Source organism: Planctomycetaceae bacterium (assembly GCA_041398785.1).
Classification (GTDB): Bacteria; Planctomycetota; Planctomycetia; order Planctomycetales; family Planctomycetaceae; genus JAWKUA01.
The window spans coordinates 1-57671 of the sequence record JAWKUA010000025.1 but is presented as its reverse complement, the minus strand read 5'-3'; the positions used below and the strand labels follow the sequence as shown (position 1 = coordinate 57671).

Here is a 57671-nt window from a genome sequence, read left to right as displayed (position 1 = left end):
ATCGCAATGAGACCTATCCGTTTGCGACCGCTGATGAAGTCCCGGTCGTAGACGATCCGCGATTCCTGCAGCACATTTCTGAAGTCCGCGACGAAGGGGCACTGCGAAACAGTCTGGCTGACCCGTCGAAGTGGTCTGAAAACTACCTGGAGACCTCCGGAATTCAGCAGGAAAGGTACAGCCGGTTCATGGAGTTCCGGCTGGACGAAGGCGAGTACCTGATGTTTGGCGACAACTCCCCGAAGAGCAAGGACAGCCGTCTGTTTGATTTGAATTCCCGGCCAATGGCGGGAGTCTTCAGCCATCGATATGCGGTCCGGGAGCAGGACCTGATCGGACGTGCCCTGTTTATTTTCTGGCCGCACGGCATCCCGTTTCTGAATGACGGCAAGGGTTTTGCCGTGCTGCACCATAAGGAAAAGAACACCCAGCGGTTCTCGAATGAAAAGGTCAGAATTGTTCGCATGAAAGACTATCCTTCGGTGCGGTTTCCGTTCTATCCGAACTTTGGTCGCATGAAGAAGATCCGATAACGCCTCTGCCGGCCGGCGAACGAACGCGAGAAGGAATCTCAGATGGCTCTGCTGCAGTGCGAAGGACTCGTCAAGGACTACCCCGGAAAACGGGCGGTGGACGGTGTCGACTTCGTCGTCGAACCGGGCGAAATTGTGGGTCTGCTGGGACCGAACGGCGCGGGAAAGAGCACCACATTTCGCATGGCGTGCGGGTTGATCTCGCCGACGAAGGGCAAAGTCCTGCTGCACGACAAAGACGTGACCCGCTGGCCCATGTATATGCGGGCTCAGCACGGCCTGGGTTACCTGCCGCAGGACGCCAGCATTTTCTCCAGGCTTTCCGTCGAACAGAATATCCTGTCAATTCTGGAATTCCGCGGGCTAAGCCGCAAAGCGGCGGCAGCGAAGATTGACAGGCTGCTGTCGGAGTTTGGCCTGAGCGACAAGCGCACGCAGCGATCCGGGTCGCTGTCCGGCGGAGAGCGTCGTCGGCTGGAAATCGCCCGGGCGCTGGCCAGTGATCCTCAGATTATTCTTCTGGACGAACCCTTCACCGGCATCGATCCGGTGACGATTCACAGTATTCAGGACATCATTCACGGACTTCGCGATCAGGGGATCGCCATCCTGCTGACGGACCATCGTGAACGCGAAACGCTGACCATCACTGATCGCAGCTACATTATTTGCGCGGGGCAGGTGCTGGTTTCCGGAAGTGCCGAAACGGTGCTCAACGACCCCGGTGCGATTGAGAACTACTTCGGCAGACGATTTGACGCAGGGTCGATCATTGACGGACGCGACACGTTCCGCAAGTCCGCATAGACGCCGGGACCGCCGGTTGGTCCGTTCGCAGTCAGACACAAGTACCCAGCTAACAGGGAGTCAACAACAATGAGTGCCGGGTTCGGAGATGAGTCCACCGTCAGTCCCATGACGTCCCGCGGGCGCGACTGGCCGTGTCTGCGGCAGTTCGGCATCTTCATGGAAAACAAAGTCGGCTCGCTGCAGAACACGCTGCGCCGGATTGAACGGGAAGACCTGAAAATCGTCGGACTCAGCATTCTGGATTCCGCCGACTGCGCGATCGCACGCGTCATCACGACGCACTACGAACGGACTCGCGAGCTGCTGAATCTGTCCGGTCTGACGACGTTCGAAACCGACGTGATCGGTGTCATGCTGCCCGACGCCGCACAGCCGCATACCAGCGTCTGCAGCAGCCTGATGTCGGCCGAGCTGAACGTGCAATACGTCTATCCGCTGCTGTACCGTCGCGGAGGCCGCGGAGCCGTTGCGGTGTACGTCGACAACATCGACGAAGCCCTGCGAGTGCTGAAGGAACAGAATCAGGAACTGGTAACGGAAGATGATCTGATGGAATTCGACGACATGTTCGGATAGGAGCTGTTCGATCGAATGACACGGCAGGAAACACACCGCCCCCGGCGGACTCGGGCCACACTGCTGCTGCTTGCCGTTACCGCATGGCATCCCGCGGTTGCCGCCGACGGTACACCGCAGACAGATGACATGCGTCATGGACCGGTCGAGCAATTGCGGCAGAAGCTGGTGCAGTCCTCCGTTCCGGATCGCCTGCTGAGCACTGCGGTGCGGCAACTGGAGTCCGGCCAGCGTGACAGCGCGTTTCGAGCCATTCGGGTGATTTTGGCGGAGCCGACCGATTCCTTCACACGGCTGAGCGGCGACGCGACCACGACCAGTGTGCAGCGAGCCGCGCGGGATCTGCTTCTGAACGCCGACGCCGGCACGCGGCGGGAATGGGTGGCGGTTCTGGCTCTGCAGGCCGAAAGCGAACTGCAGCAGGCGATTCGCAATCGCGACCTGAACGCATTGCGCGCCGTGTCGCGATCGTATCCGCTGACGCAGGCCGCACTGCAAAGCCTGCGACTGCAGTTCCTGGCAGCCGTCGATCGCGGTGATTTGTCGCTGGCCGAACAGCTGCTGACGGAAACTGAAGAATCGTACGGTCGAAACCAGCCGCCATTCGACGCGACAGCCATCATCAAACAGATGCACGCGGTCGCTGAACGGTCGCGCACCGCGACTCTTTCCCGCGGAGAACGGCGTCCCGCGACTCCGTCGGCCGGAAGTCCGTACCAGGTCGAATCCTCACAGTTGTCGCCACCGTGGACGAAACCGCTGTGGTCGTTTTCGGAACGGTTTTGGGACAACCCGGCTGCCGTCGGTGTCCTGTCGGCGATCGCCAATGCGGAACAGCCTGAGTTGCTGAGTGCCAACACCTGGCAGCCACTGCTGCTGGCGGATCGAATTCTGTTCCGGTCGCCGCTGCGCATCGTTTGTTTCGACCGGCGAACCGGGCGGATCGACTGGAGTCTGCCGACCGACACGGGAGCGAAGATTGATCCGGCGTCAATCGGCCCGGGCAAGCCGGTTCAGCTCAGAACTCCCGTCGATGCGAACTCACTGCTGCAAATGGAACAATACGGAACGATGTCGGGAGACCGGCAATTCGTGTATTTCATCGACGGATACCGGGCGTTTGACAGTTCTTCAAGTTCGAGCACGGTGACTCGACATGTGCTTCCCGGCCCTCTGGGCGGGCAGTTGGGAAACCAATTCTCAGCGCCGGATGATGACAGCACGCAAACCATGGGGCATCGGCTGGTTGCCGTCGGTCTGTCACCAGTGCCGCGGATTGCCTGGACCGCGGGAGAGGGCGGGTTTCGCTACGAGTTCAATCACGGCGGTGGCTCATCGGCCGTCATCACATCCGCCGACGACGGTGACTCAACCGGCCCGTTCAGTCACCACCGGTTTCTGGGCGTCCCGCTGATCCACGGCGATCGCCTCCTTGTGATCACGTCCGACGGTGACACGCTGTTCCTGAATGCTGTGAGTCGATCATCGGGGCGTCTCTGCTGGCGGCAGCCACTGTCGTTCGACGACACGGCCGCCGGCGGTCGCGGCTACCTCAGCCGGATCGGATTTCGGACGCTCGAACCGTCGGCTCTGTGCGGAGTGTTCGGGAACTCCGTGATATGCAGCCTGCCCGACGGAATCGTGGTCGCCGCCAGCATTACCGACGGACAACTGCTGTGGGCTACAAATACCGCCGACCCGACAGCGCAGGACACAGGCGATTCGCCGTTGGATGACCGGCGAGTCATCAGCCGGAACGCCATGACATTTCGCCCGGTAATCTTTGGCGACAGGATTTTCCATGCCGCACCGGAATCACAAAACCTGACGTGTCTGGACGCGGCGACCGGCACGATTCAGTGGCAGGTGCCGCGCCGGGCAGTCGGAACGGGAGCCGTCGATGGCAGCGCTGACGAGTACGCCGTCGGTGGCAGTTCCGACGCTGTGATCCTGATCGGACAACGCCACATTCGCGCTGTGGAAGCCGATACCGGCGTGCAGATGTGGGTGACGGAACTGCCGCCTCAGACCGGTCGAGCCGTGTGCGGTGACCGGCAGTGTCTGGTCCCGCTGCGGGATGGAACCATCGCGGGCTTTGATCTTTCGAATGGCCGCCGGGACGCATTGTCGCGGGCGATTTCCCGTGACGTGTCGTCGCGTTTTGTCGGCAGCCTGGCAGCCGACTCGGACGTCATCTGCGCAGCCACGCCCGTGCAACTGACGGTGATTCCTGCAACAACAGAACTTCGACGGCGACAGTCCCGGCTGCCGGCGGGCGAGCAATCCGACGCGGAAACTCAGGTCTCGATTGCCAAAGCGGAACTGCTGTCAGGCGACGGCAGCGACGGTGTACAGCGCCTGCTGAAGCTTGTCGATCACGAAACGTCGCCGCAGTCCGCTCACACGCTGCTGGCCGAAACCCTGCTCTACAGGCTGGCGAAGCTGCGATATCAGAACCCGCCGAGCGACGACTGGACGCGGATGCCACAGAACATCTCAACGCCCGATCAGATCGTGGCCGTTCTGCGGCGACTGAAGCTGACTCGCGAGCAGTCGCTGAGAACTTTCGTGCTGGCTGCCGACGAATCGCCGGCGCCCGTCGAGTTCGACGCCCCGGCGGAATCCACGATGCTGCATCTGCTTCCCGACTGGCACGTTCGCGCGGATGTTGCCGCGTGGGCCGGATTGTCTTTCCAACAGGCAAACGGTCTGGCCGGACCGGAATCGACGACTCAAGCCACGCTGCAAACGGCCGCTCACGCAGTTTCGTTTCCCTCCCACATCGGATCGACGGCTCAGCAGTTGCAGTTTGCTGAGTCGCTCGTTCAGCAACACCGTCCGGCGGCTGCGGAGATGTTTCTGCTTGCTGCGGAACGCCATGCGACCGGCAACGACGCTGCTGCCTTGTTGCAGCGCGTTCAGAAGCTTCGCACCGACGCGGGTGTTGCTCCCATGGAAGCCGGCGACGAATCACCAGGCACGCCGGCGGACGGCGTCGTTCTGGTCTCAATGCGCGAATCGCTGCAGGACAGCATCGGGCGGTCGCTGCTGAAAGCACTTGCCGAAGGACTCCGAAGTCAGGTCGACACGCCCGCGTGGTACGATCGCCGACTGCTGACCAGCAGCGATGTCAGCGGCGCTCAACTGTCGGTGCTGGATATGCACGCCGGAGCTGTCATCCACAGGCTGCCCCTGCCGGTCGATATCCACGCACAGGCCGCGGCACCCGATCGAGTGGACAGTCCCGGACTGCTGCCTCTGATCGGAATGGGTCGGATGGGAATGTTGTCGCTGGTTGGTCAGGCCGGTCCGGAAGTCCTGTGGCACAAGCGGCTGGAATCCGATTCCGGCCAGTCGGCGGGAATCATCACAGGTCCCATCGGTCCCGACTTTTTCATTTGGAAGACTCAGGATCGGCTGAACTGCGCTCATCCGCTGACCGGCGGATTGCTGTGGTCGGTGGAACTGTCAACACCGCCGCCGACACCCTTTGGAAATGCGATGACCATGACCGGCGACGAAGTGGCCTTGGCGGTGTTCGGTTCCGACATGCGCAGTTATCGGCTGTATCAGACGCAGGACGGCCGCCACCTGCGCGATGGGCACGTGGAGTTTCCTCCCAGCCAGACACCCGTTCCGATCGGACGCCGGCTGCTGTTTGTCGACGAACATCGCCGGATTCGTCTGGTCGACCTGCTGACGGAACAGGACGTGTTGACGTCGCCGGCGCCGCTGCGAATCACAGAGCACACTCGGGCATCGCTGCTTCCAAACGGCCGAGTTGCCACGATCACCGAAGACCGGCACCTGGTCGTGATCGACGGACAGAATGCCGTTGTCGAACTTCAGATTCCGCTTCCCGATGCCGTTGCCGCGAACCCGTATTCCGGCCTGGTAACGTTCGAACGCGCTGGCAGGCTGTACGTGCTGCTGCGCAACTTTCGAAACATCGATCCCGGAATTTCGGCCACGCCTCTGCTGAGAGAACCCCGGCTTGATTTCGGCATCCTGCTTTGCATCGACAGCACGACCCGGCAACTGCTGTGGAGTCGCGAGAGTCAGCCGGCCGTCGTGCCTCCGATTTATGGCGATGCCACCGACCTGTTGCTGCTGTGGTCGATCGAGGATCCGGGGCCCGGAAACCGCGTCAGGCCGAACGGGAACTTCTTTGGTGACGATACAAGACCGGCGCGCTCCGGACGGGAACGATCACTGAAACTGCAGATCGTTGACAGCAGAACGGGACACCTGGTCGCCGAACAGTCCGGCTTCCATCCCTACACGCCGCTGCGCTGTGTCCATGATGCGGCGACGAAGCAGATTCGAGTCGAAACGGAACGATCGGTCATCACCGTCGCCTGCCATGTCGCCGGTGAGTGATCGGCGCCGAACCGGCAGGACGACTCACGCCACGTCGATCGGAAACGGGATGACATCCCGGATCGATGCCGCGCCGGTTGCCGCCATCACCAGACGATCGAAGCCCAGTGCGACTCCCGAGCAGTTCGGCAGCCCGTATCGCATGGCGTTCATCAGGCGAGCCGCTCCCGGCAGTGGAGAAACTCCGTGACAGGTTCGACTCGCGTTCTGCGTTTCGTCCCGCTTTCGCAGTTCGGCAACGTCGGTCAGTTCCTGATACCCGTTGCACAGTTCGATGCCGCCAACGTACAGCTCAAAGCGTTTCGCCACGCGATGATCGGTGTCGGACAATTCCGCCAGCGCTGCCTGAGACGCCGGGTAGTCGGTCAGGAACAGCGGACTGTCGCTTCCGAGTTTCGGTTCCACGTATTCCGCCAGTAACAGATTCAGCAGGTCGTCCCTGTCGTCCGGAAGGCAGGAAACGTTCGGAAGCAGCCCCGCAACCGCGATGCGCTGCCGCAGGTCTTCGACGGAAGCGTCCAGCACGGAACCAGGCACCACGTGGCGAAACGCGTCTTCATACGTCCGTACGGAAAACGGCTTCGTCAGGCGCGCCGCGGCATCTGAATCCAGCGCGGCCTCGTCGATGGCGGCCTGGATCAGGTCGGCGGTGAACTGCATCTGGTCGCTCGCGGACGTGCCGATTCCGTACCATTCGACGATGGTGAATTCCGGATTGTGACGCGGACCGAACTCATCGCGGCGAAACGACCTGGTAATCTGAAAGATCGACCCGCAGCCGGCCGCCAGCAAACGCTTCATTCCCGCTTCCGGTGACGTCTGCAGAAACAGCCGCGCCGGAGCGGCTTGAATCTCAAACGGTTCCAGGTGGGCGTCAACGACGATGTCCGCGGAAAGCAGGGGAGTCTCGACTTCCAGGTATCCTCCGTCGTGAAAAAACTGACGCATTCCGCGCAGCATGGCCGCTCGGATTCGCAGCGTTTCGACGGAACACAGGGGTCGCCAATCGTCGTTCATCAGTGGCATCAGCGTGAATTGTTTCACCGCACCGTAAACGCGGCGTTCCGGAATGTTTCCGAACCAGCGGCGCCGGACGCGGCCCTGGTTTCGGCATCGCGCGTGGCTGCCAGCGGCCGGCGATCAGACATCCACGGCGGCCACGGCGCTGGCAAGGCGTTTCATGCCTTCGCGGATTCCCTTCTCTGACTGCACACCGAAACTCAGACGCATCTGGTGATTCGGCCGGTCATCCGACAGCGGGTAGCTGAGTTCACCGGGCACGTACATGACTTTGTCGACCGTCGTCGCGCGCTGGAACAGATCGCTGTCAAATCCGGTGGCAATGTGTTTCGGCAGCGTCATCCAGACGTACAGACCTCCGTGAGGATGCACCCACGAAACGCCTTCGATTCCGGAAAAGAAATCGTCCGCGGCGTTCAGCATCGTATCGCGTTTTCTGCGATAACCGCCGGTGACCTGCTTCAGATGCTCATCGTAGGCAGGAGACTGCAGCACGCTGGACATCAATTGCTGGTTCAGTTGCGGAGACCCGAAATCCTCATTCCCCTTCAGATCGCAGACCGGCTTGACCAGGTCTTCCGGCAGGACGCCCAGCCCGACGCGTACTCCCGGCGAGAAACTTTTCGAAAACGTTTGAGCCAGAATCACCGTGTCGTGATCGTCGTCGAATGACCAGATGCTGGGCAGCACCGGCCCGTCGTAGCGAAGTTCACGATACGCGGCGTCTTCCAGCAGCAGAATGCGATGATCGCGAGACCACTTCTTTGTGATCCGCAGAAGCTCCGGGCGGCGGTCTTCGCTGACGCTGATTCCCGACGGGTTGTCGTAGTAGCTGACGACATACACCATCCGGACTCGATGAAGCTGGCCTTCGTCGTCGATCTGCTGAAGCTGGCGATCCAGATCTTCCGGGCACATTCCCTGTGCGTCCGCGCGGACCGCCACGGTCCGGGCTCCGACGCCGTCCAGCACTCCCAGATAAACGAAATACGTTGGAGCCGCCACAAGGCAGATGTCACCGGGATCGAACAATGCCCGAGACGTCAGAGCCAGCAACTGCTGCGACCCCGTGGTCAGAACGAATCGGTCCAGCGGCACGTCTTCGACGGCGGGGTTTTCGTCCAGCCGTGCGATGTAGCTGCGGAATGTCTTTCTCAGGAAGTCCGGACCGGGCGTCGTCCCGTACTGCAGCACCTTTCGTCCCGCCGCGTCGGACGTCAGCAGTCCGTTCAGCGTGTTTCGCGCCAGGTCGGCGGGCAGCGTGGCTTCGTCGACAAGGCCCGCAGCCAGCGAGATGCAGTCCACGTTCTCGACAGCCTGCTGCATCAGAAAACTAATCGCCTGCTCCGACGCGGATTGAGCGGAACGGCTAAGCACTAGCGGTTGCTGAACGGTGGCCATGAGATTTGCTTCCAACGTGAGATGCGGCATCGTCGTGAATTCGAGCAAAGATCACAATTGCAGCTCCCGAATGTCCGGGACGCTGCGTGTGCTGCCAAAACCTCCCGAAACGACGGCCGCTGCGACGTCGCGCCGGTTCTTGGGGAATTGTCGAAGTCCGGGCTGTTTTCGTTCCGGACGCGGCCCTGCTTGCCGTTTCCCGTTGCTGCGATTAACGACGGCCTTGATTTTGCCACGGGAAACCGTCATTCTTCCCCGCTTCAAATTTTCGGACCGAGTCCGGTCGCGATGTTTTTCAGGTGAAGAGTCAGGGACATGAAAATCCGCAAGGGTGATACGGTCGAGGTAATTTCGGGCGACGATTCGGGAACGCGGGGCACCGTGTTGTCCGTCGACCGGGCGAAGGGCAAGCTGATCGTCGAAGGCGTCAATCGCGTCTACAAGCATGTTCGTCGAGGCCACCCGAAGAGTCCCCAGGGCGGGCGCCTGCATCTGGAGCTGGCGATCGACGCGTCGAACGTGATGCTGATCTGCCCACAGACCAACAAGCCGACTCGCGTGGGCGTCCGGACGACGAACAACGGCGTTAAGGAACTTTACGCCAAGCGCAGCGGCGCCACGATCCGGCAGCTTTCCCGCGCTGCGAAGTAACGGGAATTGAGCGTTTTCCGGCAGACATTAACAAGGCTGCCGCTCAGTCGAGCGGCAGCCTTTCTTGTTTGCGCAGAGGAATCGTAGAATTGCCGTCATGCACCGGTTGCTCGCGTTTCATCATGGTCGGCAGTTGGATCGTCAGTTCTTGCTGGCCGACGGCAAAACCTATGGTCTGGGTCGATCCGACGACAACGAAATCGCCGCCACCTGGGACGAACGCATCTCCCGCCACCACGTTCAACTGGCATCGACGGAAGACGGTGTGCGGCTGACACAGCATCAGTCGGCGTCAAATCCGGTGTTCGTCGACGGTCGCGATGTGCAGAAAGTCACGCTGCGGCCGGGCCAGTCATTCGTGATCGGAGAATCGCGATTCGAACTGCAGCAGGTGACTCAAAGCGATTCACCCGGCAGCCCGGCCATTCAGCAGATGTCGATTGACCGGCAGCAACTGCAGCGAGTCCGCTACGACGACGCCGACAAACGCATCGAAGTTCTGACCAGCCTGCCGGCAGTGATCCGCGAATCGGGGATTGAACGCGACCTGTTTGTGCGGCTGGCGAATCTGCTGCTGGCCGGCGTGCGAAATGCCGAAGGCGTTGCGATCGTTGCCGTGAAGGAATCGTCCGGAAAGCCGGTGGTTCTGCATCAGGAGCGGCGATTCGAAGCGGCCGGTTCGATTCAGCCAAGCACGCGGCTGGTGACGAACGCGATCGATCAGCAGCGAACGATTCTGCACGTGTGGGACGAATCGGCCGCCACAGACAGCCGCTATACGCAGCACGCCGGGTTCAACTGGGCCTACTGCACGCCGTTCCCGGACGTGACTCTGGATCGAGCGTTCTATGTCACGGGACGCAGTCCGGTGGAAGGTGCTCAGACAAACGAACAGCGACTGCACGCCGACATCAAGTTCACGGAATTCATCGCGGACATCGTCGGTTCATTGCTGCGGCAGCGGCAACTGGAACGTCAGCAGTCGGGACTGCGGCAGTTCTTTTCTCCGCCGGTGCTGGAGGCTTTGGGCGGAGATCTGGACACGTCGATGCTGGAACCCCGCGAATGTGACGTCAGCGTTTTGTTTTGCGACCTGCGAGGATTTAGTCATCGGGCCGAAGAGCAGGCCGACAACCTGACCGGACTGCTGGAACGTGTCAGCCTGGCTCTGGGAGTCATGACGCACCAGATTTTGAGGTTTGGCGGAGTCACCGGCGACTTTCAGGGAGACGCGGCTCTGGGGTTCTGGGGCTGGCCGATATCGTCGGACGAAGCCCCTCTGAACGCCTGTCGAGCGGCGCTGGCGATTCGCGAAGAGTTTGCGCGGGCACATGCCGAGCACGGTCATCCGCTGGCAGACTTCGAAACCAGCATCGGAATCGCTCACGGACGCGCCGTTGCCGGCAAGATCGGGACCAGCGACATGGTCAAGGTCACGGTCTTCGGCCCCGTCGTGAATCTCGCCAGCCGGCTGGAAGGCATGACGCGGGAACTGCACGTCCCGATCCTGATCGACGAACACCTGGAGCAACTGGTACGTGAACGCATGGACCCGTCGGAAGGCCGTGTGCGACGCCTGCTGCAGGTTCTTCCTTACGGAATGGACCGGTCGTTGTTTGTCAGTGAACTGGTGCCGCCGGAATCCCAGCTTCCCCAACTGACTGAGCGGCACCTGGCCGCATTCGAAAAGGGCCTGGACTGCTTCATTCACGGCGACTGGGCGACGGCCTGGCGGCACCTGCACGGAATGCCGGCGGATGATCGTGCTCAGGATTATCTGGCCATGCTGATTACTCAGCACGACCGCACGGCTCCGGCGGACTGGGATGGGATTGTGCGGATGAAGAAGCGAGGCGGCTGACCACTGCTTTCGGGAAATTGCCGGATTACCGCTGACTCACGGGATAGGTTTTGCAGAATGGCGGACGTAACGGTGTGAAGACGCCATTCTGTTTCGTGAACGAATCTTGTTGGTCAGGGCTTCGGAAGTAACGGCATGTCATCAACAGACGCTTCCACGGGCGCCGGAAACAGTCAGAGCGGCGACAGCGAAAAGCGCGAACTGGTTCTGGATATCACCCAGTTCGTGCTCGACATCGTGGGAATCTTCGAACCCACTCCGTTCGCCGACGGTTCCAACGCGCTGATTTCCGTGGGACGCGGTGATTGGTGGGGTGCGGTGCTGAGCGCCGCCAGCATTCTGCCGTACGTGGGGGATTTCGCCAAGCTGGGGAAAATACCGAAATATTCTCGTACAATCCGTCGGGCGATCGAGTTGGCGAAGTCCGACGCGAAGTTCGCCGATGAAATCCGCCCGGCTCTGAAGAAGCTGAAGTCGCTGCTGGATGATGTCCCCGTCGGATCATTGCCCGATGGACTGAGGCAGATTCGCGATGACCTTGGGCGCTTCCTGAAGGGATCCTCCAGTGTCTCCGGGCCGGTCACGCGAGCCATGCAGTCGTTGCCCGGCAACCTGAAGGCCGGTTTTCTGCAGGCGATGCAACTGCCTCCTCTGAAGAATCCAAGGCAGCTTCGAAAACGTCCGGGGCCGGTCGCCGAAGATTCGCTGCTGGCCGAACTGGCGAAGAAGGGCTTTGTGCAGATCAAGTCCGGCACACACAGCGCTAAGAAGACGACGGAAAACAGCGACATCTACATCCGCCGCGTTGTCGATGGCGGCAAGCAGTACTTCGAAGCGATCCGGGTGGACCGAAAATTCGGCGGCGGAGTCACTCAGCGGTTTTCAAAAACAAAAAGCGGTCTGCCCGTCAGCCCCGGCGATATCCAGCGACAGGCGTCCGGATTCCGCCGCACGCACAACACGCTTGGCAGCACTTCGACGCGCGCCGGAGTCGCTCAGGGAGGCGGTCGCACGATGTCGCCGGCCGATCACAACCGCATGGTCAACGAACTGCAGCAGGGTGCCGGCAAGGGCGAATTTTCGCACTGGCACCACGAACGGATCCCGGCAACCCCCGAAAAGCTGGCTCAGTACCTTCAAAAGCCGGTAAAAGGCACAATGAAGTTCGATAACGTCGGACAGCTTGTGGAGACGTGGTAATTTTCGCGGCCGGAATCGCCCGCCATGCATGACGAGTTTTGGTTGATTCTGAAGAGCCAGCCCGGAGTCGGCATTCTGATCATTGATGTCGACGGACTGGTTCTGTTCTGCAACGAACAGTCTCGCCAGATTTACTATGGCGACAATTTCAATCCGGTCGGCATGACGATCGAAGAAATCGAGGGACCGGAGTTCGCCGCCGAACGAATGCCCGCGATTCGCACAGTGGTGGATTCCGGCAAACCCGTCGTCATCCGCCATATTCGCGGCGGACGCCACACGGAAGCCATGATCTGGCCGATGCAGCCCGTCGAAGACCGCAAGCCCCGCGTGCTGGCCGTCACGCGGCAGTCGCTGGAGGAAGTCGCGGACGACCGGCAGTACCAGTTGATCGATTCACAGCTTGTGGACCTTGGTCCGCTCGATTCGCTGACACGGCGGGAACTGGAAGTTCTGGCCCTGATCGGCCACGGTGTACCTCAGAAGACGGTGGCTCGCCAACTTGGCGTGGCTCAGCGAACTGTGGAGCGATATCGGTCGGATATCGCTCGCAAGCTGAACATCAACTCCATCGCGGACGCCGCTCGAATCGTGCAGGTCGCGGGGCTTGACGTGGAGGACGCCCGGCTTCCGCGATTGCATCGCTGGCGAACGAACGACGACTGACCTGACCGGTTTCCTCGTCCGAAGCCGCCTTCGCGCTGATCGCGGCGAATCGGAACGCCATGTCGGAAACCCGTCATGCATGTACACCTGCGCCGCCCTAGACTCGCCGAACGGCTAACCGGGTGAGCACGCAGACTCAGAAGTCTGCCCGTGTGGGTTTCCGGAATGACAGAGTACAAAGAAAGGACAGGGCCAGGTGAGCACGGTAAATGACTGGACGGAAACAGCGTCGGCAGAAGCAGGGGAAACCGGCAACACAACATTGCTGAGTCCTCCGCCGGAAATCAGTATTCCTCTGCTTCTGAAGGTTCAAACTCAGGCCATCAGCCGCCTGGAACAGCTTTCCGCCCGGGAGTTCGATGTATTGAGGCTGGTGGTCGCCGGACTGCCCAACAAGTCGATCGCGTATGAGCTGCGGATCAGCGCGAAGACAGTGGAAAAACACAGAAGCCGCCTCTCGAAGAAACTCGGAGCCGGCAGCCTGCCCGACCTTGTGCGGGTCTGGTTTCAGGCCTGTCCGCAGGATCTGTGTGAAGACGCCATCGCCACAGAATAGCCGGCGAGGATTCGTGGTGCAGCGGTCGCCTGCGTCCGTCATTCGCTGCGTCCACCCGCATTCGCAGGCGCGTGCCGCGCGACCATGTTCAGGCAGCGGTCACTTTTCGTGTTTTCTGCTTAATTCCACGCAACCGCCCGACGCGATCGCGGAAAATACCGGTACGTTCGACGGAAATGGCCGTTCGAGCGGACAGGAAGTGAATGCAACGCCTGCGTATCCGAATCAACGAAAACTGAGGGAGAGCTGAAATGCCCGCGTATCTGAAACTTGGCGATGTCAAAGGAGAAGCGACGGACTCCGGCCACAAGGACTGGATCATCATTCAGTCAATGAGTTCGCCGATTTACCGGTCGATCCCCGAAGGCGCGAAAGACCACCAGCGCACCAAAGGGGAAACGACTCTGGGTGACATTGCCATCGTTCGGGAACTGGACAAGTCCTCGACCAAGCTGCAGGAAGCCTGTGCCAACGGGACGTTCTATCCGGAAGTGGAAATTCATTTCTGCTCAACCGTCGGTAATAAGCAGGAACCGTACCTGAAGTACCTGCTGAAGAACGTGATTGTCAGCACCTACGGGTTCCACGGTAATTCGTCGGGCGATCCGCTGCCGAGCGAGGAAATCACGCTGGGCTACACGGAAGTCGAGTGGACGTACGTCACAATCGATCCAAAGACGGGCAAGCCGGTCGGCAGCGTGCCCGGTAAGTACAATCCGGGCGCCGGAAAAAGCTAGAACGCTGCCGGGAAGTTGTGCAACGCCGCGTTCCTCGGTTCGCCAGGGGCGCGGAGGATTGCCGCTGGCACGCCTCACGAGGGCGCGGGACGGCGATCTCATGGACGTGCCGGGGCAACCGGTTCCCGCAACCTCGTGCCGGGAGTCTGCATGTTCCCGTTTCGGCAGCAAAGCAACTGCGGAAGAACATTTCCACGTCGCCGGTTTTTTGACACGCTGTGGCTCTTCTGCGTTACGGGATCGACTCAGACCTCGTATCGTACGCGGGGCTGCGGCGTTTTTTGTGCCCGCACAAGTCGTACGACAGTGCTGATGTCGTTCGACCGGCCCGGATCATCGAATCGCCGGGTCACTGTACATTCGTCATCGTGCCGCATACGAATTCGTCGCATTGAACACCGCTAACGGTTTATCAGGACAGTAGCAGGAATCGACACATGGCCACCTACACACAGGACGATCGTCCGATCAGCGTTGAAACTCCGTTGGGAAAAGACGCGCTGTTGCTGAACGCGTTCTCCGGCGAAGAACGCATGTCCGGCCTGTTCAGTTTCTCGCTCGACATGCTGTCTCCCATCGGCGGACACAAGGCCGCTGATATCGTCGGGCACGCGATCGACTTCCAGGTTCGCGACGCGGAGGGCACGGAACGCTGGTTCAACGGCGTCGTGAATTCCTTCAGCTACAACGGCCAGGGAGACCGCCTGCATATCTACAAGGCTCACGTGGTGCCGTGGCTGTGGTTTCTGACTCGCAGTTCCGACTGCAAGGTGTTCTCCGAAATGGACGTTCAGACGATCGTGACGAACGTGCTGCAGGAGCTGGGTTTTTCTGACTTCATGTTCGACCTGAAACGCCCTCCGGAAGTACGCACCTACTGCGTACAGTATCGTGAAACTCATTTTGACTTCGTGACTCGCCTGCTGGCCGAAGAAGGGATCTTCTACTACTTCAAGCACGAAAAAGGGAAGCACAAACTGGTCATGACGGACCACGTCAACGGCGTCTATGACTGCCCGGAAAGCGAAGTGCAGTTGCTTTCGAACCTGTCCGCGCCCGAGATCACCGATCAGTTGAGTTCGTGGAGCCACGACTACGAGTACGTGTCCGGCAAGTGGGCACACACGCACTATGACTTCGAAAACCCGTCGTCTTCGCAGTTGAAGCAGACAAACGGGCTGGTGTCGGTGAAGGACAACTCGAAACGGGAATTCTTCGACTATCCCTACGCCGGGCACTATGGCAGCTTCGGCGGTGGTGAAGCTCTGGTCAAGCTGCGGATGGAGCAGGAAGAATCCGCCTACGAAACGATCACCTGCTCGAGCGATCGCCGATCATTTTCTCCCGGCGGACGATTCACCGTCACAAAGCATCACAATTCCGCGGAAGCGGGAAGCAAGTGGTATCTGACCGTTGTGCAGCACCACGCCAGCCTAGGCGGCAGCTACGTGTCCGGCGTCGCGCACGACGAAAACGTCTATCACAACAACTTCAAGGCAATGCCGGACAATGTCGTGTTTCGACCTGCGGGAGGAACTCAGAAACCACGCGTGTTCGGTCTGCATTCGGCAGTGGTTGTCGGACCCAGTGGTGAGGAAATCTACACGGATGAATACGGACGCATCAAAGTTCAATTCCACTGGGATCGCTACGGCGCGAAGGACGACAAGAGCAGTTGCTGGGTTCGCGTGGCCACACCGTGGGCCGGTGAACAGTGGGGGATGGTGCACATTCCACGAATCGGTCAGGAAGTCCTGGTGGACTTTCTGGAAGGCGACCCCGACCGGCCGGTCGTGATGGCATCCGTTTACAACGCCGAACAGATGCCGCCGTACGGTTTGCCGGACAACAAGACTCAGTCCGGTATCAAGTCCCGCAGCTCAAAGGGCGGCGCTGCGGCCAACTTCAACGAGATCCGCTTTGAGGACAAGAAGGGCGCGGAGCAGATCTACATGCACGCGGAACGGAACCTGGACACCGTCGTTGAAAACAACGAAACCCGAAAAGTCGGCTTCGATGACAAGGAAGACGGCAATCAGGACATTGAAATCTACAACGACCAGAATCTGAAGGTCGGTAAGGCCGGATGCAAGGCCGGCAGCCAGACCGTAGACATTTACAAGGACCGCACGGTCACGATCGAAACGGGCAACGACACGCTGAACATCAAATCCGGCAACAGCACGACAACGCTCGACAAGGGCGATATGACCATCACACTGAAGATGGGCAATCTGACTCAGAAGATTAACATGGGCAAGTCTACACAGACGGCCATGAAGTCCATCGAACTCAAGTGCGGAGCCAGCAGCATCAAGCTGGAACCTGCGAAAATCACAATGAGGTCGATCGAGATCGATATCAACGCATCCGTCCAGTTGAAGGCCAAAGGTAGTGCCATGGCGACGTTTGAGGCTGGCGGAATGAATGCTGTCAAAGGCGGCCTGGTCAAGATCAACTGATAACAATCTGCAGCAGTCAAGGAATCGCAGCATGCCCGTGTTTCTGAAAGTCAAAGACGGTGATCGCTTCCGGGATGTCGCGGTGCTCGTCCCCGGAGAACCTGTGACGATCGGCCGAACGGATGTCTGCGATCTGAACTTCCCCGAAGATCTGCAGATGTCCAGCCGGCATGCTTCCGTGGAACTGCGGGACGACACCTGCGTCATCAAAGACCTGGGAAGCACGAACGGCACGCGTCTGAATGAGAAGCCGATTGAAACCGCGGAGGTCTCAGCGTCGGATGTTATCCGATGCGGCGGCACCGAATTCGCCGTGGAATGGTCAACGGAAGGGCCCTCGATCGTCGGCGCGGAAGTTCCGTCTGCAGCGGGCGGTGAGTTGCCGGAATCCGGACCCGTACACGATCACCCTGCGGAGCCCATTCTGCGGCCAAAGAAGACGCAGCCCGGTGGTTCAGAAAAACACGCGACCTTCGTCGAAGGGGCTCACGCTCCCGCTCCTGCCGCTGTAGCCGTGGCGGAGGCGGAACCGGAACCTGGTGAGCACCTGAATCAGATCCGCGGCTTTACCGGCGAAACGGCCGCCGAGATCATCGAACGCTTTAAGGTGCCGCCGGATGCGCTGCCCTTCATGCCGGACGAAGGCGAACCGCCGGAAGAATTCACGCAGAGACTTCTGAACACTCAGGAACCGACCGCGTCACTGACATTTCTTGCCAGCGCGCTGCCGAAACGATGCGCGGTCTGGTGGCTGATCGAATGCGTACGGCAGTCCGAATGCATCAAGTCGGACGCCGATGGCCCCATGCTGGCAGCCGCTGAAAAATGGGTCAAAGAACCATCAGTGGAAACACGCCGCTTTGCCTATCAGCTTGCCGAAGAACTTGAGATGAGTACGCCGGCGTCCTGGGCGGGTGTGGCAGCGTTCTGGTCCGATGGAAGCATGGCTCCGCCTGAGGCGCCGCCCGTTCCGGCTCCCGAACATCTGACAGGAGTGGCGGTGAATGGAGGCGTTTCCATCGCTGCCCTGGATGATCCCGAAAATGCATGGAAACGCCAGCAGGCGTTCACGGAGTTGGGCCTGAAGATCGCTGCTGGCGAATCGACCTGGGAAGACGAGTCGGCATAGCGGATCTCTCAAACGCAATGCGGTTCCGTTTTTCCGCTCGCGTTCCATTTCTGCATCCGCCTGCGCAGCACGTCCACGCCGAAGCGGCGTTCAGCCGCTTGACGCGTTTACGGTGTCCGCGCAACTCGCCTGTTGCCAGCGATCTGTGCGCAGAACCCGCTTCCGCACATCGCTCCACTTGTGCGACTTCTCCCTGCCGCTGCGCTGAGAGGGGTGGTTCCACATTGCTCGCCTCCCGGCCGAAGGTCAGCGGTGTTGATGGGCACTGCAACGTTCAGTGTTCCAATTCGCTGTTCAGCAGGTCGACCATTTCTCTCAGGCGGCTGACAGCTTTGCGGTTGAAGACGAAGGAGATGCGCGGGAGTTCGCACAGGTGTTCATCGTCGGCTTCCAGACGGTGAACGTCCGCTTTCTCAATCCTGCCGGATGCCACGACGTCGGCGAATTCGTCGTTCAGGCGTTCGATCATTTCGTCCGGCGGTTCAACGTGCAGGCGAAGAACCAGCCGGTCACGCACAAATCGCATGCTGTTGTAGACGCTGTAAAACCCGATAACTTCGTCAACGGCTTCTTCCACGTCGTCGGTGACTTTGAACAGCGACATATCGCTGGGCGACAGCATGCCCTTGTCCAGCAATTCCGTCTTGATGTAGTCACGCCAGCGAGACCAGTAAGTGCCGCCGGGTTCGTCCAGCATGACGATCGGCATGAGGTCTCGTTTTCCGGTCTGCACCAGAGTCAGCGATTCAAAGGCTTCGTCCTGCGTGCCGAAACCGCCGGGGCAGCAGACGATGGCGTGGACTTCCTTGACGAACAGCAGCTTGCGAGTGAAAAAGTATTTCAGGTTCACCAGCTTCGAATCACCGGCGATGACGGGATTGGCTTCCTGTTCGAAGGGCAGCAGAATATTCAGCCCCATCGCCATCCTGCGGCCGCTGCCGACGTGAGCGGCTTCCATGATTCCGCTGCCGGCTCCCGTGACAACCATCCAGCCTTCACTGGCCATTCGCCGGCCATATTGTTCGGCCTGCTGCCATGACGCCGCATCACGCTCTGTTCGTGCGGACCCGAACACGGTGACCTTGCGGTCTCTGCGATAGGGTGAAAACACCTTGAACGCATATCGCAGCTCGCGCAGGGCGCGGCTGAGAATCTTCAGATCGCCTCGAGCCGCTCCGTCCGCGGCCAGCTTGTCCGCGGTCGCTTTGATTTCGTCGATCAGCTCCGAGTGCTGCCGAAGCTCCGTGACGTGTTCGATGACTTCCGTTTCGGACGCGTGAGGATGGCGGAGATGTTGTCGTTTCTCGTCCAATGGTCTTGTGGCCTCCATGCGGCGACTCAGGAATGAATCGATGGGATGTGTGCCACTGGCTTTGCCAGTGCCCACCAGCCCTGAAGACACTGGCACAGCCAGTGGCACACATCAGGATGCAATCGACATGGCTCTAACTGTCGATCGCCTGCAGGGCTTCGGGGCGAGTTTCGTAGATGGCCCAGATGGTGTCGAGCGCGGTGATCTTGAGCAGTTCGCGGGCCATTTCGTTCGCTCCGCACAGAACCAGCTCGCCGCCGCGTTTCTTGACGAACTTATGGCACCGCAGCAGCAAAGCCAGGAAGACCGAACCGAAATACCCGACTCGCGTCAGGTCCACAACGACCATCGGGACGTCCTGGGCAACCAGCGGCTCCATAATGACGTCGGCCGCCTGTTCGACGAGATCCCACTGCAGCGATTCGACGTTCGACGCCGGGATCACAACAACTGTGTTCCCGTGCCATTCCAGTTCGAAACTTTCCAGCACTTCTGACACGGTTCCTGCCCTTCATTCCGAAAAATGCATTTTCCAAAACGCGAACTCGCTGATGCTCGCCGAATCAGACTGTCAACATGACGCGGAAAACAGTAGCACATTTTTTCAGGCGACGGAATTCCGATGGATCGCACGAAGAATCGCGGCGGGCGGTGCAGGCGCAGATCGTGCTTGCCGTGGCGATGGACGCGTGCCGGCACAGCGGAATTCGTCCCCGGAGTCGCCGCCGATGAAAAGCCGCGGCAGGCAGGAACCGGACCTCCGGCACCGCGGCTTTCGCAGTTCGAGTGACGTCGGCAACGGTCGGGTGCGTATAATCCCATGTGGTCGTCCTGGAAAACTGGTGTCGGAGATCACTGCACGGTCCGGCGGCGGATCGCGGAATGCTTCGTAACCAACGGGACAGCACAGACCGCAACTTTTCTGATTCCAGGCTGGCGTTGATCGTCTGCCTTCCCAATTCACACACAGGCCTGATCGCTCATGACCGACCGCAGCAGCAACCCGCATCGTGGCGGAGTGATCCACACCTACCAGAAATACGATCCGGCGAAGTTTCCGTCTCCCAGCCAGCCGCCGCCGGATGTCGTGTCGCCCGTTTTTGAACACCTGCTGCACTGGGGTTCGATGCGGGAACTTTCCGAAGAAGAACTCGCCAACGCCATTCGGCTTGATCCCGCTCAGTTTGCCGGCCTGGGTCCGTCGCTGGAGCAGTTGATCGCAATGCTTGAAGAACGCAAGCGGCGGATTCTGGAGAAGTACGAAACGAAAGCCGCCCGAAAGTCCGCAGCCAGGCAGTTCGCCGAGGCCGCTCGCGCCGCGCGACCGTCGGGCAAGCTGAATAAGACCTTTCAGCGCGCCGTCAGCGACGAACAGATTTACCAGCTTGAGCACCTCTGGTACCAGGCGGAACGGTCCGACCCGCGTTTCGCCTCACAACTGCTAAGGCTGATGGAAACTCTTGGTCAGAAGTATCAGGTCGACCACCTTGCCTCCGCGTACGAATTCACCGGCCGGGAATCGATGTCCGTTCCTCGGGCCATTGAGGTCCTGGACGAACTGAAAACCATCGACGAACTTCTGAAACAGCTCGAAGATGCCGGCGAGACCGCTCAACTGGCCGTCATCGATCTTCAGGAACTTTCGGAGTTCACTGATCCGGAGGCGGTTGAAAACCTGCGGAAGTTTCAGGAACAGGTCCAGCAGTATCTGAAGGACCTGATGGAAGGCCAGGGTGTCACGGACAAATCCGGCAAAGTTCATCTTTCGCCAAAAGCGTACAAGCTGTTTCAGGGAAAGCTGCTGGATCGAATCTTCAGCAACATGGAAGCGTCACGTTCCGGTCGCCATCAGGGACCGATCGATGGTGAGGGAGCTGTCGAAACGCAGAAGACGAAGCCCTACGAATTCGGCGATTCCGTCGCGCAGATGGATATTCCTCAGACGATGATCAACGCCATGCTGCGTCAGCGCGATGAACGACCAATCCGGCTGCGTCAGGACGACATCGAAATCCACAAGACCCGCAACAACCCCAAATGTGCAACGGTCGTTGTGATGGACATGAGCGGCTCGATGCGCTACGACGGACAGTACGTCAACGTCAAACGGATGGCCCTGGCGCTGAACGGTCTGATCACAACCGAATATCCGGGTGACTTTCTGCGGTTTCTGGAAATGGCCACGTTTGCCAGACCCGTGCCGCCAGGCGACGTGATTTCTCTGATGCCGAAGATTCCCACGCTGAACAATCCTGTCGTGAAACTGCATGCCGACATGAGCAATGAAGCGGCCAGCGAATATCACATTCCTCCCCACTTCACGAACATCCAGCACGGACTGCAGATGTCGCGTCAGTTTCTGTCGCTGCAGGACACGCCCAATCGCCAGATCATCCTGATTACGGACGGACTGCCGACCGCTCACTTTGAAGGAAGCGAACTGTTCATGCTGTATCCGCCCGATCCCCGCACGGAAATCGCGACGATGCGGGAAGGCATGCTGTGTACTCGCGAAGGAATCACGATCAACGTGTTCCTGCTTCCCAGTTGGTCACAGTCGCACGAAGACGTGCAGTTCGCTCACCGCCTGGCGGAAGGCACGGGCGGGCGAGTGTTCTTTACGGCCGGCCGCGACCTGGACCGCTATGTGATCTGGGACTACGTCAACCACCGCCGCGAGATCGTGGGGTAGCGGCGCGATCAGAAAACCGCCAATCACAGTTCCGCGCCGCGATCTCACGCGAACAGCTCGAAATGTCCGCCGCGATCAGACCAGTTCCGGCAGCGGCCGGGCTCCGTCGGGAACCAGGTATTGCGGACGGCCCTGCAGATCGGTCACCGTTGCGGTTTCGACATCGATGCCCAGGTTGTGGTACATCGTGGCAAACAGTTCGCCGAACGTCACCGGCCGTTCGATCGGTTCCGCGGCCAGTCGATCCGTGGCTCCGATTACCTGACCGTTTCTCATGCCGCCACCGGCCAGCAGGGCAAACGACACCGTCGGCCAGTGGTCGCGGCCGACCTGGCTGTTGACTTTCGGTGTGCGGCCGAATTCGCCCCAGATGCCGACGGTGACGTGCTTATCCAGGCCGCGGTCGTGCAGATCATCCAGCAGCGCGGACAGAGCCTTGTCGAAAGCCGGCAGATCTTCGCGCTGACGGTTGAAGATGGTTCCGTAGGAGCCGCCGTGCCAGTCCCACTTGCTGTAATTGACGGTCACGATCCGTGCTCCCGCTTCGATCAGCCGTCGTGCCGTCAGGAAACTTTGCGGTACTCGCGGCGCTCCGTTTTCGTCGATGTGGATCGTCGGATCGCCGGTTCCGTAGCGTTCGCGAACCTGCGGGTCTTCGCGGGACAGGTCGAGTGCTTCGGCCAGTCGGGACGATGTCAGCACTCCCATCGCCTGTTCGGTAAACGTGTCCATGCCCGTCATCATGCCGCTGGCGTCAATGTCGCGACGGCACCTGTCCAGCGCGGACAGCAGCGAGCGGCGGTCGTCCAGACGATCGTGAGTAATGCCGTTCAGAACCATGTCGTGCCGCGTCGGTCCCATCGGTCGAAACGCGGAGTACGACGGTCCCAGAAACCCCGGTCCGGGTTCGTTGTACGGGCCGTGAGTCGTTGTGTAGCAAAGACTGACGTAGGGCGGCACGCTGGATTTGATCGGTCCGACGAGCTTTGCCGCGGATGCTCCGAACGTCGGCCAGCCGCCGCCGGGAACCTGTACTCGCTGGTCGCGACCCGTGAAGCTCTGATAGGCGTCGTGTTCGGGCTGAGCGTCGCAGATGGACCGGATAACCGTCATCCGATCCATCATTTTCGCCAGCCGCGGCATGTGTTCGCAGATTTCAATTCCCGGCACATTTGTCGGAATCGGACGGAACTCGCCAGCGTATTCCGCCGGAGCATTCGGCTTCAGGTCGAACATATCCTGATGGGGAGGACCGCCGACCAGATAGATCATGATGATGGCTTTGTCCGACCCGCGAATCCCCGCCTTCGCTTCGAGTTCCATCAGATTGGCGAGCGACAGTCCGGCGCCGAGTCCGCCGACCTTCAGAAAATTTCGACGTGTGACGCCGTCGCAAAAGGAACGGCAGCGATCAGGTCTTCCGGGAATCGTCAGCATCAGGCAGGTCCTCGTCGATGCATGGGAACTTCGAGGAAAGGCGGGTGAGAACCGGAGTATCTCAAAAGCCCGCAGATTCCACCACTACAAAGCAGGATTGTCGTACGACGCCGCTGGTTACGGTCACTCCGATTCCGCCCGGCGAAGTCGCCATCTGCCGGCGGCCTGAAAAGTGACGCTTTTGAGTCCGATGTTTCAGCATCGCTTTCGCTTTCGAGGCACTCCCGAATTTCGATCTGTCGTTCAATTCACGTGATGCCGCCGATTCGGTGAAAAGGAAAGCGGCGACAAGTCGCAGCACTCCAAAGACTTCGGTCGGTGCTCGGATCGGACGATGCCGAGACTCCGAGTCCGCTGCTGTCGACCGCCGGATTCGGCGGTGCTCCTGGCGGCTGAAACGAGTTGGTGAAGAACAATGCGAACGTTCCGAAGCCGGCGCCGCAGAGTCCCATCAGGCCGTACAGCAGATTCAGAATACCGAAGACGGTGACGGCGGTGGGCTGCGTTATGTCTCGCGTTTCGGCAACACCGGTGCTTGCTGGAGCCCGATACGGGTTTTGCTCCGCGGATCGAAAATCGTCGCCGTCCATTCGAACCTGCTCCACGCTGCTCTATTTCGTGCTGAGCCGGATGAACTGGGTGTGTTCGGTTGGGGGAGCCTCCTTTCGTCGCGCGATCTCCGTCAGCAGAAACTTCGCGGGACCGTCGGTCGCACCCTTGGGAAGCGACGCCGTCAGTTCGTTCAGAATGTCCGCTGCGACGTCGAGGCGGCCGCATTCGAACTGCTTCACGGCATCTTCGAACAGGCGAATGTTGCGTTCCGAATGAATCACGCTGTCCGGTGCAAAGCATTCGAAAAGTTCCACCGGACATTCAAGTCCGGCCACCTGGAAGCGTCCCAGCCTTCTGGCGGGCGGTCGCGGGATGTCGAAGCGGTCCATCGTCTGCCCCGACAGCAGCACGTCGGCGCCCAGTTGCTTCGTCAGCCCTTCGATTCTGCTGGTCAGGTTGACGGTTGAACCGCGGGGCCCGTACTTGACTCGCCGCGTGCCACCGACGTTGCCGACCAGTGCCTTGCCGGTGTGAATGCCGATGCCGATCCGCAGTGTCACGTCGACTTTCGATGCCCATTTCCGGTTCAGTTCGCACAGTCGCTGCTGAATTCGGCCGGCACACTCCAGAGCCAGGCGGTGGTGATTTGGCTGGTCCAGCGGAGCGTTCCACATCGCGGCGGCACCATCGCCGTAGAAGTCGATGATGACACCGCTGGAGCTCATGACGGATTCCACGACACCGTCCATTACGCCGGACATGATTTCGTAGGTCAGCTTCGGGTCCAGCCGTTCGGAAAGTCTGGTGAAGCCGCGAACGTCGCAGAACAGGACGGTGATTTCCCTTTCCGAAGCTTCCAGCACGCGGGGATTGTTCTGCAGCTCGCGAACGATTTCGGCGGAGCAGAAGTCTTCGAACTGAACCTGCAGGCGAGCGGCTTCGCTTTCCTTTTTCGCGCGAGCCAGGCCGGTCGCCGCGGACGCAGCCAGTAGCTGAACCAACTGAGCCTCAACTTCGGAGATACCGATCTTGTTCAGATCCGTCGATCCTCCAACGGCGCGCGTGGCATCGAACAGCCGTGCGCCGTACAGCACGCCCAGCACGGAATCGTCTGTCGCCAGAATCGGCGATGCCACGACCGCGGTCAGCGACATCAGGCTCTGCACGGCACCCAGGTCGTCCAGCGGTTCATAGAACGTCCGCACCTGTTCGCAGACCTGCTGCACGATCGTGCTGCTGTATTCCGCCTGATCTTCGCGGACTCCGCTGACGGCCTGCAGCTTCCAGTCGCCGTTTTCCCGAAGCAACACGACTCCGTAGTCAAGCCCCATCAGTTGCACCATGGCATCGGCAATTTCACGATAAAAGCCGGCGGACCCTGCTGCCGACCGCTGCACCGAAACCAGGGCTTCGAACCATTCGATCAGGTTGTCGACGTTGAACGTACCGGTCGCTTCCCGCCGGATTCTCAGATAGCGGGTTGCTGACCGGGGGTCGCGGCCAACGATACGCAGGCGATCCCCCTGCAGGTGTTCGTCGAGCATGATCGTGCCGCTCAGCCCGCCGCTGACTTCCACGTCAACGTGCAGCCGTGTGGCTCCCACCGTCATTTCCAGCGGAGTCTTGATCGATAACCGCCCCTGCGGAGTTACCGTTCGGCCGGAATCCAGCAAGAGCGGAACGCGGCTGCTGAGATTTTCGATCAGCAGCCTGCCGTCGTTTTCCTGGGACAGACGCATCTGCAGCCGGGAGCAGAATTCGTCAATCAGTCGGACGGCTTTCACGCCCTCGGAATCGTCCACTCGCCGTCCGAGCAGAACGGTGTATCCGGGGCCGACTTCAAACGATTCACTTTGCCGGTCGTTTTCAATTTGGATGCGAAGCATCGGCGATCTTTTGCGGCGGAAGTGACAGTTGAGCGAACGGCCGGCCGTAAGTCGTTGCTCGCTGAGTCGCCTTCGGGAACCACGCGACTGGCGGAGTGGATTCAATGCCCGACGACCGCCTGACAGAAAGAAACGGAGTCCCGGGAACCGCGTTCTGTCTGCGTTCGTATAGTGGAAAACCCTGCGGTCACACGGAAGTCTGTTCGGTGGAAAATGCCGCGCCGACCGGCCATTTAGCGATCCATTGAGATCAAACCGTCCAGTCTGACAGAAGTCAACGGTCTGTGGAACTGTCGGTTCTGTTCGCCGCAGCCGGATCGCTACGCGCAGAAGATGCGTGATAGTTGGGAAAGCTATTACGGCCGATTCTGTTCACCAATACGAGACCGCCGCGAATTTCGGTATTCCAGGCACTTTCGGCCCTGCCGCTATCCGATATCCAGATGGAACGCGCTTCTAACAGGGGCAGGCTGTCTCCTGTTCACACGAATCTTCGGGCCGGTCAGATCCAGGGATGGAAATTATGACAGCTTGGACAGCAATCTTCAGGAAATCATTCAAGTCGGCAATTCGTGCCGGACTTGCCGGCGCTGCCGTCGGAATGATGCTGGTGCCGACGTTGTCGCCGTCGACTGCCCGTGCTGGCGAGGGAGTCGCGACCGGACCGGCCGGCGTTCGTCCCGCGTCACTGAATTCGACCCCGCGCCTGGTCGACGAAGACGAGCCCGAAGCGGACGACGCTGACGCCGATGAAGGCAGCGGCAGCGACGTGGAATCGGACGAACAGGCGGTTCTGAGGCAGGCCATCGACCAGGCTCACGCCGCCGTGTTTGAAAACGACTGCTTTCCGTCCGCGGCCAAATGTGCCACCTGCCATCCGCAGCACTATCGCGAATGGTCCGTTTCGCCTCACGCCTACGCACAGTTGAGTCCTGTGTTCAACGCGATGTCCAACAAGCTGAACAAGCTCAACAACGGCACGCTGGCCGACTTCTGCATTCGCTGTCACACCCCGGTGGGAATGGCACTGAATGAACCGATCAACATCTCCAACGTCAACCGGCCTCCGTCGTCCCGCGAAGGTGTCACCTGCGTGGTCTGCCACCGCGTCAATCAGTCGTGGGGTAAGGGAGCCGGCCGACTGGCGCTGGTTTCCGGAAATCTGCACCAGGCCGTCTACGGTCCGATCGGAAGTTCGGTGCTGAACGACGTGCTGGCGAACCCGGACCGCTATGGCGTGCTGAAATCGTCTCCCGCTCCGGATGTGCGCGGACGCGACATTCACTCGAAGTCATTTCGCTTTTTCCAGATGACAACCTCCGGCTTCTGCGGAGCCTGTCATGACGTGTTCGCACCCAACGGCTTTCGACTGGAAGACGCGTTCAGCGAATTCAAGAACTCTCCGTCCGCTCAGGTGCTGGGCCACAACTGCCAGGACTGCCACATGGGGAAGGTTCCCGGCGAGGCATGCGGCTATGACTATGGTCCGGCAGCCGTCATCGGAAACGCGACGACACCGCCGCGAAAACACACGAACCACATGATTGCCGGGCCGGACTATTCCATCATTCATCGCGGCCTGTTTCCTCACAACCCGAAGGCGATACGCGAGGAACATGAACACGATCCGCTGACGAACGGCCTGGCCACCATGCGTGAGTGGCTGGTGTTCGACGACGCGGCCGGCTGGGGAACTCGCGAGTTTGAAGCGAGTGTCCTGGAAGGCACCTATTTTCCTCCGCCGTGGGACGACCCGGAAAAACGCAAGGAAGCTCGCCGAATTCTTGAGGACCAGTACGAACTGCTGGCGGAATACACGTCGCAGCGGCTGCAGGTTCTGCGAGCGGGCTACAAACTGGGACATGTGGAAGTCGAAGAAGCCGACCGCGACCGCATTGAATTTCACGTGAAAGTTTCCAACGGCACTCCCGGCCACGGTGTTCCGACCGGATTCGACGCGGAACGCATGTTGTTTCTGCGAGTCCATGTCTGGGATCCCCGCGGACGAATGGTGTTCCAGTCCGGAGACCTGGATCCGAACGGCGACGTTCGCGACAGCCACTCCTTCTATGTTCATAACGGTCACCTGCCGGTGGACCAGCACCTGTTTTCGCTGCAGTCGCGGTTCATCACCCGCAACATCCGCGGCGGAGAACGCGAACAGATTCTGAACGTGCCGTTCTCGCTGGACCCGCTTCCCTACATTCGTCCGGAAACACGGCCGTTCACGGTTCTGGGGCGTCCGATCGGAGCACGAAAACACAAGCAGAACATTGAAGCGGAAGGGTCACGCCTGGCTCACTACGAACTGTCCGGAAAGCAGGTTCCCGGTCCCGGATGCTACACCGTCCGCGTGCAGATGATTGCCGGCATGGTCCCGATCAACCTGGTCCAGGAAATCTCCGACATCGGGTTCGACTATGGCATGAGCGCCAAGGCGATCGCGAAAGGCGTCGTCGACGGGCATCTGATTCTGCACGAAACCGCGGAACGGATCTGGGTGAAGTAACAGTCAGTTTGCGCTCATCAGCCGATGCAGCGCTGCAGCCACGGAACAGGAAATCAGGATCGGCGCCCGGCTTCCCTGCCGTTCGCCTGTCAACAATGCATCGTCTGAGTGATTGAACGCGGCGGGATCATGGATGTTCGCCACGCCGCGCGGGCCTGGCACGAGTTGAGGACGGAAACTGTCATGGGCGTAAATCTCTTCTCTGCGGATCGAAAAACCTGCGGTGCCGCGATTCTGTCGCTGCTGATGTTTGGCAGCGCCACCGCTCCGTCGGTCGCTCAGGCACCGGATGAAGATCCGGGGCCGTATACGATTCTGGGGTTCGACCAGCCGACCGACGCGATCGCCAAACCGATCCGGCAGGTGGCGGCCAAAGCCAGTGCCGCACGCGCGTCGCTGAAGTCAAGTCTGGTCGGCCGCTTTCGAATGTCGGATGCCGCGATGACCGCTTATCAGGAAGAAGATGCCGCCGACAGCGAGAAGGAAGCCCCTCCGTCAGATCCCTTCGACGATCTGGGTCTGGATCCCATGGAATCCAATTATTCCGGGGCCTACGCGAATCGCGCTTACGGCAACTGCGAAAGCCCGTTCGCTCCCAACGTGCAGTACAACCCGTGCGTTCCTGAAGGCGAAGAAGGAGCATTCGGCAGTCTGACGGAGCAGTTTCTGGAAGCCATCGCCGCCCCCAGCGATCACTTCGCTCACGGTCTGGAAAACGTCCTTGGCTCAGAACACGTTGAGCCGCATACACATCTGAATCCCAACCCGATCGGATTGCAGCCCGTTCCCTGTCGGCCGCCGCTGCTGCTGGAAGCCAATGAAGACTTTCTGGGACCGGGATTTCTGAGCCAGGGAATCTGCACACCGACCGGAGCGATCTGGCGGCCTGCGTTGTGGGTCTTCGGCAACTTCCGCACGGGCGTCTCCTACTTTGACGGCGGCAACGGCAGCAACCGTCGCGTGCTGGAATGGGCGAATCGGCTGGACCTGTTCGGCCAGTTGAACCTGTCCGGAACGGAACGACTGGTTCTGGGAATCAGGCCGCTGGACGAAGACGCCGGTTCCGGCCGCAAGTTCACCACAGTTGACCTCCGCAACGGTGACTTCACCAACGCGCTGAACGGCAACATTCAGACGTTGTTCTTTGAAGGAGACTTCGGCGAAATCTTCCCGAACCTGGACCCCTACGATCACGGAACGCTCGACTATGGCTTTTCCGTCGGACGTCAGCCGATGCTGTTTCAGCAGGGGCTGCTGCTGAACGAAGACAAGATCGACGCTGTGACGATCACCAAGAACACGCTGAACGGCAACGGCAATCTGAACATGCGAGCGACGTTTGTTTATGCCTGGGACCAGATCAGCCGCACCGTCTTCAACCCCGCGTCTCCGGCCGACACGTTCGGCAACCAGGTCGATTCCGGGGCCAGAATCGTGGGTCTGTTCACGGAAAGTGACTTCGAACACTACACCGTGAACGCGGACATCGGTTTCGTTCAGGACGGCGGCAGTGTCAACGACATGATCGGCGTCGGACTCAGCGGCATTCGCCGAATTCACGGGCATCACAACACATACAACTCATCGCTGCACTTTCTGGCTTCACTGCCGACCAACGGAGAAACCACGATCGCCGGACAGGGTGAGCTGCTGTTCAGCCAGTTTTCGTGGACGCCGCACCACAGCGAAGACCTGATCTACCTGAACGGGTTCTGGGCCATCGATCAGTTCACGTCGCTGTCTCGCGGCCCGGTAAACGGCGGACCGCTGGGACAGACCGGACTGCTGTTCTCCGCAGCCGGACTGGGCGGCTATGGAGCGCCGCTGAGCAGCACCGCGAACAATGTGGTCGGCGCCAGTCTCGGCTACCAGATGTTCTTTGATCACACGCGTCAGCAGGTGATTCTGGAACTCGGTGGCCGCCAGGATACCGACAATGTCAACCAGGCGGCTCTGGCTGCCGGCGCCCGCTATCAAAAAGCGCTCGATGAACACTGGTTCCTGGTGTTCGACACATTTGTCGCAAAGCGTGAGGACCGCGATGCGTCTCAGGGAGCTCGCGTGGAACTGCAGATGAAGTTCTGATCGACGAAGCCAGCGCCGAAACTCAGCATTGCGCCGCAGGACGAACGTGCGGAGAATCGCCGCGACGAGGCAGCAAGTCCCGATACCGCGACGTTCCGACAACTGAGTTCGAAGAACGCGGCTCCGGCGGCTCGACCGCAGTTATACCCCGAGCGGGGTCGATTGAGGCATTCTGGCTCGCGGCGGAAGAGGTGTTCGATGCATCAGTGTTCGCCGCGGCCAGTATAAAGGGTCAGTCCGACGATTCCGTCAACTGCTGCACGACGGCACAGCCGCAGGAATCGCTCCACACGTTGACCGATGTGCGAAACATGTCCAGGATCCGGTCAACGGCAATGATGATGCCCTGAGCTTCCAGCGGCAGGCCCACCGCCTGCAGCACAATCGCCATCATCACCAGTCCGGCGTGAGGAATCCCGGCAGCTCCGATACTGGCAATCAGAGCCGTCAGCGCGATCGTGACCTGCGTCGTGATCGACATCTCGAAACCCGGCGTCGCCTGCGCGATAAACAGCACCGCCACGACTTCATACAGAGCCGTGCCGTCCATGTTGATCGTGGCTCCCAGAGGCAGCACGAACGAACTGGTGCGATTGGAGATCCCGGCCTGCTGTTCCACACAGGAAATCGTCAGCGGCAACGTGGCGTTGGAAGAAGCTGTCGAAAACGCTGTCAGCAGGGCGGAACTCATGTGCCGGGCAAATTCCAGCGGACTCCGCTTCGCGACGAATCGCACAATCAGCGGAAGAATGATTCCCGCATGAATCGCCAGCGCCAGAGCCACCGTCAGCATGTACCAGGCGAGCGTCCGGAAGACGTCAAATCCCTGAGACGCCGTGGCGAAGATCATGAACGCCGCGACTCCGAACGGCGCCAGACTGATGACCCACGACGTCATTCTCATCATGACGGCAAACGCGGCTTCGAACAGTTCCGTCAGCCGCTGGCCATGATCGCCTCCGATGAAGTTGATGAAGATGCCCAGCAGAATCGCGAATGAAATGATCGACAGGAACTCGCCCTGAGCAATCGCTTCGATCGGATTCGCCGGAAACAGCCGCAGCACCTGCTGGAAGACGATTTCGACGACGGATTCCTCAGATTGTTCCACCACGGCGCCGCCGCCCGGCAGAATCGCTCCGACTCCCGGATGGATGATGTTCACCAGCACCAGCCCCGTTGTGATCGCCAGCATGCTGGTCACGATGTAATACGTGATCGTGCGGCCGAACATCCGACCGAAGTTTCCGCGGCTGCCCAGTCCCGTCACGCCCGTGACCAGAGATGTTAATATCAGCGGCACCGTGACCATTTTCAGCAGTTGCAGAAACAAGTCTCCCAGCGCCTTTGCCGCGATCGTCATTCCGCCCGCGACGCCTGCCGGATGCTGGCTCACCAGCAGCCGCCAGAACTCCGGCAGTTTTTCACCGGATGACGCAGCGATCTGGGACACGGCAGGATTGCCGTCATGATTTCGCTGCCAGACGATCGTGACTCCGCTGCGGTCACGCACAATTCTGGCGCGAGGGTTATCGCAGGCGACCGTCAGTTCCGCCTTTTCTCCCAGCGCTTCAGCCAGACGAGGATAGCTCTTTGCCAGAGCCGCAGCGTCCGCGAACTTTTCCGAATACAGCACTTTGGACGTTTCCGGAATCACCTCGGAAAACAGGATGGCGTTTTCGTCATGAACGATCCGAAGTTCCACGGGACCGCTGATCGCGATTTCCCCCGGATTCAAAGCCACACCGACCACGGTGCCGATCACCATCGCCAGCAGAATCCTGTAGTGCAGCGGCCAGCCGCCGGAATCATTCTCGCCCGTCATGGAAACGCGATTTCGCTGCAGGAAAGTAATCCGTTCCGTCTTTCCGGAACACGTCCGGTCAGATTACATGCGAAACCGGATAAAACAGCAATCACGCCGGCAACATCCATCGCCAGGTCGACGGTCTGCTTTGCAATTGCCTGGCAGCGACGATTCCGGAGTGCGGCGACGTGTTGCCCCTTTCTGTTGCACGAACCAACCGAACGACTCTCACGATTCGAGCCCGGCGGCACGGGTACCACGTCTCCGCAGAAGGCGTGTCGCCCTGCGATCGGAAGCCGCTGACAAACGATCTCCCGGACACTCAACGCAAAATCGTGGCAGGACGTCTCAAAAACGCGTTCCGAGGGCCGCGCCGCACAACACCTGCGAAGTTGTGCTACCCGATGGCGATCGATGGCCTGGGAGGGCGAGGCTCCTGCCGAGCCGCGTGTGCCAAAGGACGTCCGTCGCCGCAGCGGCTCGGCGGTGCCTCGCCCTGGGATGGTGAATCGGTCGGAAGTTGGGGGATTTTGAGGGGTTGGAATTTCGAAACTGTTACGCTCCGATGTATTCGTTGAGTGTTGAAATCCACGAAACGAAGGAACGTAACAGTGGCGGGATTTTCGTCGATCCAAAAGGTGTCGCTCAAGTCTCCTGCCAGGTGTCTGCCAGCGGCTGCGAGGCGATCTTCGAAGACCGGGCCGCGGGGAGTCTCGCTTGCTGTCGGCCGACGGCTATCTTCTCCGTCAGCGACATTTTCGAAAATGCGTCCTCTGCAGTTCGGCAGAGAACTGGCAATGGAGACTCATGTCGAACCGACGAGAGTCTCCAAGGGATGCCTTAATTCGGGCGTTGGTTCAGATCTCCAACACGGATGTTGAAGACGTTACTCGCCGGGCCTCAGCTCCGGATTTCCGCCAGTATCCCAGTGCTGTCGGCATAATGGTCCTGCTCGACGCCGAGAGCGTGCAGTTGAGTTAGCCAGAGGTTGGCGAGGGGCGTCCCTGGCCGGCAGTGGACGTGCTTGCCGAGCAGCAGCGTTCCGCCACCGCCACCGGCGATGACGATTGGCAGGTCGTTGTATTGGTGCGTCGTGCCGTCACCCATGCCGGCGCCAAGCGTGAAGATCGTGTTGTCCAGCAGCGTTGTTCCGTCCGCTTCCTCGATGCCGTCCATCCGCTGAAGCAGTCTGGCGTACGCGGACACATGAAAGTGGTCCAGCTTCAGCAGATCTTCCAGGTGATCATGCGGCGCGTGGGTCATGGCGTGGTGACTTTGCGGCTTGTCCAGGATGCCTTCCCAGTTCGTCGGCGTTGTCCACCGCTCCGGCCCGACCATCAGCGTGCCGACATTGGTGAGCCCCGTCTGCAGGGCCGTCACCAGCAGATCGCCCATCAAGTGAATATACTCGTTCCTCGGCAGGTGGTCGGCCGGCCGCTGGATGTCGTTTGCGACCAATTCGGACCTGAGCGAATCAATCCGGTCCATTCGCGTTTCGATGGTGCGAATCGCTGTCAGATATTCGTCGAACCTTTTGCGGTCACCGGTGCTCAGCCGCCGCTGCAATCCCCGGGCGTTTTCGAGTGCCAGGTCGGTGATGTTGCGAACACGACTGTTCTGCTGAGTTCCGAACAGGCGATCGTAGACTTTCCGCGGATTCCGCATCGAAGGTGCGACGTGCCCGGTGCCGTACCAGGACATATTGTCGAAGTAAATGGACTCGATGTTGTTTGCGTGGTCGTTGCAACTCAGTTCCAGCGTTGAGTACGGCGTATCCCGGGAGATGACATCAGCTGCAATGTGGTCGAGAGTGCGTGCCAGCGGATAGGCGGAGTTCTTCACTTCATACGGCGCCACGCTGGTGAGAAAGCACGAAGCCGCCTGAGCGTGCGAGTCGGTTCCCTGCTGAAACTCCCGGTCCAGCCCAGTGATCAGCGACAGCTTTTCCCGCATTGGATGCAGCGGCTTCAGTGTCGGGCTGAACGTCAGCGGATGGCTGCCAACCGGAACCGACGTTCCCTCAAACCGCCAGACGTTGTTCTGTCCGGCGAACTGTGGCAGCTCCCGGTCGCCTTCGCCTGGGAAGAAGCCGCGGCGAGTGATGCCGTTGGGAAGGTAGAAAAAGGCCAGCCGCGTCGGCGAAGAGATGCGCTCACCGCGTGAAGCACCCTGACACTGGCACGCGACGCTCTCCAGCCAGGGCAGACTTAGCATTGCGCCGCCGGTTGCGGAGAGGAAGCGGCGGCGGGAGGCATGTCGGGCCTGGCGGGAAGTCTTCATCTGCAGTCCTCAGTTTTCGTCGCCGATCTTTGATGTGCGATCGAATTCTACACGCTCCGGCGGTCTACGGAACAACAATGCGGGATCGACGCCCCTGACCTTCCTTCAGTCCGCGGTGGACGCATTCTTGTGCCGAAACGGATCGCTCATCGCCACCGCTTTCAGAATCGTTCGCATGTGATCTTCACCGTTGACTGCTCGTTCGGTGATCTCATCCAGTGCGGGTCCATCCGCCGGTCCAGGCTGACGGCCGAGCGCGTACGACATCAGATGTGATGCAAAAGCGCGGATGAATCGCTGCTTGTGGCGTACCAACAGCGACTTGAATTCTTCCAGTGTAGTGAACTCATATTGATTGAATAACAGGCCGCTGACATCTACGTCGCGGCCGTTTTCATACTTGTCCCGCCAGACTCCGGTGGGACCGAAGTTCTCCAGAGCAAAGCCCAGTGGATCGATTCTGTTGTGGCAGGCGGCACAGTCGGCCCGCTGCCGATGCACCGCCAGGCGTTCGCGGATCGTCAGTTTCGCCAACTGTTCGTGGTCCACTTCCGGCAGCGGCGGGACATCGGCGGGAGGCGGTTCCGGCGGATCGTTAAACACCACTTCATTCAGCCAGGCGCCGCGCGTAATGGGCTGAGTCCTGGTGGGAGTCGACGTCATTGTCATCACCGCGGCGTTGGTAATGACTCCGCCGCGGCGCGGGTGGTCGATGGCGACCCTCTCGAACGTCTGCACCTGCACGTCGTGGCCGGAAGCGGACACTCCTTCATAGTTCTGACGCAGCATCTCGCTCTGCCACGTGAAATCAGGCGCGAGCAAATCGAGAATCGATCGGTCTTCGATGTAGACCGTCTCAAACAACAGCAGCGGTTCGGACATCATGTGCATGCTGGTGCGATAGCCGTGATAGTAGAAATACGGATACATCTCCCGGTCAGGAATTGCGGTGATCAACCGATCCAGTTGCAGCCATTGCGACGGGAAATTGTCGCAGAAGCGTCCCGTCCGGCGATCGTCCAGCATGCGGTCAATCTGAGCGCCCAGCGTGTCCGGGTCGCTCAGTCGTCCCGCGTCTGCAAGGTCCAGCAGGGTGTCGTCCGGAATGCTGCTCCACAGGAACAGGGCCAGGCGCGAAGCCAGCTCGAAGTCGCTTACGGGTTCCCGGCCGGTCGTCGCACGATCCGAACTTCCGTCGGCCGGCTCGTCATGAAAGTACAGGAATTCCGGCATGGCAAGGACTGCACCGACGACTGCTCTCATGGTCTGCTCGAAGGAAGCGCCGGCAGCCAGTTGCGCCTCGGCAAATCGGACAAAGCTCTCCCGGGTCTCAGCATCGATCGACCTGCGAAATGCACGCCGCAGCAGCCTGCCGACCCGCTCGCGAATGACGCTCGTCATCCCGCCGTCGTCAATGGACTCTTCAGCCGGCGCCGCGAAGAGCCAGCTCCAACTCCGGCATTCCTTATCATTCAGATCCGGACTCCCGGCGACGGACTGGCTCAATTCCAGGAACGCCTCCATCAGCAGTGGTGACAACGTCAGGTGATCGGCGCGATTGTCAAAGCCGTGTTCGGCCCGCTGGTCCTGCGGAAAGGCCGCGACGCCGCGGAAGCCTTCGGGACGCTGATTGTCGATGTCCTTCGACAGTGGACGGCATGAGACGCGCACTTTCGAAGGCATGCTGCGCGTCGCCGGGTCGAAGTAGTCGTCCCTGCGCCGCATCAGCCGCTCATTCAGTTGAAAGATGTCACGGTCCAGCTCCAGCAGGTCAACAACCGCGTTGTTGTACTGAAAGCGATTCATCCGCCTCATCGGCGTCCGGTCGAAGGGGTACGATCGCAGTGTCTCGGCAAGGATCGTCTTTAGCTGAGCCGCCAATGCGGTCCGTACGTCCAGCGACGGCTGAGGTTCGTCGGCCGGCGGCATCTCACGATCTTCAACGACCCGGATCAGTTTCTGCAGCAGCTCGGGCCTGCTCAAGGGATCCTTAGCCCCCTGCACAGACAGCAGGTTGACGTTGCCTTCGACAACACCGTCCTGACCGTGGCAGCGGACGCAGTGTGCCAGAAACTGGTCACGGAGCTGTGAGAAGTCATCGGCCAACAAATCCGACGACAAACTGAACACGACCATGTGAGCGACCAGGATACCCGCGGCGGCTCGGACCATTTTGCCAGTCTCCCCAAAACGCGCGGCGATCCCGCCGAACTGGTGGGTGCTGAGGCTTCGAACGCGACGCATCGATCGTAGCAGGACGCCGCGCAACGTGCATCCGCGCATCGAGAACGTCGCACGGCGGCCAAGTGCTTGATTGGGAAGATTGCAGGGCGCGAGGTTCGGAACCGGCTCCTCGCGTTCACTCCCGGTCCGCGGCAGCGAACAGTTCGGTCACGGCCGGTTTGGTGACTTTGCCCATGGCGTTTCGGGGCAGTTCGTTAACGATGAGCAGTCGACGCGGGATTTTGTAGGGGGAAACGCGGTCTTTGCACCAGCGGCGCAGTGAGTCGGCATCGAGCGATGCTTCACCTTTGAGTACGATGGCGGCGGCGATGGTCTCGCCCCAGGTTTCGTCGGGCAGACCGACGACGGCACATTGAGCGATGGCCGGGTGGTCGAGCAGCGACGCTTCGATTTCCAGTGCGGAAAGTTTGTAGCCGCCGCTTTTGATGATGTCGACGCTGCTGCGACCCATGATGCGAAAGTATCCGTTCTCGATGACGGCCATGTCACCGGTTCGAAACCAGCCGTCCGTAAATGATTCACGCGTGGCCTCTTGCCGGTTCCAGTATTCGCAAAAGACATTCGGACCGCGAACCTGAATCTCGCCGGAGACGCCGTCCTCCGTCACCGATTCACCCGACTCGCTCTGCAGACGAACCTCGACCCCGGGGAGCGGCTGACCGACGGCACCGGGACGGCGTTCTCCCTCAAAGGGGTTGGACAACGCCATGCCGATCTCGGTCATTCCGTAACGTTCCAGAAGCTTCTGCCCGGTCAGTCTGGTCCAGGCGGCATGCACGCTCGCCGGAAGTGCGGCGGAACCGGAGATCATGAGTCGCATGTCCGCGAAGCCGCGTACGGTCCGTTCCCGTTCAGATGGCGGCATCGCTTCCAGGACTTCGATCAGCTTGACATAGATTGTCGGCACGGCCATGAAGACGGTGTACGCGCGATCGGCGACCCTGTTAAGGATCGCTTCCAATTCGAATCGCGGAAACACTTCGATCTCAGCACCGGCCCACAGCGCACACAGCATGATATTGACGATACCGTGAATGTGGTGCAGCGGCAGAAACAGCGGAATTCGGTCGTCCGGCCGCCAGCGCCACGCTTCGATCAGCGATTCCATCTGAGCCTGAATACACGCGTGCGTTGTCACAACACCTTTCGGTTTGCTGGTTGTTCCGCTGGTGTAGAGAATCATGGCTCGGCGGTCAGTCGCAATCTCCGGCAGCACAACCTGCGGTGCGGATGGAAGGTTGTCGATGCGGATCTGCCGCAGGCCGTGTTGTCGGCACAGCGATGTGACTCGCTCAGCCAGTTCGTCGACGACGACCACCGTATCCGCTCGCGAGTCTGTCAGCGTGTAATCCAGTTCCTTCCCGGTCGCCGCAAGGCTCAGCGGCACTGCAATTCCGCCTGCTCGCCAGATTCCCCACTGCGCAGCGATGTACCGCTCGCCGGGAGGAACAAGAAACGCGATCCGCGCTTCGTTCAAATCATCAGTTCCGTTCAGCAACGCAACAGCGACGTTTGCTGACGCGACAACGAGATCGTGGTATGTGTGGATGCCTGAGTCTGAACGGACGGCGATTCGATCACGATGCCCGACCGCGCGTTCAATGATTGGCAGATGTTTCGTTTTCGCTGCAGCCATCTTCCTACGAACTCACCACAGAACGAATGACAATGAACACGAACGACGGTCCCACCAGACATCCCAGCCCGGTGTAAAACGTCGCCGTCATCGCGCCATACGGAACCAGTCTTTCATCCGTCGCCGCCAATCCGCCGGCCACGCCGCTTGTGGTTCCCATCAGTCCGCCGAAGATCAGCGCCGAACGCGGGTTGTCGAGCCCGATCCATTTCGCCACGAACGGCGTCATCGTCATCACCAGCATGGATTTGACAAGTCCGGCTGCGACACTGAGCGCGATCACTTCACTCGACGCCCCAAGCGCAGTTCCGGTGACGGGACCGACGATGTACGTCGCCGCTCCGCCTCCGATTGTCGTCATGCTGACGGCGTCCCGATAACCGAACGAATACGCGATGACTGCTCCAACAAGGAACGAAACGAGCACGCCGACAAGCAGCGAGACAACTCCGCTGATGCCGGTCCTGAGGAATTCATCCAGCCGTACTCCAAACGCTGTCGCGACGATGGCAAGATCTCTCAGCATGGCTCCGCCCATCAGACCAATTCCGGCAAGGCAATCGATATCTGCGATCCCTTTCGTGCCGCCGGTCGCCACACCGCCCACATAGGCCAGCAGCAATCCGATCAGAATGGCGATCGCCGAACCGTGCATGCGTCCCCGAGTAATGTGACGCGAGATGGCGTATGACAACCAAATGATGATGCCGACGAACGCAAATGCCGTGACCAGCGAATACTTCGTCAGCACCGATTCGACAGCCTGGCACAGAGCGTTCATGGCTCGTCTCTCGTCGAAGCCGTTTCTTCGCGGGCAGCATCGTCAGCGGAAGTCCGACCGATCCGACTGATCAGCGGCACAAGCAGGAAACTGACGATAACGACAACCACTCCCGCCAGGACCGCCACGGTTCCGCCACTGACGGCCGCCCGGACATTCTGACCGGCCGCCATCGCCACGACGATGGGGATGTAGATGGAACTCCAGAACAGCACACCGTGCTGAGTCGGCTTGGGCAGCACTCCGGCGGCCTGCAGTCTTGCTGACAAAAGAATCAGCATCAGCATCGCCATCCCGACGCCGCCGACGTTGGCATCAACACCAATCGCCGCTCCGATCAACTGCCCGATCACAAGACCAATCAGCAGACAAAGCGACAACAGTGCTGTTCCGTAAATGGCCATTTCTCACCCCAACCGCGCGGTTCTTGTCTGGCTGAACGAATTCCAAAACGGTAACCAGTCACCGCACGCCAGAACTTTGGAGTGCGCCGACTTGGCGGAGCTTTGGATGTCCACAGGCTTGCGATGTCCATTCATCACGATCGTCCTGCTTTCGGCTGGCTGAACGAATTCCAAAGCGGCGACCAGTCACCGCACTCCAGAACTTTGGATTTCATCCGGCAGATAACACCTCAAAGTCATCCAACACTTTCAGCTTGTCGGTCTTGAAGCCGTAGATCGTTTTCACCTGGGCCGGCGTCGCTGTCCGTTCGAACCACGCTGCGGAGCACCAGCGATACTGATTCGCAACAGAGACAAGGCCATGGCGCACCGCGTTCTGATGCACGTAATTCAGTCGCGCGAGGTACGACTTCTCATACGTCAATTCCGTCTCCCAAAAGTTGTACCAGACCCGCCGGTTTCGACAGCCCTGCCTGCGATTGATTTCCCTCGCCGAATCCGCATGAAAGTGAGCCAGAAACGGCTTGAGTGACGCGGAATCCTCAAGTGCGTGCCCAACGAAATGATAGTGGTTTGAAAAGCACGCCCAGGCTTCAAGCTGCCAGTCGTACTGCCGTGCCTTCGCGAGTAATTCTGCCTGCAGAAGTTGCAGCGACTCGGCACTACAAAAGTGATGCTCTTTGCCGAAGGTTCCGGCAGTCACTATGTAGGTGCCTTTACCTCCGAGCCGATGCAATGGTGCGTGCGGCCAGTGCGAATGTTGCCGTCGGCTTGACGACGTGTCTCGTCGCGACTGCAGTTCAAGCGAGGTGACCAGTCGTTCAACCTCCGCTATCTGCAAGCTGTTGAGACGAGAAATTCGCTCGGCGAGTTCTCTGGAGCGCTCCGACTCACCGGAGCTTTGGATCTCCACAGGCTTGCGATGTCCATTCCTCACGATCATCCTGCTCGGCTGGCTGAACGAATTCCAAAGCGGTGACCAGTCACCGCACTCCAGAACTTTGGAGTGCTCCAGCTCGGCGGAGCTTTGAATGTCCACAGGCTTGCGATGCCCATTAATTACGATCATCCTGCTTTCGGCTGGCTGAACGAAATCCAAAGCGGTGACCAGTCACCGCACTCCAAACGACGTTCCCCGGCAGCAACGACGTCCGGTGCCCAACGGTCAGTGATGATGATTTCTGTACCCGGCATTGTCGACCATCGGCGCCGCAGCGGACGGCTTCGTCGATCGTTCAGCGCTGCGGTGTTCGGTGGCGTCAACAGTGCTCGCCGCTGGTCAGCAGTTCCCGCAGCCGATGTTCGGATGCCTGAAGCCGTCCGCAATCGTCGCTGCCGAAGCCGATGAACCGGCCGAAAGACGCAACCTCGGCCGAACACGGCGAAAGCAGACCTACGTCGCGCTGCTCGTCGATCACACACGGACCATCATCACACAAGAGCGAGCTGCGCGATGTCAGTTCGTGACTGGCGCTGTCAGGCTCCGTTCGTGCCCGATGTCGCGGGACACAGTTGTGACGTGCAGCAGTGTTGCCGGCAGGCGCATGTCTTCGACCTCTCGAAATCGTGGTTCCAGGCACCAGTTCGACTACCGGGTCAGGATGCCGGATTGCTGTGCGCTTTGCTTGTCGTTGGTTAGAGTGTTCCGGATGTTCCGTTTCGACGACCGGCCAGTGAAAGTGAGAGAGTCATGAAGTTCAATGCAGTTGATCGGCGGGGTGCAATGCAGCGCATGGCTGCGGGACTTGTGGCGGCTGGAGTTGTGCCGCTGGTTCCGGTCTTCGGCGGGCACGCGGCGGCGGCCGTTCCGAATGATTCACGGCTGGGACCGCTGAAGGATCTGGACGGCTACTTCCCGTTTGCTCCGAGCGGTTCGCCGGAAGCGTGGGAGCGGCGGAAGGAATACGTGAAGCGACAGATGCTGGTGGCGTGCGGGTTGTGGCCGATGCCTTCGCGACCGCCCATCAGGGCGACGGTTCACGGTCGCGTCGAACGGGACGACTACACCGTCGACCGGGTGTTTTTCGAAAGCAGTCCGGGGCTGCTGGTTACCGGCAGTCTGTATAAGCCGAAGGATGCCGCCGGACGTCTGCCGACCATCGTGAGTCCTCACGGACACTGGGCCGAAGGGCGTTTTCATGATCACGGTGAGTCTCAGATCAGGACGGAACTGGATTCCGATGCGGAGATCTTTGAAGTCGGCGGTCGGCATCCGCTGCAGGCGAGAAGCGTTCAACTGGCTCGCATGGGCTGCATGGTGTTCCTGTACGACATGCTGGGTTACGCGGACGGCAGCAGCATTTCCTACGAACTCGCCCACCGATTCGCGAAGCAGCGGCCCGGCATGAGTTCTCCCGATCACTGGGGACTGTTCAGCGCTCAGTCGGAACTTCGCTGCCTGAATGTTCTGGGACTGCAGACATGGAATTCAATTCGCATTCTGGACTGGATCACCAGCCGCGAAGACTGCGACACGGCACGCATCGGCGTCACGGGAGCCAGTGGCGGCGGCACTCAGACATTCATGCTGGCGGCCCTGGACGATCGCATTGCCGCCGCGTTTCCGGCGGTGATGGTGTCGACCGCGATGCAGGGCGGCTGCACGTGTGAAAACGCGTCGCTGCTGCGAGTCAACACGGGCAACATCGAATTCGCGGCCATGGTGGCACCGCGGCCGATCTTCATGTCAGGCGCGAACGACTGGACCGTCGACATCGAACACAAAGGCCTGCCCGAACTGAAACGGCACTTCGCGATGCTGAACGTCCCGGATGTCGTCAACGCAAAACACTTCGACTATCCGCACAACTACAATCGTCACGCCCGGATGATGATGTATGAGTTCTTCAATCAATATCTGAACCTGGGGGCCGACGAAATTGTTGAACGAGACTACCAGCCGCTGACGGTTCCGGAAGCCACTGTCTTCAGCGATCAGTATCCGGCTCCGGAAAAGAACGAAGCGACGGAAATTGCCGTGCTGCAGGCTCTGGACAGGGACCTTTCGGCAAAGATCCAGGCTCTGACGCCCACGGACGCCGCGTCGCTGAAGGAATACCGGCGAGTTGTCGGCGGCGCGTGGGAAGTCATGATCGGGCGAAGTCTGGCGGAACCGCAGCAGGTCACGGTAAAGCACGATTCCACCAGAACGCAGGGCCGTTTTGAAATCGTTGAAGGCCGGCTTCGGCAGGAGTCCGTGGGGGAAGAAGTCCCTGGAATCGCGGTTCGCCAGCCCGATGCGAATCAGCGCGAACTGGTTCTGTGGGTGAGTCTGAAGGGCAAGTCCAGTCTGTTGAGCGATGGCGGCGAACCCAGGCCGCACGTCGCAAAGCTGGTCGACGACGGATTCACGGTGCTGGGAATCGACGTGCTGTACACCGGAGATTTTCTGGCCGATGGCAAGCCGCTCACTCAGACACGCAGCGTGGAGAATCCCCGCGAGTTTCTGGGGTACACGCTGGGCTACAACCATTCCCTGTTTGCTCAGCGCGTTCACGACGTGATGAAAACGATCGCGGCGCTGCGCGACATGCAGGTTCAGTCGATTCGGCTGGTCGGAGTCGACTTAGCCGGGCCGATTGTTGCGGCCGCCGCGGCGCTGTCAGGTGATGCGGTGACCGGTGTGGCGGTGGACATGAACGGCTTCCGGTTTGCGAACATCACCGACATTCGCGACGTGAACCTGATTCCGGGAGCGATTCGTTACGGCGATGTTCCGGGGCTGCTGGCGCTGTGTGCGCCGCGGCCGCTGGCGACCGTTCGGGAAGATGTACAGCCGGTGACTCGGGCGGCTTACAAGGCGGCGAACGCAACGCTGCAAACTCTGAACGCCGCTGATTCGAACGCCGCCGAAGGAGCGATCGCCGACTGGCTGATCCGTCGCGTTACGGCATCATCCCGGTGACGGCTGTTTCCGAAACGCAACGTCCGATCCACGGCTGAACCGGGAAACACGGCCGATTGACCGAATGGCGGACCTGGCATTCCGTTTGCGTCATGTTGAGCAACGGCCTTCCAGTTCCATCGGCTGAGTTGTCTCCGGAACACTCGACCGCCATCCCCGCAGGACACTTCCTGTCCGCCATATTCACGGTCTTCCAATCAGGATTCGCTCTGTGAAGCTCGCCTATCTTGTCGAAGTCACTGCGCTGCTCTCGGCCCACAGCCGTCTGCTGATTGAACAGGCACGGCCGATTCCGAATGTGCTGCTGGGTGACTACTACATTCGCTCCCGCAACCGGTTCAATCGCTGGATGCGGGATTTGAATGATCTGGAAAGCTGCGTGCAGATTCGAGATCCGCTGCACCTGATCGGGCTGAGTCCCCTGAGGCCGCCGATTCAGTCGCTGACCGAACAGATTCTGATCAACGATCTGGTCAATCGCGTGTGGACGATCATGCTGGCCGCCTGCGACCGTCACCGCCGCGAAGACCGTATCGAACCGCTGGCGAACAATGTTCATCGCGGACATATGACCGTCCGGCACAAGGCGCTGGGCATCTGTCTGAATGACAAGTCGCTGACGTCTGAACAACTGATTCACATCGACCGGCTGCGGTCATCGACGGAACGCTGGTCAGACCTGCTGTCGTGTACTCTGATGGCCGAATATGACCTGTGGAGCTACGCGTTCGACAAAGTTCGATCGCGGGAATTTTTCCACGATCGTTTTCAGCAGGACAGTCTGGAATCCCGCAGTCCGGCGTGGACGCTGATTCTGGCGGGACTGCGGCACAGCTTTCCCGATGTCGACGGCCTGGCAGCGCCGCTGCACGAAGACGACCGCGCCATCATTCGGCTGATGCTGGACTGCTTTCCGAAGGATACTCAGGAAATGGCGTTCTGGTCCGGTCCGGCGATGGCACGTGCTCAGGTAGTGACGTAGCCGGCCTGCGCGTCGGGCGCTCAAGCTCTGATCTGAGCCTGAAACCGTCACGCGACGGCCAGAGCCGGCCTTTCGCGCGGCCACAACAGCCACAGCGCGACCAGGCCAATCATCGGAGCCAGGCCGACCATCAACAGGCCCAGTTCATAGCTCTTGTGTTCCTGGATGTATTTGCCAAGGTACATCTGCCACGTGCTGGACACGATCCATCCGGCCGCCGCCAGCAGTCCGCTCAGCGAACCCATGTGCCGTGCCGACAGTTCCTGCGTCAGTGAATAGTAGAACGGATGCAGCCCCAGAATTCCGGCTCCCGCAATCAGCAGCAGTGCGATCATCAGCCAGCCGTTGCCGGCATACGGAACGAGGGCTCCGCAGGACGTCAGCAGCGCGAACGCCAGGAATCCGGCGACGCGCGAAGCCTGGACCGTCATCCCGCGGCGTGCCAGCCAGGCAACCAGGATACCCGACAAGATGCAGCCGACGTCTGCGGAAATGAAATACAGCGACATCAGTCCGCGAGTCGCCTGCTTTGAGTAACCGTGATGGTCCTCCAGGAACAGCCCCAGCCACGCTCGCAGAAACTGCCAACTGATCGTCAGTGTTCCCACAATCAGCAGCATCACGACAATTCGCTTTGCGAAGTCCGCGTGCCGGGCGTGATCCGGCGTGAGTGTCACCTCAATTCCGGCCGAGTTGTCAGTGACGCGATCGGTCCTGGTTCCGGACAGGCTGCGTCCCTTAACCAACGCGAACCAGACGGGAATCCACAGCAGGCCCGCCACGCCGATCGACCAGAACGGGAATTCCCAGGGCTGACCGGCCCGTTCCGCCGCTTCGATGTACAGCGGAACCGTGACGGCTCCGATGGAAGCGCCGCTTTGCAGGATGCCGTTCCCCAGCGTTCGACGACGTTCGCCCAGTATCGCACGAACCGTCAGCAGTGCGCAGGGCCAGTGGCCGGCTTCACAGACTCCCAGCACGATGCGGCATATCAGCAGCCATCGATAGACAGCCGTGCCGGGTTCGTCCCCCGGACTTTCCAACAGTCGAAGGACCCACTCCTGGCCAGCCATCGAAGTCGCGATTCCGGCCAGTGACCAGCCGGCCAGCACGATGGGATACAGATAACGCGGTCCGAATCGGTCGGCCAGAAACCCGAACAGCAGCGACCCGAAGGCGAAGGCATAGCCGAAGCAGCCTTCCACCATTCCGACGCGGTCTTCCGAAAGATTGAAGTCGCGTTTCAGCAGCGGAAACGTCACGGCCAGAGCCTGGCGGTCCATGTAATTCAGCATCGTTGCCAGCAGCAATACGAAGCAGACCGCCCAGGGCCACCACGAATCTTCATCGGTTTTCATAGGCGCGTGATGCTTTCAAAGATTCCAGTCTTTCCCGTTCCATGAAACGGTTCGTTCCAGGAACTTTGCGACCCCATTCGCAAAGACGTCGAACAGTGCTTCGCCCTTTTCCCGCGTAGCGGACGATGGATGGCCGATGTGTCCGGGGACGCTGCGATCTCGCATGGTCCATGCCCGGTAGCCCGGAGCCGCTCCTTCGCCAAACCAGACCTCCGGAACATCGCTGACATGGCCAACAACCAGTTCGGGCCGAATCGCCAGCATCATCGACGTTTCCCATTCGCACGCATGACCCATCTGGCTTTGAGTCAGTCCGGGAATGGTTTCCGACGGAGCTGCCGAATCCCAATAGGTCAGACTGGCCAGCAACAGATCCATCTCGTCACGTCGATCCTGCCGCAGTTCAAACAGCGCCTGCTGCGAAGGCGTGATGTTTCCGCCGTGTCCGTTGATGAACACGATCCGTCGAAAGCCGTGATGCAGAAAGTTGTCCGCGGCATTCTTCAGCAGATCCAGATACAGCCGCGGCGTCGCCGACATGGTGCCCGGCATATCCAGATGATGGTGAGAATTTCCCAGCCATTGCAGCGGAGCAAACAGCACGTTGTCGGCCACCGGCATCTGCTGCACTCGCCGCATGATTTCACCGAGCAGCAGGCTGTCTGTGAATACCGGCATGTGGTGTCCGTGCTGCTCCAGCGCGGCGATCGGAAACACGACCGGAGTCGCGCGATCCAGCGAATCGACGGCTGGCCAGGAAAGATCAGTGAGGTTCATAGGATGCAGTCTCCGGAAGTTCTGCAGGACGTTCAAAAGCGACGATCAGTTGTATCAGGTCGCTGCCGTCGGAAGCTACTCGCACGAAATCGAACCTCGATTTCCGGACAACGCGGTGAAGTGGAACTGAGTCCGGTCTATGGCAGCCGAAACACGCCTGATGCACGGTTCAATCAGAATCGAGTTGGCAGAACAAATCCAGCATCGCACTCACCGCTACGTTCAGAATCCTGTGACGCCTTGCGGTTGAAATCCGGAAGTCTCGGCTTCAAATCGCAATTTTGAGAGCAAGTTCACGGCCGGCGTCAAAGTCGATTTTCGAGCGACATTTCGCAGGATCGGGCGAAACCTGCTGGGGCATCGCCCCCCTGAACTCGAATCCCCCTTAGGGATGCGGACCCCGGCGTTTAATCGGACCTAGGTTTGCTTTGCTGCTTGCATAGGCACTTCTTATGTCCGAGAGAAACTCGAGAATCTGGTCACACTATCAACCGGATCCCATCGTCTGCGACTACGGCGCGTTCCGTTCGCTGACGGGGATCGATGCGGGCGGACAGCGTGTATGTGTCCATGAAGTCCCGTTCAGCGACAGCATCCCGGCCGCGATTCGAATGCGGCTGCACTACGAAGTGGCCCGGCTTTCTTCCGTGGTGCTGGATCGCGTGGCGACTCCATGCGATTTCGAATTCGACGATCACGTCGGCCGTGTTGTGTGTCCGCTGTTGTCGCTGCCAACACTGGCGGAGCGGCTGGCCAGAGGCCCGTTGTCGGTCGAGGAAACGCTCAGCATTGCCGACGACGTATTTGAGGCTCTGGAGGGACTTCACGCACACGGCCTGATTCGAAGATGCCTGCTGCCGGCGGATATCTACATTGACCATTCGAACGGCCGAACCAGAGCACTGCTGGCCGGGTACAGTCCAATGGCAATTCTGCAGGGGCTGACGAACGAAGACGGAGTCAGCACGTTTGCAACGTACGCGTCACCGGAAGCGCTGGGAGCGCTGGAAGAAGATGTGAAGGCCAGCGCCGACCTGTATTCCGCGGGCATCGTGCTGTTTGCCTGCCTGACCGGACACGCACCATTTTCGGCCGAACAGTCCAGTGACCTGCTCTTCCGTCACATGACGTCGCCGGTTCCGGACCTGACGGAGATCAATCCCGCGATCCCGCGATCGCTGAACGACATTGTTCAGCACCTGCTGCTGAAACATCCGCGAGACCGCTATCAGTCTGCCGCGGGCGCTCGATACGACATTCAGCAGGTTCGCGAAATCCTGCGCGGAAGCGGTCCCGTCAGCTTTGTCGCCGGCACGATGGATCGACGTGAAACGCTGATCGAACCGGCTTACGTCGGTCGCACCGAAGACGTTGCTCTGCTGGAATCCGAACTGCGCGCAGTCGCCGACGGCGTCAGCAGCGCTGTGCTGATCACGGCTCCGTCGGGAGTCGGCAAGTCGCGATTGATGTTGGAAATCTCGCGCACGGCGGTCGCGCACGGTTTTCGAATCCTGCGTGCTCAGGGTCACGATCACATCGGCCTGGCTCCCCTGGCATCACTGCGCCAGGCCCTGCTGCAATGCGTTGAGATCGTTCGATCTGACGCTGCACTGCGACAGCGTCTTCGATTGGAATTGTCGGAATTCGCGAGAGAACTTGCGGCCGTGCTGCCGAGTCTCGTCGAAACGCTGGAACTTCCCGTGCCGGAACACGACGTCGAAGATCTTTCGGATCGCGGCATCGCGGTGACTCTGGCGACATTTCTGGGTTCGCTGGGTTCCGAAGACGCCCCGGTGCTGCTGCTGCTGGACGACGCTCAGTGGGCCGACGACCTGACGCTGACCATGCTGGAACGCTGGAACCTGACTCAACCACGGCACACGATGCTGGTCGTTGCCACGCGACCGTTCGACCGCCTTGCCGATCGTTTACACGGAAGCCTGAACTGCCGAGCGGAACTCACACTCGGGCCGCTGAATCGCGATGAATCCAACAAGCTGGCGGAATCGATGGCGGGAGATCTGCCGGCGGAAGTTCTGGATGCCGTCTGGAAAATCTCCACCGGCAATCCGTTCGCCGCGTCTGCTGTTCTGCGAGGACTTGTCGAAGGGCATATCCTGACACCGTCAAACACCGGCTGGCAATTCGACCAGGAACGGCTGCTTGATCTGCAGATGTCCGGCGAAGCAGCGGAAGTACTGAAGCAGCGGATGGTGCGCCTGCCGGAAGAATCACGCAAACTGCTGGCCGTTGGCGCCGTCCTGGGAAAGACGTTTTCCATCGAGATGGCTTCGCAACTGGCCGACATTCCCCGCGAACGCGTCGTTGAGCTGTTGCTGGAACCGCGGCGAAATCACCTGATCTGGGAATCGGTCACCGGATGTTCGTGCTCGTTCGTCCATGACCAGATTCGCGGCGCGGTCATGCGAACACTGACGGCGGCCGCCTGCCAGTCCATTCATCAGCGTGCGGCGGAATACCTGCAGCAGCACGAACCGGACCGCATCTTCGATATCGCTTCGCATTATGATGCCGCCGGCCGCGCGGATCTGGCGCTGCCGTTCGCACTTCAGGCCGCGCGGAGCGCTCAGCGACATCATGCTCTGGAGGCCGCCGAGCAACAGTATTCGATCGTTCTTCGCAGCGCCCGGGTCTCCGGGGAAGAACCGGACGCATCCGCCCTGCACGGACTCGGCGATGTCCTGATGCTGACGGGCCGCTACGACGAAGCGGAACCGCTGCTGGAAGCCGCGATTCGACGCGCCGATTCTCCCGTCACGCGGGCACTGGTCACGCTGAAGCTGGGTGAGCTGGCGTTTAAACAGGACGCGAAAGACCGCGCCGTGCAGCTTTGGGAATCCGCGCTGAAGAGTCTGGGAGGCCGTCTGCCGACGAAGTGGTGTCTTCCGTTTTGCTTCCTGCGGGAATTCTTCGTCCAGGCACTGCATACGCTTCTGCCGCGACAGTTCACGTCGCGGGTCGAAGGCGAAGCTCCGCTGCGCGATCGCCTGATCTGGCGACTGCACAGCCGGCTTGCCTACGGCTATTGGTACCTGCGCGGCAAGCTTTCCGTGCTGTACGTACACCTGCGAGGCATGAATCTGGCGGAGCGATACCGGCCGACCGCTGAACTTGCTCAGGCTTACTCCGAACACGCTCCGGCCATGAGCCTGATTCCGCTGAACCGGCGCGGGATTGCTTATGGCCGCCGGTCCCTGCAGATTCGTACCGAACAGGACGACATCTGGGGTCAGGGTCAGTCGCTGCACTTTCTGGCGATCGCACTGTATTCCGCGTCGCAGTTTGAAGAATGCGTCGACGTCGGCCGCCGCAGCGTTCGCATACTGGAGCGAGCTGGTGACTTCTGGGAAAAGCATATCGCTCAGTATCAGGTGGCCGCGTCGCTGTACCGGCTGGGGCGACTGTCCGAGGCCGTGCAGCTGGCTCGCGAGGCGTACGAATCCGGACTGGCTGTCGGTGACGATCAGGTCTGCGGCAACATCATCGAAGTCTGGGCTCGCGCGGCGAATGGTGACCTGCCCGCCGAGGTCGTGCAGCGGGAACTCGCCCGGTCGCGCACCGACGTGCAGGGCATCACGCACGTCCTGCTGGCTCAGGCCGTGCAGATGATGGGCGATGAACATCCCGGAGAAGCGGCTGCTGTTCTGGATCATGCCATACGGACGGCTCGGCAAGCGGGGATTGACAACACTTACACGTCGCCGCTGTACGCATGGAAGGCAACAGCGCTGCGGTGCCAGTTGGAAATGGAATCACCGCTGACGCGCCAGCGACGACAGCAGATCATCAAAGCTCATCACCGCGCCGCGCGCTGCGCCGTCCGTGTTTCTCTGCGATTTCGCAATGAGCGTCCACACGCATTAAGAGAACTGGCGTGGGCCTGCGTCTTTCGAAACCGCAATCTGCGAGCAGTGCATCTGCTGGAAAACAGCCTGCGTGTCGCCACGTCGCACTCCGCCGCCTACGAAATTCTGCAAACAGAAATTCTGCTGCATCAGATTCGTTCGGAAATCGGCTTCGAAGATGCCGCCGGAAAACTCGATCAGGCGCGAAATCGGCTTACCGCATTTCGTGACGAACAGCTTCCGCGAAGAATGGTCACGTCGCTGTCACTGGTGGATCGCTTCGATTCGCTGCTGGAATCCGGCCGAGAAATCGCGTCCACCATTTCACCGGAACTGATCTTCGACAAGATGGTCACGGCTTCGCGCCGACTGCTGAGAAGCGATTGCAGCCGCGTGATTCCCATCGACGAAACCGGCCAGCCGGTCCCCGCGTCTGTTCCCGCACGGCAGTGGATTCTGAATGCCATCAAGTCGCGACAGGCAGTGGCCGCCGACGCAGCCGGTACGGATTTTCGATCACTGCTGGCCTGTCCGGTGCTGGTCCGCGGCGAGGTCGTTGCCTGTTTGGTTGTCAGCAATTCCGAAGTCCGCGACCTGTTTGGACAGAACGAACTGCGAATCGCCAACTATGTCACGACGATTGCCGGCGCCGCCATGGAAAACGCCGAGGGCTTTCGTGAACTGAAGGAACTCAATATCAATCTGGAATCAATCGTCTCCGAACGAACTTCCGCAGTCGAAGCGCGGTCGCGGGAACTGCAGCAGACGGCCGACCACCTTCGCAGCACTCAGGCGCAGTTGGCTGCCGCTCGCGATGCCGCAGAAACTGCCAGCCAGGCAAAGACCGACTTCCTGGCTCACATGAGCCACGAGATTCGAACTCCCATCGGAGCTGTGCTTGGCTTCACAGAGCTGCTGCTGCAAAGCGATGAGCCCCTGTCGGCTCAGCAGCGACAGCACCTGCAGCGAGTTCACAGCAACGGAAGTCACCTGCACGGGTTGTTGAACGATCTGCTGGATCTGTCACGGATTGAAGCCGGAGAACTCACGATCGAGTCACTGAAATGTCCGCCGTATCGGCTGCTGCATGACGTCCTGGCGGCCCTGCAGTCGCGGGCGATTCACAAGGGCCTGCGCCTGTCACTGCGCGTGACCGGCCGCGTCCCGGAAAGTATCGTGACGGACCCGACGCGACTTCGGCAGATCATCACCAACCTGGTCGGCAACGCTATCAAGTTCACCGAAGAAGGCGGTGTCGACCTGTTTGTGGAAACAAGCGCTGACGAGAGGCTGCTGAAGATTCTTGTGCAGGACTCCGGAGTGGGAATCGATCCCGCCGCGCAGCAAGCTGTCTTCGAACCGTTCCGGCAGGCGGACGATTCCGTGAACCGAAAGTTCGGCGGCACCGGGCTGGGCCTTTCCATCAGCCGAAAACTTGCCCGCGCGCTGGGAGGAGATATCGAACTGACAAGCGAACCGGGGGCCGGCAGCACGTTCACGGTTTCGATCTCAACCGGCGACCTGGACAACGTCCGCCTGCTGACTCCCGGCGAAGCAGAGGCGACACTGCATACCGAACGCCGCGAAGCACGGCGCACCGCCGACCTGTCCGGAACCCGGATTCTGATCGCCGACGACGTGGAAGCAAACCGCGAACTCTTTTCGCACGTGCTGCGAAGCGCCGGCGCGGAGTGTGTTCTGGTTGACAACGGTGCCAGGGCGATCGATCGGGCGCGTTCCCGGCACTTCGATCTGATCCTGATGGACATGCGGATGCCGGAAGTCGACGGCTACACGGCGACGCAGCAACTCAGGAAGGACGGCATCACAGTTCCCATCGTCGCCCTGACCGCCAACGGCATGGACGAAGATCGCCGACGATGTCGCGAAGTCGGATGCTCCGGTTATCTCACCAAGCCGATCTCAACATCTGATCTGCTGGCTGCGGTGGCAAAGAAACTTCGGCGAAAAACAGAAGCCGTCGCAGACACCGCGCCTGCCGCTTCGACTGCGGAGAATGCCGGTCAGCGAATGCCGCGACGCGAAACGAAGCGGCACGAACAGCCGGCCCGCCGGAAAACGAATGCCGCGGCTGGTCTGCCCGCCGACCCCTTCTTCCGCGACCTGGCACTGCGGTTCGTCGTGAAGGTGCAGCAATCCCTGCCGTCAATTCTGGAAGCCCTTGACCAGTCCGACACCGAACTTCTGGCGGACAAAGCTCACTGGATGAAAGGCACCGGCGGAAGCGTCGGACTGCCGCTGCTGACGGAAATCGGCCGGGAACTGGAATCTGCCGCCATCGCCGGAGACCTTACTGCGGCTTCCGTCCTGACGGGCGAAATCACATCGTTCCTGCTGTCACTACAGCCTGAACTATCTGAAGCCAGCGTGCTTGCGTAATCGTTCCGTCGACCTGCATGGTGTGCTGTCTGGCGTAAGCCGATGAATGCAGGTGTCCGCCCGAATGCATCGGCGCCGCGTCTGTGAGGACGGCCTTCAGGAAGTGAATCGTGATGGCAGGATGTTCCGGACTGCCAAACAGCCGCTCGACCACATCGTCAACCGTCGGCTCGATACCGATGGACATGTCAGGATTCTTCCTCGCGAGCCGGAGTACCGGTGCGGCTACTTCAGAAGCTTTCGAAATGCCGCCAGGGTCCTTGTGTTGGCCACGTCGTCACTGGTCAGTCCGGCTCGCCGCGCCTGATCGACGCCGAACCGCAGCACGTCGAAGCCGTTGACGCTGTGCGAATCCGTGCTGATCACGATCGGAATCCCCAGTTCCTTTGCGGCCGACGCGTTGATTTCATTCAGATCGAGCCGTTTGGGATGGGCGTTGATCTCCATCATCGTGCCGTGATCGGCGGCCGCTTTCAGCATCTCTGTGATGTCGATGTCTGCTCCTTCGCGTTTGCCGACCAAACGACCTGTCGGATGACCGATGATGTCGACGTGAGGATTCCTGATCGCACACATCAGTCGCTTCATGATCTTCTGCCGTGGCTGCTTCAGACCATAGTGCAGCACGGCAACCACCCAATCAGCTTCTGCCAGCACATCGTCGGGAAGATCCAGTGTGGCGTCTTCCAGAATGTCGCATTCGATGCCGCACAGGATTTCAATGCCTTTGACCTGTTCACGAACTTTTCGAATTTCCTGCCAGTGTTTTCGGAGGCGGTCGGCGTCCAGGCCGTTCGCCATGGAGACTCGCTTGCTGTGGTCGGTGATGGCGATGTACTTCAGTCCGCGGGCTTTGGCGGCTTCGGCCATTTCCAGAATCGTGGCGGCGCCGTCGGAGGCCGTGGTGTGCATATGCAGGTCGCCGCGAATCTGATCGACGGTCAGCAGATCGGGTAGTCCGCCGCCTTCGATGGCTTCGAATTCCAGGCGGTTTTCACGCAGTTCCGGAGGAATGTACGGCAGATCGACCGTGGCATAGACGTCTTCCTCGGTCGCGCCGGCAATCTGTTCGCCGTCCCGAAACACGCCGTATTCATTGATCTTCAGCCCGCGATCCTTCGCCCGTTGCCGAACCACAACGTTGTGTTCCTTCGACCCGGTAAAGTACTGCAGCGCCGCACCGAACGAGGAATCCGGCACTACGCGCAGGTCCAGTTCCATGCCGGTCGTCAGCCGAACTCGCTGCTTGGTGTCACCTCGCTGCAGAACCTTCTCCACCAGCGGGTGCTGTGCCAGAGCGTCCATGGGAACCGACGGATCCGAGCTCGTGACCAGCACGTCCAGATCGCCGCAGGTTTCCTTTCGTCGTCTGCAGCTGCCTGCAACCGACGCCTGCGTCACCTGCTTCAGCTTCAGCAGGTCCTGTACGATTGCGTCCGCTGCGGCGCTGGCGTCGGCGATGGAAGTACGTGTTCCTGCTTCGGCGGCCTGATCGATGTTTTCCAGAATCGACTGTTCGGTCTTCTTTCCGAAGCCTTTCAGCGCCGACAGTCTGCCGGCAGCCGCGGCGGCCTTGAGTTCGTCCAGTGACTGCAGGCCGAGTTCGTGGAAGAACACCGCCACTTTTTTCGGACCAACCCCCGGAATGCGCAGCATGTCGACGACGCCGGCGGGCACCTGTTCCTTCAATTCCTCCAGACCGGAATGCCGGCCGGTGTTGACGATCTCCTCGATCTGCCTGGCCAGGTCGGCGCCGATTCCGGAGTATTCCTTCAGGTCGCCGTGCTGTTTCACGATCGCCGCAAACGATTCGGCTGTGGCCGCGATCGTGCGGGATGCGTTGCGATAGGCTCGCACGCGAAACGGGTTGGCTCCCTGAATCTCCAGCAGATCCGCGAGCTGATCGAACACGGAAGCGATCTGGTCGTTCTTCATATTCCTGTCTCTGGCGCGAACGAACCTTGCGGATGAGTGTTCGGCGTCACTTCAGCCCCAGCATCCGATCCAGCGAATCCGCCGTCTGGTGGATCAGTGCTTCGGGGAAATGCTGGTAGGCGTGGAAGTACTCGAACGTCAAGTAGCCGTCGTAACCGACCTGAGCAAACGCATCCAGCACGGCCGGCCAGTTCGTAGTGCCGTCCAGCAGCGGACGGAAGGCTTCCAGCGAATGATCCGTGCCCTTCTTCGTGTATTCCTTCAGGTGAACATTCCGAATTCGACGACCCAGCAGCGGAATCCAGTGTTCAGGAAACTGGTATTCCATGATGTTTCCGGTGTCGAAGTGGACGTTGACAAACTCACTGCTGAAGCTGTCCACGAAATCAATCATCTCAAACGGAGACAGCAGGAATCCGTTGAAGAAGATGTTCTCCATATTCAAAGAAACACCCAGTTTTTCGGCACCGGGCAGAAGCTGCCGGACAGCCTCGCGGGCTCGCTTGTCGCAGACATCGTTGGGAGTCGGGTCGTGGTCGGCACGCCACGGCATGTGAACCGCTCCCGGAACAACCAGCAGATTTCGAGTCCCCAGATCGTGAGCCGCCTGAGTCATCATGCCGGCCAGTTCCAGCCCGCGAGCTCGTTCGGCCGGATCGTTGCTTGTCAGCGGATAGGGCCAGAACAGAAACGAACAGACACCGCTGATAGCGATCCCAATGTCTTCCGCCATTCGCCGAATGGCCGTGAATTCCTTCGTGCCGGACTTCGGCGAAAGCTCGCTGTCCAGATCGTAGTTCAATTCAATGCCGTCGAATCCGGCGTCTTTCGCAAGCTGCAGGCACTGCTGCAGAGTCATTCGGTCCGGATAAGGAAACGCCCACAGGTTAATCGACTTCTTCATGTTGTACTTTTTCGCTGGAACCGCAGGCGCCTGGGCCGAAGACGCACCGGCAGCGATCACCGCGGAGCCAAACGCGGCATACGACAACAACTGGCGGCGACCGATCGAAGCCGAGCCCGATTGAGGAAGCATGGGCGAAGTCATGAGCATAAGCCTTTCGATGGACAGTTGACGAACGCCGGATTGTGACCGGCGAACCTGTGTTTGTCACCGGAGCCGACTCGACCGCTGCGCGTATCGCGGCGGCGTCCGGCTGAAGAGGCTTCCTTCGTCACAGAAAGCTGTCCCGGACGAAGCGCATTCGGCCCGTGCCGCGGCGAGATGCCATTCGGCGAATCCTGCCGGTTGACCGGCGGATCGTTAAACGCCGAAGGTGTCACCGATGAAACGTGATGCCGTGTTTCGGGACGTTCCACCCCGCGTTTGACGATCTGTCAGCGTGGTTTCCGTCCGTGCGACTGATTTGTCCGGTAAAATCCGAACATTCTCACAAGTTACCCAATCGGAACGATCGATACATACAAAAGACACCCATCCGGGTGCTGTGCGGGTATCGCTCGCGTAGACCGGTGAAACATCTGACCTGCGGAGTCAAGCCGCAACAGGCATTTCAGCGGGCCGCACGGGCAGAAGGATTCATCGCGAATTGCGGGAAGCTGGCGCGGCCAGCGGGACGGTTTGATTCATCAGGGCATTCGCCCACAGTTTCTGTCAGGGATGAATAAGATGCAGACGTTAAGCAGGCATCTACGACGCTGGGGCGTGCTGACTGCGATCTGCCTGGCGACCACTTTGAACAGTGGATGTACGCTGACCGGTGGCTTCGCCGCAGTTCTGTGGGAATACATGGTGTTCTGGGAAACACTGCCACCCATGCCGATCAGCGCCTATCAAAGCCAGCGCATCGAAGACCAGCTTCACGAAGACGAGTTCTACAACCGCGTGCCGGTGCTGGATCCCGTCGAAGGCGAAAACGCTCCGATCTTCTGCATGGATCCTCCCAGTGACGACCAGGTGATTCGCGCACTGCCCGATGATCCGGCCGGCGGGTTTGCCTTCCTGCAGGAAACTCATCGAAACAACGTGCGAATTGTCGTTGAACCGATCGTCGATCGACTTGACGAATGTAAGGTCTATCCGCTGGTCGGCCCGGCTCGACTGCACCATTGTCACTACAAGTGCACCGTCTACTACGACAAAGTCATTCGTTCCTACTGGCCGATCCCGTTCACTCACACGGATCAGACCGAAGAAGTCGTCTACATCGACAAGGATCATCTGATTCGCTGTGCCGGTCCGGCGATGTACTGAGAAATCCGATGAACTGAATACACCTGTGATGTGTCTCCTGTAGAGCAGCGACCCGGTACCGTAGTGGTATCGGGTTGCTTTATGCGCTGATCTCCGCTGTCATGCTGCGCTTGTGCGATTTGCGGGAAATTTGCATGACACAGCGGAGATCCGGCTCAGTGATATCGGTTGTGTGTGACGGCTGGTGGGAACAGGACGGTTACGGGCGACAACCGATGCAGAACCTTCGGCTGCAGTTCGACGGGAACTCTGTTCAGGGCCAGGGCTGCGACGTGGTCGGCGCTTTCACGCTGCGCGGAACAGTCGACGGAGCAGTCGTCACACTCACAAAGCAGTACATCGGTGCCCATGCGGTTTCGTACATCGGCACGTTTGACGGTGAAGGCACGTACCGCGGCCGCTGGGCAATTCTTGGCTTCGGCGGCGACTGGATGATTCAGGTCAAATCCGCGGACGGTGAATTGACGGAAATTCTGCCCGCGTAGAGCGGCGGTGACGGCGGCCGCGCGTCTCGGCGCTGTTCGCGCGATGCGATGGCAGAATCCGGGCGATCGGACGCAGCAGAGCCCCGGCGATTGCATGAAGCGGAATTCTGGCGACATGCGGGCTTGTTTTGCGGGCGGTTGT

Annotated in this window: 38 protein-coding genes (1 of these 38 running past the window's edge); 20 read left to right on the top strand and 18 right to left on the bottom strand. The window is 60.0% G+C overall.

The features are described 5' to 3' along the window. The 4 genes from R3C19_23015 to R3C19_23000 form a co-directional block, all read left to right on the top strand. A protein-coding gene (locus tag R3C19_23015; GenBank protein MEZ6063228.1) for a S26 family signal peptidase crosses the window boundary here: on the top strand, positions 1-533 show its 3' end. 1402 nt of this gene lie to the left of the window's left edge; 533 of the gene's 1935 nt are visible here — the last part of the coding sequence; the start codon falls outside the window, past its left edge; the stop codon is at positions 531-533. A gap of 42 nt (positions 534-575) precedes the next feature. Beyond that, on the top strand, positions 576-1340 hold the full coding sequence (lptB, locus tag R3C19_23010; GenBank protein MEZ6063227.1) for an LPS export ABC transporter ATP-binding protein: 765 nt from the start codon (positions 576-578) through the stop codon (positions 1338-1340). Positions 1341-1409: 69 nt separating this feature from the next. Then, positions 1410-1919: an acetolactate synthase gene (locus tag R3C19_23005; protein ID MEZ6063226.1), complete on the top strand. Its 510-nt coding sequence runs from the start codon at positions 1410-1412 to the stop codon at positions 1917-1919. Between the two features lie 15 nt (positions 1920-1934). Then, entirely contained in the window at positions 1935-6299 is a 4365-nt protein-coding gene (locus tag R3C19_23000) for a PQQ-binding-like beta-propeller repeat protein (GenBank protein ID MEZ6063225.1), read from the top strand. Between the two features lie 24 nt (positions 6300-6323). Here R3C19_23000 and epmA read toward each other — a convergent pair whose 3' ends face one another. After that, positions 6324-7316, bottom strand: a complete 993-nt coding sequence (gene epmA / locus R3C19_22995; GenBank protein MEZ6063224.1) for an EF-P lysine aminoacylase EpmA — start codon at positions 7314-7316, stop codon at positions 6324-6326. Between the two features lie 123 nt (positions 7317-7439). Next, the gene (locus R3C19_22990; GenBank protein ID MEZ6063223.1) at positions 7440-8720 is read right to left on the bottom strand and encodes a PLP-dependent aminotransferase family protein; all 1281 of its coding nucleotides are present in this window, start codon (positions 8718-8720) and stop codon (positions 7440-7442) included. A gap of 315 nt (positions 8721-9035) precedes the next feature. On the opposite strand from R3C19_22990, the gene rplX reads away from it, so the two are divergent. The 8 genes from rplX (at position 9036) to R3C19_22950 (ending at position 17982) form a co-directional block, all read left to right on the top strand. Continuing rightward, positions 9036-9371, top strand: coding sequence for a 50S ribosomal protein L24 (gene rplX, locus R3C19_22985; protein MEZ6063222.1), 336 nt, complete (start codon positions 9036-9038; stop codon positions 9369-9371). A 97-nt stretch (positions 9372-9468) separates the two neighbouring features. After that, positions 9469-11232: an adenylate/guanylate cyclase domain-containing protein gene (locus R3C19_22980; protein MEZ6063221.1), complete on the top strand. Its 1764-nt coding sequence runs from the start codon at positions 9469-9471 to the stop codon at positions 11230-11232. A gap of 135 nt (positions 11233-11367) precedes the next feature. Further along, on the top strand, positions 11368-12432 hold the full coding sequence (locus R3C19_22975) for a hypothetical protein (protein MEZ6063220.1): 1065 nt from the start codon (positions 11368-11370) through the stop codon (positions 12430-12432). A 24-nt stretch (positions 12433-12456) separates the two neighbouring features. After that, complete coding sequence (locus R3C19_22970) at positions 12457-13098, top strand: LuxR C-terminal-related transcriptional regulator (protein MEZ6063219.1); 642 nt, start codon at positions 12457-12459, stop codon at positions 13096-13098. 196 nt (positions 13099-13294) lie between these two features. Then, on the top strand, positions 13295-13654 hold the full coding sequence (locus R3C19_22965) for a LuxR C-terminal-related transcriptional regulator (GenBank protein ID MEZ6063218.1): 360 nt from the start codon (positions 13295-13297) through the stop codon (positions 13652-13654). A gap of 251 nt (positions 13655-13905) precedes the next feature. After that, positions 13906-14391, top strand: coding sequence for a type VI secretion system tube protein Hcp (locus tag R3C19_22960; GenBank protein MEZ6063217.1), 486 nt, complete (start codon positions 13906-13908; stop codon positions 14389-14391). 437 nt (positions 14392-14828) lie between these two features. Then, positions 14829-16853: a type VI secretion system tip protein VgrG gene (locus R3C19_22955; protein ID MEZ6063216.1), complete on the top strand. Its 2025-nt coding sequence runs from the start codon at positions 14829-14831 to the stop codon at positions 16851-16853. A 31-nt stretch (positions 16854-16884) separates the two neighbouring features. After that, a complete protein-coding gene (locus tag R3C19_22950) occupies positions 16885-17982 on the top strand; it encodes an FHA domain-containing protein (GenBank protein ID MEZ6063215.1) in 1098 nt (365 codons plus the stop codon). 274 nt (positions 17983-18256) lie between these two features. On the opposite strand, the gene R3C19_22945 is transcribed toward R3C19_22950, so the two are convergent. Beyond that, entirely contained in the window at positions 18257-19312 is a 1056-nt protein-coding gene (locus R3C19_22945; GenBank protein ID MEZ6063214.1) for a TIGR00730 family Rossman fold protein, read from the bottom strand. 115 nt (positions 19313-19427) lie between these two features. Continuing rightward, positions 19428-19793, bottom strand: coding sequence for an STAS domain-containing protein (locus R3C19_22940; protein ID MEZ6063213.1), 366 nt, complete (start codon positions 19791-19793; stop codon positions 19428-19430). Positions 19794-20276: 483 nt separating this feature from the next. Between R3C19_22940 and R3C19_22935 the strand changes: the two genes are divergently transcribed. Beyond that, positions 20277-21986 (top strand): hypothetical protein, encoded by a 1710-nt coding sequence (locus tag R3C19_22935; protein ID MEZ6063212.1) that lies wholly within the window; start codon positions 20277-20279, stop codon positions 21984-21986. Between the two features lie 75 nt (positions 21987-22061). Here R3C19_22935 and R3C19_22930 read toward each other — a convergent pair whose 3' ends face one another. The 3 genes from R3C19_22930 to R3C19_22920 form a co-directional block, all read right to left on the bottom strand. Beyond that, complete coding sequence (locus R3C19_22930; protein ID MEZ6063211.1) at positions 22062-23423, bottom strand: DUF1501 domain-containing protein; 1362 nt, start codon at positions 23421-23423, stop codon at positions 22062-22064. A gap of 248 nt (positions 23424-23671) precedes the next feature. Continuing rightward, positions 23672-24028, bottom strand: a complete 357-nt coding sequence (locus R3C19_22925) for a hypothetical protein (protein MEZ6063210.1) — start codon at positions 24026-24028, stop codon at positions 23672-23674. 6 nt (positions 24029-24034) lie between these two features. After that, positions 24035-25861, bottom strand: a complete 1827-nt coding sequence (locus tag R3C19_22920; GenBank protein MEZ6063209.1) for an adenylate/guanylate cyclase domain-containing protein — start codon at positions 25859-25861, stop codon at positions 24035-24037. Between the two features lie 523 nt (positions 25862-26384). On the opposite strand from R3C19_22920, the gene R3C19_22915 reads away from it, so the two are divergent. Continuing rightward, the gene (locus R3C19_22915; GenBank protein ID MEZ6063208.1) at positions 26385-28370 is read left to right on the top strand and encodes a multiheme c-type cytochrome; all 1986 of its coding nucleotides are present in this window, start codon (positions 26385-26387) and stop codon (positions 28368-28370) included. Positions 28371-28553: 183 nt separating this feature from the next. Beyond that, the gene (locus R3C19_22910) at positions 28554-30455 is read left to right on the top strand and encodes a hypothetical protein (protein ID MEZ6063207.1); all 1902 of its coding nucleotides are present in this window, start codon (positions 28554-28556) and stop codon (positions 30453-30455) included. Between the two features lie 232 nt (positions 30456-30687). On the opposite strand, the gene R3C19_22905 is transcribed toward R3C19_22910, so the two are convergent. The 7 genes from R3C19_22905 to R3C19_22875 form a co-directional block, all read right to left on the bottom strand. Beyond that, positions 30688-32280, bottom strand: a complete 1593-nt coding sequence (locus R3C19_22905; GenBank protein MEZ6063206.1) for a dicarboxylate/amino acid:cation symporter — start codon at positions 32278-32280, stop codon at positions 30688-30690. An 882-nt stretch (positions 32281-33162) separates the two neighbouring features. Next, complete coding sequence (locus tag R3C19_22900; GenBank protein MEZ6063205.1) at positions 33163-34542, bottom strand: DUF1552 domain-containing protein; 1380 nt, start codon at positions 34540-34542, stop codon at positions 33163-33165. Between the two features lie 105 nt (positions 34543-34647). Then, positions 34648-36714 (bottom strand): DUF1592 domain-containing protein, encoded by a 2067-nt coding sequence (locus tag R3C19_22895; GenBank protein MEZ6063204.1) that lies wholly within the window; start codon positions 36712-36714, stop codon positions 34648-34650. Positions 36715-36901: 187 nt separating this feature from the next. Further along, positions 36902-38422, bottom strand: coding sequence for an acyl-CoA synthetase (locus R3C19_22890; protein MEZ6063203.1), 1521 nt, complete (start codon positions 38420-38422; stop codon positions 36902-36904). Positions 38423-38426: 4 nt separating this feature from the next. Further along, positions 38427-39203, bottom strand: coding sequence for a malonate transporter subunit MadM (gene madM, locus R3C19_22885; protein ID MEZ6063202.1), 777 nt, complete (start codon positions 39201-39203; stop codon positions 38427-38429). After that, positions 39200-39607 (bottom strand): malonate transporter subunit MadL, encoded by a 408-nt coding sequence (gene madL, locus R3C19_22880; GenBank protein MEZ6063201.1) that lies wholly within the window; start codon positions 39605-39607, stop codon positions 39200-39202. The genes madM and madL overlap by 4 nt, the downstream gene beginning before the upstream one ends. A 211-nt stretch (positions 39608-39818) precedes the next feature. Further along, on the bottom strand, positions 39819-40676 hold the full coding sequence (locus tag R3C19_22875) for a hypothetical protein (protein ID MEZ6063200.1): 858 nt from the start codon (positions 40674-40676) through the stop codon (positions 39819-39821). Between the two features lie 621 nt (positions 40677-41297). On the opposite strand from R3C19_22875, the gene R3C19_22870 reads away from it, so the two are divergent. Together R3C19_22870 and R3C19_22865 are read left to right on the top strand one after the other, a co-directional pair. After that, positions 41298-43511, top strand: a complete 2214-nt coding sequence (locus tag R3C19_22870) for an acetylxylan esterase (protein ID MEZ6063199.1) — start codon at positions 41298-41300, stop codon at positions 43509-43511. Positions 43512-43722: 211 nt separating this feature from the next. Further along, complete coding sequence (locus R3C19_22865) at positions 43723-44493, top strand: hypothetical protein (GenBank protein ID MEZ6063198.1); 771 nt, start codon at positions 43723-43725, stop codon at positions 44491-44493. A gap of 47 nt (positions 44494-44540) precedes the next feature. Here R3C19_22865 and R3C19_22860 read toward each other — a convergent pair whose 3' ends face one another. Then, on the bottom strand, positions 44541-45851 hold the full coding sequence (locus R3C19_22860; protein ID MEZ6063197.1) for an MFS transporter: 1311 nt from the start codon (positions 45849-45851) through the stop codon (positions 44541-44543). 15 nt (positions 45852-45866) lie between these two features. Then, positions 45867-46628, bottom strand: a complete 762-nt coding sequence (locus tag R3C19_22855; GenBank protein MEZ6063196.1) for a creatininase family protein — start codon at positions 46626-46628, stop codon at positions 45867-45869. Between the two features lie 452 nt (positions 46629-47080). Here R3C19_22855 and R3C19_22850 point away from each other — a divergent pair, with 452 nt between their 5' ends. Beyond that, positions 47081-52894: an ATP-binding protein gene (locus R3C19_22850; protein MEZ6063195.1), complete on the top strand. Its 5814-nt coding sequence runs from the start codon at positions 47081-47083 to the stop codon at positions 52892-52894. A 225-nt stretch (positions 52895-53119) separates the two neighbouring features. Here R3C19_22850 and polX read toward each other — a convergent pair whose 3' ends face one another. Both polX and R3C19_22840 read right to left on the bottom strand, forming a co-directional pair. Then, positions 53120-54829, bottom strand: a complete 1710-nt coding sequence (polX, locus tag R3C19_22845) for a DNA polymerase/3'-5' exonuclease PolX (GenBank protein MEZ6063194.1) — start codon at positions 54827-54829, stop codon at positions 53120-53122. A gap of 46 nt (positions 54830-54875) precedes the next feature. Then, positions 54876-55877 carry a sugar phosphate isomerase/epimerase family protein gene (locus R3C19_22840; GenBank protein ID MEZ6063193.1) on the bottom strand — a complete coding sequence of 334 codons (1002 nt, stop codon included), beginning with the start codon at positions 55875-55877 and terminating at the stop codon, positions 54876-54878. 582 nt (positions 55878-56459) lie between these two features. Here R3C19_22840 and R3C19_22835 point away from each other — a divergent pair. Further along, complete coding sequence (locus R3C19_22835) at positions 56460-57044, top strand: hypothetical protein (GenBank protein MEZ6063192.1); 585 nt, start codon at positions 56460-56462, stop codon at positions 57042-57044. Between the two features lie 134 nt (positions 57045-57178). After that, positions 57179-57529, top strand: coding sequence for a hypothetical protein (locus R3C19_22830; GenBank protein MEZ6063191.1), 351 nt, complete (start codon positions 57179-57181; stop codon positions 57527-57529). Positions 57530-57671 lie beyond the last annotated feature (142 nt).

Bases quoted from the DNA above. Each gene is read 5' to 3' on its own strand.
- lptB (MEZ6063227.1), top strand. From the start codon at position 576: ATGGCTCTGCTGCAGTGCGAAGGACTCGTCAAGGACTACCCCGGAAAA.
- R3C19_23005 (MEZ6063226.1), top strand. From the start codon at position 1,410: ATGAGTGCCGGGTTCGGAGATGAGTCCACCGTCAGTCCCATGACGTCC.
- R3C19_23000 (MEZ6063225.1), top strand. From the start codon at position 1,935: ATGACACGGCAGGAAACACACCGCCCCCGGCGGACTCGGGCCACACTG.
- epmA (MEZ6063224.1), bottom strand. From the start codon at position 7,316: ATGAACGACGATTGGCGACCCCTGTGTTCCGTCGAAACGCTGCGAATC.
- R3C19_22990 (MEZ6063223.1), bottom strand. From the start codon at position 8,720: ATGGCCACCGTTCAGCAACCGCTAGTGCTTAGCCGTTCCGCTCAATCC.
- rplX (MEZ6063222.1), top strand. From the start codon at position 9,036: ATGAAAATCCGCAAGGGTGATACGGTCGAGGTAATTTCGGGCGACGAT.
- R3C19_22980 (MEZ6063221.1), top strand. From the start codon at position 9,469: ATGCACCGGTTGCTCGCGTTTCATCATGGTCGGCAGTTGGATCGTCAG.
- R3C19_22975 (MEZ6063220.1), top strand. From the start codon at position 11,368: ATGTCATCAACAGACGCTTCCACGGGCGCCGGAAACAGTCAGAGCGGC.
- R3C19_22970 (MEZ6063219.1), top strand. From the start codon at position 12,457: ATGCATGACGAGTTTTGGTTGATTCTGAAGAGCCAGCCCGGAGTCGGC.
- R3C19_22960 (MEZ6063217.1), top strand. From the start codon at position 13,906: ATGCCCGCGTATCTGAAACTTGGCGATGTCAAAGGAGAAGCGACGGAC.
- R3C19_22955 (MEZ6063216.1), top strand. From the start codon at position 14,829: ATGGCCACCTACACACAGGACGATCGTCCGATCAGCGTTGAAACTCCG.
- R3C19_22950 (MEZ6063215.1), top strand. From the start codon at position 16,885: ATGCCCGTGTTTCTGAAAGTCAAAGACGGTGATCGCTTCCGGGATGTC.
- R3C19_22945 (MEZ6063214.1), bottom strand. From the start codon at position 19,312: ATGGAGGCCACAAGACCATTGGACGAGAAACGACAACATCTCCGCCAT.
- R3C19_22935 (MEZ6063212.1), top strand. From the start codon at position 20,277: ATGACCGACCGCAGCAGCAACCCGCATCGTGGCGGAGTGATCCACACC.
- R3C19_22930 (MEZ6063211.1), bottom strand. From the start codon at position 23,423: ATGCTGACGATTCCCGGAAGACCTGATCGCTGCCGTTCCTTTTGCGAC.
- R3C19_22920 (MEZ6063209.1), bottom strand. From the start codon at position 25,861: ATGCTTCGCATCCAAATTGAAAACGACCGGCAAAGTGAATCGTTTGAA.
- R3C19_22915 (MEZ6063208.1), top strand. From the start codon at position 26,385: ATGACAGCTTGGACAGCAATCTTCAGGAAATCATTCAAGTCGGCAATT.
- R3C19_22910 (MEZ6063207.1), top strand. From the start codon at position 28,554: ATGGGCGTAAATCTCTTCTCTGCGGATCGAAAAACCTGCGGTGCCGCG.
- R3C19_22905 (MEZ6063206.1), bottom strand. From the start codon at position 32,280: ATGACGGGCGAGAATGATTCCGGCGGCTGGCCGCTGCACTACAGGATT.
- R3C19_22900 (MEZ6063205.1), bottom strand. From the start codon at position 34,542: ATGAAGACTTCCCGCCAGGCCCGACATGCCTCCCGCCGCCGCTTCCTC.
- R3C19_22895 (MEZ6063204.1), bottom strand. From the start codon at position 36,714: ATGGTCCGAGCCGCCGCGGGTATCCTGGTCGCTCACATGGTCGTGTTC.
- R3C19_22890 (MEZ6063203.1), bottom strand. From the start codon at position 38,422: ATGGCTGCAGCGAAAACGAAACATCTGCCAATCATTGAACGCGCGGTC.
- madM (MEZ6063202.1), bottom strand. From the start codon at position 39,203: ATGAACGCTCTGTGCCAGGCTGTCGAATCGGTGCTGACGAAGTATTCG.
- madL (MEZ6063201.1), bottom strand. From the start codon at position 39,607: ATGGCCATTTACGGAACAGCACTGTTGTCGCTTTGTCTGCTGATTGGT.
- R3C19_22875 (MEZ6063200.1), bottom strand. From the start codon at position 40,676: ATGATCGTAATTAATGGGCATCGCAAGCCTGTGGACATTCAAAGCTCC.
- R3C19_22870 (MEZ6063199.1), top strand. From the start codon at position 41,298: ATGAAGTTCAATGCAGTTGATCGGCGGGGTGCAATGCAGCGCATGGCT.
- R3C19_22860 (MEZ6063197.1), bottom strand. From the start codon at position 45,851: ATGAAAACCGATGAAGATTCGTGGTGGCCCTGGGCGGTCTGCTTCGTA.
- R3C19_22855 (MEZ6063196.1), bottom strand. From the start codon at position 46,628: ATGAACCTCACTGATCTTTCCTGGCCAGCCGTCGATTCGCTGGATCGC.
- R3C19_22850 (MEZ6063195.1), top strand. From the start codon at position 47,081: ATGTCCGAGAGAAACTCGAGAATCTGGTCACACTATCAACCGGATCCC.
- polX (MEZ6063194.1), bottom strand. From the start codon at position 54,829: ATGAAGAACGACCAGATCGCTTCCGTGTTCGATCAGCTCGCGGATCTG.
- R3C19_22840 (MEZ6063193.1), bottom strand. From the start codon at position 55,877: ATGACTTCGCCCATGCTTCCTCAATCGGGCTCGGCTTCGATCGGTCGC.
- R3C19_22835 (MEZ6063192.1), top strand. From the start codon at position 56,460: ATGCAGACGTTAAGCAGGCATCTACGACGCTGGGGCGTGCTGACTGCG.
- R3C19_22830 (MEZ6063191.1), top strand. From the start codon at position 57,179: ATGACACAGCGGAGATCCGGCTCAGTGATATCGGTTGTGTGTGACGGC.